This is a genomic window from Candidatus Saccharibacteria bacterium oral taxon 955 (assembly GCA_010202265.1).
GTDB lineage: Bacteria > Patescibacteriota > Saccharimonadia > Saccharimonadales > Saccharimonadaceae > Saccharimonas.
Genome location: CP047918.1, coordinates 230,686 through 287,509, shown reverse-complemented (window position 1 = coordinate 287,509; position 56,824 = coordinate 230,686). Strand labels below are relative to the sequence as shown.

Annotated in this window: 68 protein-coding genes, 3 pseudogenes, 1 CRISPR repeat array and 1 riboswitch (1 of these 73 cut by a window edge); of the genes and pseudogenes, 24 read left to right on the top strand and 47 right to left on the bottom strand. The window is 46.6% G+C overall.

The features are described 5' to 3' along the window. From GWK75_01565 to GWK75_01520, 10 genes and pseudogenes are all read right to left on the bottom strand, one after another. Positions 1 to 25, bottom strand: a pseudogene (locus tag GWK75_01565) (hypothetical protein) (it extends 113 nt beyond the left edge of the window). A gap of 227 nt (positions 26 to 252) precedes the next feature. After that, the gene (locus GWK75_01560) at positions 253 to 540 is read right to left on the bottom strand and encodes a hypothetical protein (protein ID QHU91142.1); all 288 of its coding nucleotides are present in this window, start codon (positions 538 to 540) and stop codon (positions 253 to 255) included. Further along, positions 494 to 727 (bottom strand): hypothetical protein, encoded by a 234-nt coding sequence (locus GWK75_01555; protein ID QHU91141.1) that lies wholly within the window; start codon positions 725 to 727, stop codon positions 494 to 496. Before GWK75_01555 ends, GWK75_01560 begins: the two co-directional genes overlap by 47 nt. A 384-nt stretch (positions 728 to 1,111) precedes the next feature. After that, positions 1,112 to 1,345, bottom strand: coding sequence for a hypothetical protein (locus GWK75_01550; GenBank protein QHU91704.1), 234 nt, complete (start codon positions 1,343 to 1,345; stop codon positions 1,112 to 1,114). 52 nt (positions 1,346 to 1,397) lie between these two features. Next, positions 1,398 to 1,652 (bottom strand): annotated as a pseudogene (locus GWK75_01545) (hypothetical protein). Beyond that, positions 1,616 to 1,768, bottom strand: coding sequence for a hypothetical protein (locus tag GWK75_01540; protein ID QHU91140.1), 153 nt, complete (start codon positions 1,766 to 1,768; stop codon positions 1,616 to 1,618). Before GWK75_01540 ends, GWK75_01545 begins: the two are co-directional and overlap by 37 nt. Positions 1,769 to 1,785: 17 nt before the next feature. Then, positions 1,786 to 2,064, bottom strand: coding sequence for a hypothetical protein (locus GWK75_01535; protein QHU91139.1), 279 nt, complete (start codon positions 2,062 to 2,064; stop codon positions 1,786 to 1,788). A 547-nt stretch (positions 2,065 to 2,611) separates the two neighbouring features. Then, positions 2,612 to 3,031, bottom strand: a complete 420-nt coding sequence (locus tag GWK75_01530) for a BspA family leucine-rich repeat surface protein (GenBank protein QHU91138.1) — start codon at positions 3,029 to 3,031, stop codon at positions 2,612 to 2,614. Continuing rightward, on the bottom strand, positions 3,009 to 3,362 hold the full coding sequence (locus GWK75_01525) for a BspA family leucine-rich repeat surface protein (GenBank protein ID QHU91137.1): 354 nt from the start codon (positions 3,360 to 3,362) through the stop codon (positions 3,009 to 3,011). The genes GWK75_01530 and GWK75_01525 overlap by 23 nt, the downstream gene beginning before the upstream one ends. Before the next feature lie 146 nt (positions 3,363 to 3,508). Continuing rightward, positions 3,509 to 3,733, bottom strand: coding sequence for a hypothetical protein (locus GWK75_01520; GenBank protein ID QHU91136.1), 225 nt, complete (start codon positions 3,731 to 3,733; stop codon positions 3,509 to 3,511). 237 nt (positions 3,734 to 3,970) lie between these two features. Between GWK75_01520 and GWK75_01515 the strand changes: the two genes are divergently transcribed. After that, a complete protein-coding gene (locus GWK75_01515) occupies positions 3,971 to 4,333 on the top strand; it encodes a hypothetical protein (protein ID QHU91135.1) in 363 nt (120 codons plus the stop codon). A 1,797-nt stretch (positions 4,334 to 6,130) separates the two neighbouring features. Here the strand turns inward: GWK75_01515 and GWK75_01510 are convergent. From GWK75_01510 to GWK75_01500, 3 genes are all read right to left on the bottom strand, one after another. Next, positions 6,131 to 6,310, bottom strand: a complete 180-nt coding sequence (locus GWK75_01510; protein QHU91134.1) for a hypothetical protein — start codon at positions 6,308 to 6,310, stop codon at positions 6,131 to 6,133. 55 nt (positions 6,311 to 6,365) lie between these two features. After that, positions 6,366 to 6,479, bottom strand: coding sequence for a hypothetical protein (locus GWK75_01505; protein ID QHU91133.1), 114 nt, complete (start codon positions 6,477 to 6,479; stop codon positions 6,366 to 6,368). A gap of 262 nt (positions 6,480 to 6,741) precedes the next feature. Continuing rightward, entirely contained in the window at positions 6,742 to 6,963 is a 222-nt protein-coding gene (locus GWK75_01500; GenBank protein ID QHU91132.1) for a hypothetical protein, read from the bottom strand. Between the two features lie 109 nt (positions 6,964 to 7,072). On the opposite strand from GWK75_01500, the gene GWK75_01495 reads away from it, so the two are divergent. Then, entirely contained in the window at positions 7,073 to 7,246 is a 174-nt protein-coding gene (locus tag GWK75_01495; GenBank protein ID QHU91131.1) for a hypothetical protein, read from the top strand. A gap of 59 nt (positions 7,247 to 7,305) precedes the next feature. On the opposite strand, the gene GWK75_01490 is transcribed toward GWK75_01495, so the two are convergent. The 13 genes from GWK75_01490 to mraW form a co-directional block, all read right to left on the bottom strand. Then, complete coding sequence (locus tag GWK75_01490) at positions 7,306 to 7,491, bottom strand: FtsW/RodA/SpoVE family cell cycle protein (GenBank protein ID QHU91130.1); 186 nt, start codon at positions 7,489 to 7,491, stop codon at positions 7,306 to 7,308. 60 nt (positions 7,492 to 7,551) lie between these two features. Next, entirely contained in the window at positions 7,552 to 7,695 is a 144-nt protein-coding gene (locus GWK75_01485; GenBank protein ID QHU91703.1) for an FtsW/RodA/SpoVE family cell cycle protein, read from the bottom strand. A 33-nt stretch (positions 7,696 to 7,728) separates the two neighbouring features. Next, the gene (locus tag GWK75_01480) at positions 7,729 to 7,887 is read right to left on the bottom strand and encodes a hypothetical protein (protein QHU91129.1); all 159 of its coding nucleotides are present in this window, start codon (positions 7,885 to 7,887) and stop codon (positions 7,729 to 7,731) included. A gap of 447 nt (positions 7,888 to 8,334) precedes the next feature. Continuing rightward, entirely contained in the window at positions 8,335 to 8,508 is a 174-nt protein-coding gene (locus GWK75_01475; GenBank protein ID QHU91128.1) for a hypothetical protein, read from the bottom strand. A 252-nt stretch (positions 8,509 to 8,760) separates the two neighbouring features. Further along, on the bottom strand, positions 8,761 to 8,961 hold the full coding sequence (locus tag GWK75_01470; GenBank protein ID QHU91127.1) for a hypothetical protein: 201 nt from the start codon (positions 8,959 to 8,961) through the stop codon (positions 8,761 to 8,763). Further along, positions 8,909 to 9,103: a hypothetical protein gene (locus GWK75_01465; protein ID QHU91126.1), complete on the bottom strand. Its 195-nt coding sequence runs from the start codon at positions 9,101 to 9,103 to the stop codon at positions 8,909 to 8,911. Before GWK75_01465 ends, GWK75_01470 begins: the two co-directional genes overlap by 53 nt. Positions 9,104 to 9,221: 118 nt before the next feature. After that, positions 9,222 to 9,545 carry a hypothetical protein gene (locus GWK75_01460; protein ID QHU91125.1) on the bottom strand — a complete coding sequence of 108 codons (324 nt, stop codon included), beginning with the start codon at positions 9,543 to 9,545 and terminating at the stop codon, positions 9,222 to 9,224. A 210-nt stretch (positions 9,546 to 9,755) separates the two neighbouring features. Further along, complete coding sequence (locus tag GWK75_01455; protein QHU91124.1) at positions 9,756 to 10,028, bottom strand: hypothetical protein; 273 nt, start codon at positions 10,026 to 10,028, stop codon at positions 9,756 to 9,758. Between the two features lie 111 nt (positions 10,029 to 10,139). Then, positions 10,140 to 10,280 (bottom strand): hypothetical protein, encoded by a 141-nt coding sequence (locus GWK75_01450; protein QHU91123.1) that lies wholly within the window; start codon positions 10,278 to 10,280, stop codon positions 10,140 to 10,142. Between the two features lie 41 nt (positions 10,281 to 10,321). Next, positions 10,322 to 10,447 (bottom strand): hypothetical protein, encoded by a 126-nt coding sequence (locus tag GWK75_01445; GenBank protein QHU91702.1) that lies wholly within the window; start codon positions 10,445 to 10,447, stop codon positions 10,322 to 10,324. 51 nt (positions 10,448 to 10,498) lie between these two features. Then, positions 10,499 to 10,648: a hypothetical protein gene (locus tag GWK75_01440; GenBank protein QHU91122.1), complete on the bottom strand. Its 150-nt coding sequence runs from the start codon at positions 10,646 to 10,648 to the stop codon at positions 10,499 to 10,501. A 65-nt stretch (positions 10,649 to 10,713) separates the two neighbouring features. After that, positions 10,714 to 11,298 (bottom strand): hypothetical protein, encoded by a 585-nt coding sequence (locus tag GWK75_01435; protein ID QHU91121.1) that lies wholly within the window; start codon positions 11,296 to 11,298, stop codon positions 10,714 to 10,716. A 603-nt stretch (positions 11,299 to 11,901) separates the two neighbouring features. Further along, positions 11,902 to 12,093: a 16S rRNA (cytosine(1402)-N(4))-methyltransferase gene (mraW, locus tag GWK75_01430; protein ID QHU91120.1), complete on the bottom strand. Its 192-nt coding sequence runs from the start codon at positions 12,091 to 12,093 to the stop codon at positions 11,902 to 11,904. 134 nt (positions 12,094 to 12,227) lie between these two features. Between mraW and GWK75_01425 the strand changes: the two genes are divergently transcribed. The 10 genes from GWK75_01425 (at position 12,228) to GWK75_01380 (ending at position 16,943) form a co-directional block, all read left to right on the top strand. Continuing rightward, complete coding sequence (locus GWK75_01425) at positions 12,228 to 12,464, top strand: hypothetical protein (protein QHU91119.1); 237 nt, start codon at positions 12,228 to 12,230, stop codon at positions 12,462 to 12,464. Then, entirely contained in the window at positions 12,431 to 12,631 is a 201-nt protein-coding gene (locus GWK75_01420; GenBank protein ID QHU91701.1) for a hypothetical protein, read from the top strand. The genes GWK75_01425 and GWK75_01420 overlap by 34 nt, the downstream gene beginning before the upstream one ends. A gap of 275 nt (positions 12,632 to 12,906) precedes the next feature. Then, positions 12,907 to 13,125: a hypothetical protein gene (locus GWK75_01415; protein QHU91700.1), complete on the top strand. Its 219-nt coding sequence runs from the start codon at positions 12,907 to 12,909 to the stop codon at positions 13,123 to 13,125. A gap of 598 nt (positions 13,126 to 13,723) precedes the next feature. After that, positions 13,724 to 13,876 (top strand): hypothetical protein, encoded by a 153-nt coding sequence (locus GWK75_01410; protein QHU91699.1) that lies wholly within the window; start codon positions 13,724 to 13,726, stop codon positions 13,874 to 13,876. Beyond that, positions 13,836 to 14,075, top strand: a complete 240-nt coding sequence (locus GWK75_01405; GenBank protein QHU91118.1) for a hypothetical protein — start codon at positions 13,836 to 13,838, stop codon at positions 14,073 to 14,075. The genes GWK75_01410 and GWK75_01405 overlap by 41 nt, the downstream gene beginning before the upstream one ends. Before the next feature lie 438 nt (positions 14,076 to 14,513). Further along, on the top strand, positions 14,514 to 15,299 hold the full coding sequence (locus tag GWK75_01400; protein ID QHU91117.1) for a hypothetical protein: 786 nt from the start codon (positions 14,514 to 14,516) through the stop codon (positions 15,297 to 15,299). A gap of 575 nt (positions 15,300 to 15,874) precedes the next feature. After that, on the top strand, positions 15,875 to 16,249 hold the full coding sequence (locus GWK75_01395; protein ID QHU91116.1) for a hypothetical protein: 375 nt from the start codon (positions 15,875 to 15,877) through the stop codon (positions 16,247 to 16,249). Positions 16,250 to 16,340: 91 nt separating this feature from the next. Then, complete coding sequence (locus tag GWK75_01390) at positions 16,341 to 16,544, top strand: hypothetical protein (GenBank protein ID QHU91115.1); 204 nt, start codon at positions 16,341 to 16,343, stop codon at positions 16,542 to 16,544. Beyond that, positions 16,529 to 16,666, top strand: a complete 138-nt coding sequence (locus GWK75_01385; protein QHU91114.1) for a hypothetical protein — start codon at positions 16,529 to 16,531, stop codon at positions 16,664 to 16,666. The genes GWK75_01390 and GWK75_01385 overlap by 16 nt, the downstream gene beginning before the upstream one ends. Before the next feature lie 127 nt (positions 16,667 to 16,793). Continuing rightward, complete coding sequence (locus tag GWK75_01380; GenBank protein ID QHU91113.1) at positions 16,794 to 16,943, top strand: hypothetical protein; 150 nt, start codon at positions 16,794 to 16,796, stop codon at positions 16,941 to 16,943. A gap of 409 nt (positions 16,944 to 17,352) precedes the next feature. Here the strand turns inward: GWK75_01380 and GWK75_01375 are convergent, their stop codons facing one another. Next, complete coding sequence (locus GWK75_01375; GenBank protein QHU91112.1) at positions 17,353 to 17,598, bottom strand: hypothetical protein; 246 nt, start codon at positions 17,596 to 17,598, stop codon at positions 17,353 to 17,355. A gap of 27 nt (positions 17,599 to 17,625) precedes the next feature. Here GWK75_01375 and GWK75_01370 point away from each other — a divergent pair, with 27 nt between their 5' ends. The 10 genes from GWK75_01370 to GWK75_01325 all read left to right on the top strand — a co-directional run bounded on the left by GWK75_01370 (position 17,626) and on the right by GWK75_01325 (position 26,858). Then, positions 17,626 to 18,069, top strand: a complete 444-nt coding sequence (locus GWK75_01370; GenBank protein QHU91111.1) for a TraM recognition domain-containing protein — start codon at positions 17,626 to 17,628, stop codon at positions 18,067 to 18,069. A 75-nt stretch (positions 18,070 to 18,144) separates the two neighbouring features. After that, the gene (locus tag GWK75_01365; protein ID QHU91110.1) at positions 18,145 to 18,474 is read left to right on the top strand and encodes a hypothetical protein; all 330 of its coding nucleotides are present in this window, start codon (positions 18,145 to 18,147) and stop codon (positions 18,472 to 18,474) included. A 281-nt stretch (positions 18,475 to 18,755) separates the two neighbouring features. Further along, positions 18,756 to 19,256 (top strand): hypothetical protein, encoded by a 501-nt coding sequence (locus GWK75_01360; protein ID QHU91109.1) that lies wholly within the window; start codon positions 18,756 to 18,758, stop codon positions 19,254 to 19,256. A gap of 5 nt (positions 19,257 to 19,261) precedes the next feature. After that, complete coding sequence (gene cas9 / locus GWK75_01355) at positions 19,262 to 22,273, top strand: type II CRISPR RNA-guided endonuclease Cas9 (protein ID QHU91108.1); 3,012 nt, start codon at positions 19,262 to 19,264, stop codon at positions 22,271 to 22,273. Next, complete coding sequence (locus GWK75_01350; protein QHU91698.1) at positions 22,135 to 22,776, top strand: hypothetical protein; 642 nt, start codon at positions 22,135 to 22,137, stop codon at positions 22,774 to 22,776. Before cas9 ends, GWK75_01350 begins: the two co-directional genes overlap by 139 nt. Before the next feature lie 3 nt (positions 22,777 to 22,779). Beyond that, positions 22,780 to 23,181, top strand: a complete 402-nt coding sequence (locus tag GWK75_01345) for a CRISPR-associated protein (GenBank protein ID QHU91107.1) — start codon at positions 22,780 to 22,782, stop codon at positions 23,179 to 23,181. After that, positions 23,133 to 23,657 (top strand): type II CRISPR-associated endonuclease Cas1, encoded by a 525-nt coding sequence (gene cas1, locus GWK75_01340; protein ID QHU91106.1) that lies wholly within the window; start codon positions 23,133 to 23,135, stop codon positions 23,655 to 23,657. Before GWK75_01345 ends, cas1 begins: the two co-directional genes overlap by 49 nt. Before the next feature lie 2 nt (positions 23,658 to 23,659). Then, complete coding sequence (cas2, locus tag GWK75_01335) at positions 23,660 to 23,980, top strand: CRISPR-associated endonuclease Cas2 (protein ID QHU91105.1); 321 nt, start codon at positions 23,660 to 23,662, stop codon at positions 23,978 to 23,980. Then, complete coding sequence (gene csn2, locus GWK75_01330; GenBank protein ID QHU91104.1) at positions 23,977 to 24,666, top strand: type II-A CRISPR-associated protein Csn2; 690 nt, start codon at positions 23,977 to 23,979, stop codon at positions 24,664 to 24,666. Before cas2 ends, csn2 begins: the two co-directional genes overlap by 4 nt. A 54-nt stretch (positions 24,667 to 24,720) precedes the next feature. Next, positions 24,721 to 25,622: a CRISPR direct-repeat array (repeat unit 36 nt; unit sequence GTTTTACAGTAGTGTTATATTGAATGGTACTGAAAC). 723 nt (positions 25,623 to 26,345) lie between these two features. Continuing rightward, entirely contained in the window at positions 26,346 to 26,858 is a 513-nt protein-coding gene (locus GWK75_01325) for an NUDIX domain-containing protein (GenBank protein QHU91103.1), read from the top strand. Positions 26,859 to 26,918: 60 nt separating this feature from the next. On the opposite strand, the gene GWK75_01320 is transcribed toward GWK75_01325, so the two are convergent. Further along, a complete protein-coding gene (locus GWK75_01320) occupies positions 26,919 to 33,449 on the bottom strand; it encodes a BspA family leucine-rich repeat surface protein (GenBank protein ID QHU91102.1) in 6,531 nt (2,176 codons plus the stop codon). A gap of 237 nt (positions 33,450 to 33,686) precedes the next feature. Between GWK75_01320 and GWK75_01315 the strand changes: the two genes are divergently transcribed. Beyond that, positions 33,687 to 34,085: a hypothetical protein gene (locus tag GWK75_01315; protein ID QHU91101.1), complete on the top strand. Its 399-nt coding sequence runs from the start codon at positions 33,687 to 33,689 to the stop codon at positions 34,083 to 34,085. A 796-nt stretch (positions 34,086 to 34,881) separates the two neighbouring features. On the opposite strand, the gene GWK75_01310 is transcribed toward GWK75_01315, so the two are convergent. From GWK75_01310 to GWK75_01235, 16 genes are all read right to left on the bottom strand, one after another. Next, a complete protein-coding gene (locus GWK75_01310) occupies positions 34,882 to 35,832 on the bottom strand; it encodes a hypothetical protein (GenBank protein QHU91100.1) in 951 nt (316 codons plus the stop codon). A 37-nt stretch (positions 35,833 to 35,869) separates the two neighbouring features. Continuing rightward, positions 35,870 to 37,027 carry a hypothetical protein gene (locus GWK75_01305; protein ID QHU91099.1) on the bottom strand — a complete coding sequence of 386 codons (1,158 nt, stop codon included), beginning with the start codon at positions 37,025 to 37,027 and terminating at the stop codon, positions 35,870 to 35,872. Next, positions 36,954 to 38,273, bottom strand: coding sequence for an FtsW/RodA/SpoVE family cell cycle protein (locus GWK75_01300; GenBank protein QHU91098.1), 1,320 nt, complete (start codon positions 38,271 to 38,273; stop codon positions 36,954 to 36,956). The genes GWK75_01305 and GWK75_01300 overlap by 74 nt, the downstream gene beginning before the upstream one ends. A gap of 2 nt (positions 38,274 to 38,275) precedes the next feature. Beyond that, positions 38,276 to 39,322, bottom strand: a complete 1,047-nt coding sequence (mraY, locus tag GWK75_01295) for a phospho-N-acetylmuramoyl-pentapeptide-transferase (GenBank protein ID QHU91097.1) — start codon at positions 39,320 to 39,322, stop codon at positions 38,276 to 38,278. Positions 39,323 to 39,341: 19 nt separating this feature from the next. Next, positions 39,342 to 41,093, bottom strand: coding sequence for a hypothetical protein (locus GWK75_01290; GenBank protein ID QHU91096.1), 1,752 nt, complete (start codon positions 41,091 to 41,093; stop codon positions 39,342 to 39,344). A gap of 12 nt (positions 41,094 to 41,105) precedes the next feature. Beyond that, positions 41,106 to 41,456 carry a hypothetical protein gene (locus GWK75_01285; protein ID QHU91095.1) on the bottom strand — a complete coding sequence of 117 codons (351 nt, stop codon included), beginning with the start codon at positions 41,454 to 41,456 and terminating at the stop codon, positions 41,106 to 41,108. Positions 41,457 to 41,666: 210 nt separating this feature from the next. After that, positions 41,667 to 42,557 (bottom strand): 16S rRNA (cytosine(1402)-N(4))-methyltransferase RsmH, encoded by an 891-nt coding sequence (gene rsmH, locus GWK75_01280; protein ID QHU91094.1) that lies wholly within the window; start codon positions 42,555 to 42,557, stop codon positions 41,667 to 41,669. A 722-nt stretch (positions 42,558 to 43,279) separates the two neighbouring features. After that, the gene (gene yvcK, locus GWK75_01275; protein QHU91093.1) at positions 43,280 to 44,290 is read right to left on the bottom strand and encodes a uridine diphosphate-N-acetylglucosamine-binding protein YvcK; all 1,011 of its coding nucleotides are present in this window, start codon (positions 44,288 to 44,290) and stop codon (positions 43,280 to 43,282) included. A 4-nt stretch (positions 44,291 to 44,294) separates the two neighbouring features. Then, a complete protein-coding gene (locus GWK75_01270; protein ID QHU91092.1) occupies positions 44,295 to 45,551 on the bottom strand; it encodes a family 1 glycosylhydrolase in 1,257 nt (418 codons plus the stop codon). A 46-nt stretch (positions 45,552 to 45,597) separates the two neighbouring features. Then, positions 45,598 to 46,596 (bottom strand): DUF4868 domain-containing protein, encoded by a 999-nt coding sequence (locus GWK75_01265; protein QHU91091.1) that lies wholly within the window; start codon positions 46,594 to 46,596, stop codon positions 45,598 to 45,600. 55 nt (positions 46,597 to 46,651) lie between these two features. Then, positions 46,652 to 47,974 (bottom strand): hypothetical protein, encoded by a 1,323-nt coding sequence (locus GWK75_01260; protein QHU91090.1) that lies wholly within the window; start codon positions 47,972 to 47,974, stop codon positions 46,652 to 46,654. Positions 47,975 to 48,055: 81 nt separating this feature from the next. Continuing rightward, positions 48,056 to 49,822 (bottom strand): hypothetical protein, encoded by a 1,767-nt coding sequence (locus GWK75_01255; protein ID QHU91089.1) that lies wholly within the window; start codon positions 49,820 to 49,822, stop codon positions 48,056 to 48,058. Continuing rightward, positions 49,815 to 50,495 (bottom strand): ATP-binding cassette domain-containing protein, encoded by a 681-nt coding sequence (locus tag GWK75_01250; GenBank protein ID QHU91088.1) that lies wholly within the window; start codon positions 50,493 to 50,495, stop codon positions 49,815 to 49,817. Before GWK75_01250 ends, GWK75_01255 begins: the two co-directional genes overlap by 8 nt. A gap of 21 nt (positions 50,496 to 50,516) precedes the next feature. Beyond that, positions 50,517 to 52,043: an AAA family ATPase gene (locus tag GWK75_01245; protein ID QHU91087.1), complete on the bottom strand. Its 1,527-nt coding sequence runs from the start codon at positions 52,041 to 52,043 to the stop codon at positions 50,517 to 50,519. A 41-nt stretch (positions 52,044 to 52,084) separates the two neighbouring features. Further along, positions 52,085 to 53,086, bottom strand: a complete 1,002-nt coding sequence (locus GWK75_01240; protein QHU91086.1) for a methionine adenosyltransferase domain-containing protein — start codon at positions 53,084 to 53,086, stop codon at positions 52,085 to 52,087. 61 nt (positions 53,087 to 53,147) lie between these two features. Next, positions 53,148 to 53,248, bottom strand: a riboswitch (SAM riboswitch). Between the two features lie 72 nt (positions 53,249 to 53,320). Then, positions 53,321 to 53,740, bottom strand: coding sequence for a ribonuclease HI (locus GWK75_01235; GenBank protein QHU91085.1), 420 nt, complete (start codon positions 53,738 to 53,740; stop codon positions 53,321 to 53,323). Between the two features lie 305 nt (positions 53,741 to 54,045). Here GWK75_01235 and GWK75_01230 point away from each other — a divergent pair. Beyond that, positions 54,046 to 54,378, top strand: a pseudogene (locus GWK75_01230) (hypothetical protein). A gap of 109 nt (positions 54,379 to 54,487) precedes the next feature. Here GWK75_01230 and GWK75_01225 read toward each other — a convergent pair. From GWK75_01225 to lysS, 3 genes are all read right to left on the bottom strand, one after another. After that, entirely contained in the window at positions 54,488 to 54,733 is a 246-nt protein-coding gene (locus GWK75_01225; GenBank protein ID QHU91084.1) for a hypothetical protein, read from the bottom strand. Between the two features lie 152 nt (positions 54,734 to 54,885). Then, positions 54,886 to 55,146, bottom strand: a complete 261-nt coding sequence (locus GWK75_01220) for a hypothetical protein (protein ID QHU91083.1) — start codon at positions 55,144 to 55,146, stop codon at positions 54,886 to 54,888. Positions 55,147 to 55,202: 56 nt separating this feature from the next. Continuing rightward, the gene (gene lysS / locus GWK75_01215; GenBank protein ID QHU91082.1) at positions 55,203 to 56,729 is read right to left on the bottom strand and encodes a lysine--tRNA ligase; all 1,527 of its coding nucleotides are present in this window, start codon (positions 56,727 to 56,729) and stop codon (positions 55,203 to 55,205) included. Positions 56,730 to 56,824: the final 95 nt, after the last annotated feature.

The window sequence follows — 56,824 nt, the reverse complement described above, 5'->3', positions numbered from 1 at the left end:
CCTTGCTGTCGAAGTGGAGGGTGTAGTTGTTTACTTGCCATTGGGCATAAAGGTAATGTCACCAGTGAGGTGGAAGTTGGCGCCTGGGCGTATGGTGTACCTGCACCGTTAGGGCAGTGTTCCAGCCGGTGAAGCTGTGGCCGGTTTGGTGAAGCCGTTGTTGGCAATCTGGACGGTGGTGTCGTATTAGAGACAGTGTCTGGGGTTGCGCCACCGGTGCCAGTGTTGGCATCGTAATGTATCTTGTACTGGTTAATTGTCCACTTGGCGTAGAGGGTGTGTCGCTCGCTGGCATAGTGTCGGTGGCGAAGTTCCAGCGTTAACTAGACCAGCCTCCTTGTACCAACCGGCAAAGGTGTGGCCAGTTTTGGTTGGAGCGGTAGGGTGGTGGCTTTTGCACCAAAGGCAACAGTTGGTCTGGTACGTTAGAGCCACCCTTGCTGTCGAAGTGGAGGTGTAGTTGTTTACTTGCCATTGGGCATAAAGGGTAATGTCACCAGTGAGGTGGAAGTTGGCGCTGGGCGTATGGTGTACCTGCACCGTTAGGGCAGTGTTCCAGCGGTGAAGCTGTGGCCGGTTTGGTGAAGCCGTTGTTGGCAATCTGGACGGTGGTGTCGTAGTTAGAGACAGTGTCTGGGGTTGCGCCACCGGTGCCAGGTTGATCGTAATGTATCTTGTACTGGTTAATTGTCCACTTGGCGTAGAGGGTGGTGTCGCTCGCTGGCATAGTGTCGGTGGCGAAGTTCCAGCGTTAACTAGACCAGCCTCTTGTACCAACGGCAAAGGTGGCCAGTTTGGTTGGAGCGGTAGGGTGGTGCTTTTGCACCAAAGGCAACAGTTTGGTCTGGTACGTTAGAGCACCCTTGCTGTCGAAGTGGAGGGTGTAGTTGTTTACTTGCCATTGGCATAAAGGGTAATGTCACAGTGAGGTGAAGTTGGCGCCTGGGGCGTATGGTGTACCTGCACCGTAGGGCAGTGTTCCAGCCGGTGAAGCTGTGGCCGGTTTGGGAAGCCGTTGTGGCAATCTGGACGGTGTGTCGTATTAGAGACAGTGTCTGGGTGCGCCACCGGTCCAGTGTTGGCATCGTAATGTATCTTGTACTGTTAATTGTCACTTGGCGTAGAGGGTGGTGTCGCTCGCTGGCATAGTGTCGGTGGCGAAGTTCCAGGCGTAACTAGACCAGCCTCCTTGTACCAACCGGCAAAGGTGTGGCCAGTTTTGGTGGAGCGTAGGGGTGGTGGCTTTTGCACCAAAGGCAACAGTTTGGTCTGGTACGTTAGAGCCACCCTTGCTGTCGAAGTGGAGGGTGTAGTTGTTTACTTGCCATTGGGCATAAAGGGTAATGTCACCAGTGAGGTGGAAGTTGGCGCCTGGGGCGTATGGTGTACCTGCACCGTTAGGGGCAGTGTTCCAGCGGTGAAGCTGTGGCCGGTTTTGGTGAAGCCGTTGTTGGCAATCTGGACGGTGGTGTCGTAGTTAGAGACAGTGTCTGGGGTTGCGCCACCGGTGCCAGTGTTGCATCGTAATGTATCTTGTACTGGTTAATTGTCCACTTGGCGTAGAGGGTGGTGTCGCTCGCTGGCATAGTGTCGGTGGCGAAGTTCCAGGCGTTAACTAGACCAGCCTCCTTGTACCAACCGGCAAAGGTGTGGCAGTTTTGGTTGGAGCGGTAGGGGTGGTGGCTTTTGCACCAAAGGCAACAGTTTGGTCTGGTACGTTAGAGCACCCTTGCTGTCGAAGTGGAGGGTGTAGTTGTTTACTTGCCATTGGCATAAAGGGTAATGTCACAGTGAGTGGAAGTTGGCGCCTGGGCGTATGTGTACCTGCACCGTTAGGGGCAGTGTTCCAGCCGGTGAAGCTGTGGCCGGTTTGGTGAAGCCGTTGTTGGCAATCTGGACGGTGGTGTCGTAGTTAGAGACAGTGTCTGGGGTTGCGCCACCGGTGCAGTGTGGCATCGTAATGTATCTTGTACTGGTTAATTGTCCACTTGCGTAGAGGGGTGTCGCTCGCTGGCATAGTTCGGTGGCGAAGTTCCAGGCGTAACTAGACAGCCTCTTGTACAACCGGCAAGGTGTGGCAGTTTTGGTTGGAGCGGTAGGGTGGTGGCTTTTGCACCAAAGGCAAAGTTGGTTGGTACGTTAGAGCCACCCTTGCTGTCGAAGTGGAGGTGTAGTGTTTATTGCATTGGCATAAAGGGTAGTACCAGTGAGGTGAAGTTGGCCTGGGCGTATGTGTATGCACGTTAGGAGTGTCAGCGGTGAAGCTGTGGCGGTTTTGGCTAGGCCATTGATATTCGCCTCTACGGATACACTATCGCCAGAGTGCAACGTCTCTCCAGTCGAAGCCGGCGGAGCACCAGCGTCAGCACCATTGGCATTATATGAAACTGAATAAAGATTATTGACCGAGATAGTTAGGTGCTTATCGAACGTTTTCCCACCTTATTGGTAGCACGAACACAAATTTCCAAAGTAGCATTCTGCTCATAATCCGGTGACTGCGCAAGCTTAATTGTATTGCCATCAATTGCCACGAGATTATTCTGCGCGCCAGTACAGTCAAGGGTATATGTAAAATCACTTTGTGGCGAATTAACGGCATCGGTACTATTTAACCTACCCAATACTGTGCCAGTGTGGTATTCTCATCTACATCTGTAACGCCAGTATAGTCCACTGCCGTAACGGTATACGCTGTACAATCTTTACCTGCATCCGTAATTATCCATGATTTTGTAGCAATCAAATCATTGCGCTTAGCCTCTGCCACACAGTAATTACTGTTACCGCCGCCAAGCTTGACATTACCTCTGACAGCCTGTGCCTGCCAAGAAGTCAGCGTCGCATCGTAGTTTGGCGTTGATATCTTAACGCCATCGAGTAATCTATCTGCATCTGTCAGACGACGGACATCCCAGTGCGCCAACGACTGGTCAAACCTCTCGGCGCCAGCTAGCGCCAAAAGGGCGTCCGTAAGTTGGGTAGTATTCCATTCACCGATAGGTTGATTAAACTTTTTTGCATATGCCAACACCGCACCATAGTATTGACTTGCTGACGTCCCACGACTGAATAGGCTGATTAAATTCATAGGCATTAGTGAACGTATTGTCCATATCTGTCACCTTAGATGTATTCCAGCTTGAGATATTTTGGTTAAACTGACGGGCCCCAGAGAATGTGCTGTTTAGACTCTCTACATTTTTAGTGTCCCACTGCCAATCAGCACCCTCACCCTTAGACTTTTGGCGTCTCGAAACATATAAGCCAGGCTGACAACCTGGCCCATGCGTGGCTTGTCGGTAGCCTTTACATCGAGGTTTTCCGCCCATCAAACGCGTGCTCCATATTTTGCCATTCATTCGTACCCCACTGGTCAATCGAGATGACCTTAAACCTGTCACCCCTGTAGTCAAAATATATCCTAGGAAATGCTCCAGCAATTCGGACCTTATACCACCGGCAGTCGCATAAGAACAGGTGGCGTTACCTGTTTGTCCCGTCAAGACTACACCGTTGCCACAAACCAATGTATAGTTATAGCCACCACGATCGTTGGAACCGTGAAAGTGTTTCCCGTGCCTTTGCGCGTGTCGATCGTCATCACAAAGTCGGTCGAGTTAATCGCATCAGCCTTAGCTAACTGACTTGCCACAAAATACTGAACAACCAAGACGCCAACAGTAACCGCAGCTATAGCACTAGCCAGCAACAGTCGCCTCGTCTTTTGCATTATCCTCACGCGTGACACCTCTATTACTTTTTATATGTAGGTATTTAAAGCTAATGCTCTAATTATACTCTAATCATTGATAGGTTACAACAGGCAAGCCACACTCAAAAGTTGCATCAGACGACAGTAGAGAAGCGCACTCGTCACTTTGACAGATATAGAAGGGGTAGAGCAAGGCAGACGGGTAGAAAAATAAAGCGTATCTACCTTCACTATACTCTTATTTTGTGGTATAATATGCACACAGCCTCCCTCACCATAAAACGGGTAGGGGAGTATCCGCACCTACTACAGAAGGATGAAAAAATGACTGCCTACGACAACCCGCTGGCCGAGGCACTAGCAAGCCTCGACGGTTGCACAATCACCGTCGAGAAGAAAGACGATAACGCGCTACTGCTACATATCGCTAGAAGCAGCAGATCCCGGCGTAAGCAAGGTGGCTCAGCCGATTTGACTATACGTCTGAATCCTGGCAACATCAAAGATTGCCAGTTCGTGGCGCACGGTCATCGTGCGTATAATATGGCGCTACTGCTTATCGACGAGCTCTTGGCACACACACCCCCGGGAGATGTAATATCTCTCTGGAGGCGGTAGAGGAGCACCGCCGTAAGCGTCGTAGTCGCAGATAGTAATGTGCGGATGGCCCGTAGACATTGTTCTATGGGCCATCTTTCATATTATAAATAAGTCAGAAAACATTATAGAACAAAAATAGAACTTACAATATTTATTTCTGTAGATATATTTTTGATTGTAGAAAAACCATATAGACCTAAAACTTTCAAAAGTGCAAAGATTTCAATCACTATGCAGGCTCAAAAGGACTAAAGGAAACGTCCAAAAAGGGGATCAAAAAATCAAACCGGCCACACAAAAGAAAGGGACCGCACATAACTAACTTACGAATAAAACTTAATCAATTTTGCCCATAGACTTAACGTCGCACAATATACCTTTTGAGACATTAAATATAAATACAAAAGATGAATCAGCATACGTCTAGCTTGAGTGCTAATTTTGTATATATGAATCATATGGGGGAGTTTGCTGCCTACCCAGATGCCTCTATCACTCAAAGATTACGTAGCACTAACTTTTTTATAGCTTACTCTGACAAAGCTCGTAGATCATACATATGTTCTTTTCTGGAATACTCTTGGCGTCTACCAATGTCTAGCAGACCGACCGTCTATATAGTTTTCCACAACGATATATTTAATTTTTCACGACTTATGTGACATATATTTGCTTTTTTCGATTTTTATTACCCCCTATCCTTTTTCCCTGCTTTTTTGACAATTTGCAATTTCCCTATTTTAATATGCTAAATATATTTTTGTAATTTGTTGATAATGAGAACAAAAATAGAACATTTACCAATCGGCAAGGGTGTACGTTTAGTCTCTCGCCCCAGATCCAGCTACTTATAATAAGCTTTCCACTAACTCGCACATCAAGGTATGTAGGGCTAATTCCACTAGCCAAAAGGTACCGTATCGATCGGGCTGCGTCCTCGGCCTGAGCCGCTGCCGGACGATCAACTGAGAATTTAATTGGGTACGACACCCCGTCAACCGACATCAACAATTGACGCGTAGTACCTTCTGGCAGAACGACTTGAGTAGCACGATAGCCCTGCTCAGCAGTCTACCAATTAGTCGCCCCATAAAACTTAGAAATCGGTTGCTTGCTAAATACGATTATTACGAGTCTGGACGCCCGTCTGATCAAGCACCGAAACGGTTGGCGCGTCATAATAGTTCTCTCAATCCAATACCCTTTTGATCCACGTACAGCCGAACATCTCCCGTTTTCCAGCTAACGACCGGCTTACGTACTTTAATGATATCGTACTAACACCCAGGCCGCCGAACGACAAACTAGATGAAACTTCCTCTACCTCTGGTGCGCCATGTGTCTGCAGATAAATGGCTAGATTTTTAACATTTAGCGTTAGTCGGCTTCGTTCAAAGAAATGTGCGTTCAAGTATTCCTGGATTTCTTTTCATAAAGAGACTTATCCTCTGGCTGGACAACGACGGCCTCCTGAAAACGCACATTTGGCAACGCGATGGACTCATACAGCAGATAGCCCAAAAGCAAAGTAGCCACACTAACACCCAACCATACACCGAATAACTTACGACGATGACGCCTGAGATCGTGCGCCTGGACTCGAGCTGAACGTAGCTCATTAAAGACTCGCTGGCGCTGGAAACATTTGACGATAAGCTACCTGTCAACGTCCTGTTACGTCGAAAAGCGTAGCGCTCATCAAGAGAATCGGCGTTTGCTCGCCCCTCTCGAACACCAGACCGCTACGACGCGCTGGTACTTGTTGTTTTTTCGCAATAGTTTCATAGCAGTTATGCTTCCCTGCTATTATAGCAGTCACAAGCTACTTTTCACCGCAGAAACGATCAGCGTAGCCATGTCGCGTGCAGCATTTGGCTTAGCAAACTCATAAAATAGCCTGCTCATCTGTTTGCGACGAGTGTCGTCTGAGAGGATATTTATCACCTCATCAAGGAGTATATCGGGGTGCTTCTCTAGTTGATTTTCATCTATCACACTTACAGCTCCCTTTTCGGCGTAGACGGCGGCATTCTTTAGCTGATGCCCTCCGTCAGGTAGCCATTAGGCACAAGAATCGTCGGCTTAGCAGCGCTGCAAGCTCAAGAATCGTCGTCGCACCAGCTCGCGCCACCACAACATCGGCTGCACCCAACATGTCTGCCATACCCTGCCTACAAATGCATGTAGCTGATACCGCTCATCGTTTGCGGGGTCAAGGCCCTCATTTCTCATACTGGCCCTCGCCACTTATAAGTACGATATTTGCCCGCTCCATCAGTTCATTGAGCATAGTTGCTACAGCCATATTTATACGTCGTGCGCCAAGCCTCCACCTGTAATGACAACAAGCGGTCGATTCGAGTCAAAACCAAGCGACCGCTTCACCTTTTGCCTATCTCCTTCGCTATAAGGAGTAAACTCCGCTCTCACCGGCACTCCACATAGCGTGAGAGTGAGCTGGGGTATGAGTAAAATTTTAGTGGCGCACCAGTACCTATCCTAAAAGCCCAACGAGCAAGAATCCGATTTGTTAGACCAGGGTGAGCGTCAGAGTCATGAATCACGAGTGGTATTCTCAACATATGAGCCGCAAACCCAATCGGTAGGCAGACAAACCCGCTTTTGTAAATACAACGTCGGGTCGCCACACTATTAATTTAGCAAAGCTCTGAATCGCCCCAACCGCGACCTTGATTCCGTCGATTAAATTCGGCAACACGATCGTTCGAAGCTTGATAAGCTGCTGGATAACGTCAGATGATGATACCGACGCAGTTTACCGCTCACGACAACATCGACTCGAATAGAATCATCAAAATGCTTCATGACACGTCTGGCTGCGATTCAAACTTCGATACACCAAAACCTTATTTCAGTATCAGGATACTGATCTTTAATTTCCGTAGAACGGCGACGACGGGCGTAACGTGACCCCCCGACCCCCACCGGTGCTAGTACTTTCATGAGTAGCCTCCTTTAGTTGAACAGGTCTATGACTGGTGTAGCGTGACAGCTGAAACGCAAACCAAGGCAGCACACATAAATATCATACTTGTCCCGCCAAAACTGAGCAATGTACGTATTCCTGTTAGTGGCGTAATACCTATCATTGACGCAATATTCATGGCGACATGAGCCACAAGCCACCCAAATACGCCCGCCACAGCTAGACGCATCGACATTCAGGCAAGCGGTCAGATATTTGAGCAAGCGAAGCAACAATGCGCTAAACAAGCCTATGATAATCGTTGTACCAATAAACCCAAAGATTTCCCCATGATAGCAAAAATCGAGTCATTAATCGCTTCTGGTAGGTATCCCGTAGCTTGGATACTCTTTCCGATCCCTCGACCAAACAACCCGCCCGTACCGAGGGCAATCTTGCATTTTTGATATGATAATTGTTATCTGACTCATTGGCAGCAGTCATCGGAGGCGCTATCACCACCTATAAAAGTCGTCAATCTCTCCATACGGTGTGGTGACGTAACAAGCGCAATTATGCCGAGCACTACACATACAACTGCAATTTTCAATAATATTTTCCAGTTCATCGTACTAACGATAAACATCGTGCAAGCATCGAAAAATTGCAGCCCCGTACCCATGTCTTTTGGATAACAACTACGATAAATAATGCCAAACCAGATAGACCCAAAATAGGATACAAAGTTGCCGACTTATCGTCTATCTTGCCCTCAGAATATCGCTTACCTAAAAATGCCGCCGTATAAATCATAACGACAGCTTCAAAACTTCTGCCGGCTGAAAGCTTAGGCTACCCACCTGAACCACCGATATGCCCCGAGCGTTGACGGCACGATGTGCGCAACATTACAAGCAAAACAACAGAAATGACAGCGCAAGACCAACGCATACTAGCTGAAAGCCATATTTGCGGAGTTTCGTAAATGGTACAGTTGACATGAAAATAAATGCCAGAAGCGCTATTGCTAGGCTAACCACTTGTTTTGATCACAAAAAATTCTCAGTATAGGTATTTGTGTTATAAATTCGATTCAAAGATTAGCTCGCTCTGGCCCGATCGCATACATAACGACCAAGCCAAGTAGCATGAGAATACCCATAAACAAAACTATTCTATAATCAGGTCGATGCCTACGCTGATTAGCGACATCAGTAGAGCCCTGCAAAAAAGTTGAATGCCCATCTCGTCGACGCGCAACACTCACAGCTAGATGTGCCCCCAGTAAGTGCTAGTAGCAACCCAATAAACCCAGCAACACAAGCAATCACCCAAAACCGCATAGTTACTTTTGTTTCCGGCCAACCTTTGCCTCAAGGTGATGATGTATCGGCGCTGAGATAAATATCTTTCTCCCAAAAAATCGTTTTGCGGTAATTTGGATCAAGCTTGACCCCGCCTCAATCACAAAAATCATGCCAATGATCGGTAGCAGAAAGAGCTGTTCGTCAACATGCGACTACACCAAGGCTCGTCCAAATGCAAAGCTACCGACGTCACCCATAAAGAACCTCGCAGGATAAATATTAAACCAAAGATAGCTCAACAGCGCGCCAACTACCGTGAAACAAAAACCGGCGATCTTAGATGTCCTTGCAAAAGGGCGATCATACCAAATACCGAAAATGAAACTGCCAGGAGCCTCCGGCAAGCCCGTCAAGTCCGTCGCTTATATTTACCGCATTTCCAGTCGACACAACGACTAGTACAAAAATAGCAATTATCCACACTCCAACCTGCCAATCACCCACAAACGTACATGAATCGACGTATATCCAAGCTTTGCATAAAGAACCAGCCAAGAACAAGTGACATCAGAATAATCATCAAAATTTTAGACTAGAACGAAGGCCAGCAACACCCTTACCCTGCCACGGATATTGATTATGTCGTCAAGAAGCCCGACAGCCGCGCCACCGATCAGCGCAGCCAACGGCAATTGCGTCTGGGCTCGATCCAGTTTAAAACCAAGCGTAAGACAGATATAGCAATAACACCAATAATACCCGCCATCGTCGGGATATTACGAGTAAATTTATTCTGATGAAGTTTAGTAAATATCTGCAGTTTTTCGCCCAGCGTACTAGTACTTCGCTGTTTTTTCCAAAACTTATAACGGTAAGCAAAATATGTATAAACTGGCGTCAACACCATTGACAAAAGAAAAGCACCAATACTCAAGATAAATGTCGCATTAAGGTCAGTCGTTAGATGGTGAATCGCTGCGTGGGGTGGAAGTTCCATAACCGTATTATACCTCTTTTTACTCTTTTGGTGTCAGCCTTAGGTAGCCTAACATCCAGTTTGATATTTCATTGAAAATTGGCTTTGCGTCGGCTCACACCCATGTTTTTACCAGGAGCAGATATCTCTACCATAGCTACATAAGACGGAGTCGCTCCTTTCTCACCGCCATAACCAAGATACGTTCCGACCGTCTGATTATCAACATATTTACCGTTGATTATGGTCTGAGATGTTCCAGTTTTGCCTCCGACGAGATATCGCTCCGACCGTCTCTTTCGGATTGTATGTTGCATAATGCGCCTGGTGGACCATCTCGCGGATTGTCGCAGATGATGACGCCGATATAACTCCTGGGAATTGTCGTTTCAATGGCGCCTCTTTGAATTGGCCATCTTGATCAATTGACCCCGCAATAACCGTTGGCATGTGATAGATACCGCCATTGACAATAGCACTAAAGCCACTGGCGACTTGCAACATAGTTACATCCATTCCTGGCCAAACCCATATTACTGTAGCGGACCGCGTTACCCTGTACGTGATCAGGTGATATGACGACTCCAGCCGACTCGTTTGCGAGCTCCACCCCCGTTACCTGACCGAGACGAAACGATTATAAAAATAATCATAGATCGTATTACGAGCACCTCGTGTAATCCTAGAGCCGTCGCCGAGTAGTTGCGCTACCGTTACGACCCCGGTGTTTAACGATAGATTAAGCGCCTTTTGCATTGTAATATCACCAGTATGACCAAGGCTAGCATTTTTGATCGTTATATCCTCAACACGGATCGAGTCATATTGTTGTATGTCGTTCCTGGGGTAATTACCCCCTTATCAATGCCCATTGCCATCGTAAACGTCTTTACATCTGAACCAACTTCATATGGATGAGTGATAACGTCATTACTTACTGATCCTCATCCTTTATCTCGTTTAGCTTACCTGGGTCATAAGTTGGCAGATTGCCATCGCCAATATCTACCCGTTTGAGGATCCATGACAATTGCACTAGCTTTTTTTGCACCGCTTCGAGCAAGCCCATCGGCAAGGGCCTGCTCTACCCTTGCCTGTACATTTCGGTCAATCGTCAGCACCATGTTCTTACGTCAACGGCTGGCTTTTTAATATTTTGTCAGAAACCGTCAAAGGCACCGAACGAACGTCAGTCACAGTCTTGAGCATGCCGTCTACCCACGCAGCGTTGCATCATTCGCCTGCTCAAATCCATATTTGCCTTTCCCTCTGCATCCACAAAACCCAGCACCTGACTAGCTAGCTGTCCTCCTGGATAGACTCTTTGGCTAACCGCATCAAACCAATACCAGGTAGATTCTCCTTTTTTAACATTGCGCCTGCTTGCGTGAAACTTTCGTTGCAAGCACCTGGTAGCGCGATTTCTTAACGTCAAGGTATTTTGCAAAGTCATTCCGAGCGTTTCCTCGGCAATTTTATTGATTGCCGTCACCACTGCCTGCTTATCAACTATCATCGTTGGGTCAGCCCACACCGTATAAACTGTCTCGTTCATCACCAACTTATGCGGAACTCCGCTATCCATCGTATATATCTCGCCTCGCTTTGCATGAAGTGTAAACTGCTTGATATGCTCACTGTCAGCCTGTTCAACATATAAAGCGTGCTGAATTACTTGGATATGAAAAAGCCTTACCACAAAAAGCGCCATCAGCAGAACGGTGATGATGGCAATATATTGCGCTCGACTTAATCTAAAAAAATGTAATTTCATGGAGAGGAAACGTTATTCACTGACAGAACGAGTATCTGTCGGGGTCGCCATGTTCTTAGCCACACTAGAGTTCTTCACTGATTGTAGCGCAGTTAGTCGAGCATTTTCAACTTCGAGGTCGTTCTTTTGTTCTGTCAGATTTGATATCTTGTTGGACACTTCATTTGCCGCATAGTCATAGCCGATACGCGGGTCGCCTGCGTGAGGTAAATCAGTCCGAGAATAGTGAGCATCAGAGCGACCAATACGGTGTGAGTGATTGGACCAAGCTTGACAGCAGAGGCGAAAGCAACTGTATTCTGATTTCGAGACCAGTTGGTTTGGCGCCTGCTATTAAATTGTGTGGTTCTTGCGTATGACATTTGTGGTGGGCTTATTTTTGTTTTTTATTTTTTGTATTTACATGATTATAGAGCCCGCCGGGAGCCGCGCTACTGCGGCCCCGACGCCTCATTTTTTTTAAAAGCGCTTTAGAAAGATAGTCTTATTTGAAGCGAACTTCAACTTTGACTTCTTCTGAGGCGTTTTGTACTGGGATGCGAACTGGCATGTCCTTTTCCCCTTTCTTTTGTTTATTTTTTCACAGCGACACGAAGCTTAGCACTACGTGATCGCGGATTGAACATCCTGAGTGGCCCCACTAATCGGATGCTTGGTCACAATATCAAGCTCAGCTTCATAACCGCTCTTGGCTTGCTCAGCAAAATATCGCTTAACGATCCGATCCTCCAGGCTGTGGAAGCTAATGACACCAACCCGACCGCCCTTTTTTAGGAGCTTCGGTAGTAGCGGCATGACTTCCTCAACCTGGCGGAGTCAGCGATCGAAGAAGCTATCAAACATCCGCGCACTGTCGACATGAAACTTGTTGAAGCCCAGCAGGCCAGACAAATCCTAGACCGTGTGTTGGATTTGAGCTTAGTCCTGTTGTGTGGCGAAAAGTCCCAGGCGGAAAATCGGCTGGACGAGTCCAGAGTCCAGCGGTGCGACTACTGGTGGAACGAGAGCGTGAGATCGAGGCTTTTAACTCTAGCGCGCAATTCAAGGTTACCGCTATATTTATTCACGACGGACAAGAGTTCAACGCCGAGCTAAAACAACGATTTGACACCGAAAAGAAGCAACTGAGTTCCTGGAGGGACTCGTCGGTGCGACATATACCGTGAGCGATATCACCAAGAGTCCATCAACCCGCAACCCATCGCCTTTCACTACCAGTACTTTGCAACAAGAGGCAAACTCCAAGCTTGGCATGAGTAGCAAGGCTACGATGACAAGCGCTCAGAAACTCTACCAAGAGGGCGCATCACCTACATGCGTACCGACAGCGTAACACTATCTAGCCAGGCGATTGCCTCGACAGCCGATCTAGTCAAATGCCTCTACGGTATCGAGTATAGTCATGTACGTAAGTTCAAGACCAAATCAGCAAGCGCCAAGAGGCCCATGAGGCAATTCGCCCAACCGACATAACCGTGAATCTGTCAGCGGTAATGAATACGACCAAAAACTCTATGACCTGATCCGTCGCCGAACCTTAGCAAGCCAGATGGCGCCAGCCAAGCTTGAGAATACGACAGTTACGATCACCATCAGTAAGACCGAGCAATCAAGCGAAAAAACAAAAAACTCGTTTTTGAGGCAAAGGGACAAGTTGTCGTGTTTGACGGCTTTTTGCGAGTCTATGGCAGCAAAGACGACACACTATTACCAGCAGTTTCATCCGGCGATACACTTCAGCAATATAGTGTTGAAGCACGACAGGTATTTTCACGCCCGCCAGCACGCTACACCGAAGGGTCGCTGGTCAAAAACTCGAAGAGCTAGGTATCGGGCGCCGTCAACCTATGCGACCATCATCAACACCGTACAGGCCCGAGGCTATGCAGAACGTGGCGAGTCCGAGGGGACACCTAGAGACATTATCGTGCTCCAGCTAATTGACGGAGAGGTCGATCGAGAGGTTATCCAAGAAAAGACCGGCTCTAATCGTGGTAAGCTCGTCCCGACGCCATCTGGAGAGCTGATTAGTGACTTTTTGTCGAATCATTTTGATCAAATCGTTGACTATGATTTCACCTCAAAGGTTGAGGCACATTTTGATGATATCGCTACGAACAGGCTAGCGCGCAACACTATGCTAAGAGATTTTTATGAGCCGTTTCATGAGCTTATCGAAGGCTCTGGCTCGATTGACCGATCAACTGTCGGCAATAGCCGGGAGATTGGCGTCGACCCAAAGACTGGAAAAACTATCCTGGCGCGATTTGGCCGTTTCGGCCCTCCCAGCTGGGTGCATCCGACGACTCTGAAAAACCACAGTTTGCCCCAATGCCACGCGGAGCAAAGATCGAAACTGTTACACTCGAACAAGCTCTCGAGGCGTTAAGCTAGACTTGTCGGGCAAGCCGACGATGGTCAAGACATCAAGGCGAATATCGGGCGATTTGGCCCATATATCCAGGTAGGCAAGCTATTTATATCTATAAAAGACCACGACCCGCACGACATCGATCTAGACACAGCCAAGACGCTCTATGCCGAAAAACTCAAAGCCGAAGCCGAAAAAAATTGCTGATTTTGGTGAAATCAAGGTTCTAAGAGGGCGATTTGGCCCATATGTCACCGACGGCAAAAAGAACGCCAAAATACCAAAAGATATCGACCCCACTACACTCACTGAGACGGAGGCCAAGAAGCTACTAGACGAAGCCCCGGCCAAATCCGCTCGTGGCAAAACACGTCGTGCACCTCGTCGAGGTAGCAAAAAAGCCTAAAACCAAAGTCTTCTCACCGCACAACCCGAAAGACTCGATTATGAGGCTATGTTTGGCAGCATTAAGCCTAACGCAGACGTCCGATCTCAAGCATCAAGATGACCAACAGTCTATGCTAAATCAATGAATTGCCTGTGGAATATAGGTAATTCATTGATTTTATGGTGTAATATTTTCGACATTATTTGTGGAATTTTTTCTGGTTTCAAGGTGTTAAAGTTGACAGCTCGGTGAAGTATGGCTAGCTTGACCATGGTTCTATAGCAAAAAAAGTCTCAAAAAAGTATTTACCATAAGCGTCGATATTGTGGTACAATAAATGTAGCAAAGTTTGGGGGTTGACATTTCCAAAAAATGTATCATAATGTAACCAGACTGAATATTAATTTTTATATAATTTTCCCTTAGGTGAGGCAAAGGGAGCGGAGAGTTCTACCGATGAGCGATACTGCAAAAAGCGATACTGCAGCAACCCTAAAGAGTGCCGTGCAAGAGATACTAAAAGCTATCGATCAGGAGCGTGAGCGTGAAATTATTACACGCCGTTTTGGCCTATTTGAGCGACGCGAAACGCTAGAGCAAATCGGTGAACTACTCAGTATCACTCGCGAGCGTGTTCGCCAGCTCGAAAAAGCCATCTTGATTCGTCTGAAAATCGCCGCAGACGAGGGTAAAATTCCAGCCGTACACGAAATCGAACGCCTCATTGTTCGTGATCTATCTGAGAATGGTCGTGTTGGCCGTGTGCAGGACGTAGCTACGCGCATGGTAGGGAATATGCCTACCATCGAGACAAAAGCACGTATCGCATTTGTTGGTGAGCTATCTCCGAAACTAGTCGTTATCAACGAAAATGACAACTACTACCAAGGTGTCGGCATCGCCGAAAATGGTGACGAGAAAAAAATCCGTGGCTCAGTCGACGAGATCGTCAAAACTATCAAAAAACATGGCGAACCAGTTGATATTGAAACGCTTCACGGCATGCTCAATTACGAAAGCCCTAGCCAGGTTCGCGCGCTTGCCAGCCTCTCAAAGGGCTTAGCCAGCCTCAAAGACGTCTGGGGTCTCGTCAAATGGCCGACCGTTAATCCAAAGAATATTCGCGACAAAATCTACGTCATCCTCGCTGACAATGGCAAGCCAATGCACTTTTCTGAGATTGCTAAATTTATCAAAGATAGGACTTCAAGCGCAAAGCGTCACTACTCAGGCTATTCATAACGAGCTGATTAAAGATAAGCGCTTCGTGCTGATTGGTCGTGGCATTTACGCCCTAGACAGCTGGGGCTACAGCAAGGGAACTGTTTCTGATTCATCAAAAGGTTCTCAAAAAAGCTGGCGAGCCACTACATTGCGATGAAATCGTCAAGCGTGTACTAAAGAGCCGTCAGGTCAAAGAAACGACAATTTTACTCAATCTCCAGAGTAAACCAGAGTTTAAGCGTGTCGCCAAAGCGACGTACACTCTCGCCGAGCTGGAAACAAACTAGCTCCCGGACTAACTAATGATTTTAAGCCCGCGCACTAAGCAGGCGGGCTTTAGTTATCCAAAACAATCATGCTTACTCTTGCTTTTTTTACAGAGGTATGATAAATGTAATAGAATAAATTATGTCAATTATCGTCGACTTCATCAATTAATTCTCCAGTGGTACGTTGGCTGCCAATTGTAGCGACTTTAGCTACATGACGTGGCGAAACTATCAGCGCGTTGACGTAGTCAGAAATGTCGACAGCGTCTTATTGATGCTAGAGATTCCAAAACCAACGACAAATCCGAGCTCGCTGCTGAGCAGATGTTTGCGTCACTACACGGCATCTTGCGCGACGCCAAAGAACTAAAAGCTAACGGCGGATACCAAGAACATCTCAGTTTTGAAATCGCTTCAGTCGGTGGACGTATTCAGTTTTATGTCTGGACACCAAAATCGCTTCAAACTTTGTCGAAGGACAGATCTAGCTCAATACCCTCAGGTCAATTCACGCCACAGATGAAGATTATGTGGCACGAACGTCATCACAGCGTCGTCTACACTTCAGAAATCGTTCTGACCGACAAGAGTTCTTGCCCATCAAAACATTTCAGAGTTTTGAGGTCGACCGCTGGCTGGTATCATGGCACGCTCGCCAAGCTAGAGGACACCGAAGAAGAAATTGGATTCAGATGTTAATTCGACCTGTAAGAGACGATTGGCACAAGGCCTCTGACGCCTGGATAAAGCCGTCAAAAGTGGTGGCTTTAATCTATTTGGTGATGGTGGCATGAAATGGGTCACTGGACTGTTTGAATTACTATGGGCACCACCAGAGCAGGGGACTGGTAGTGCAGCGGAAATTTCTGAACGCGACAAACCCGTATCGCTGAGGCCGAAAAAAAGCGACAAAGCTGGGCTACCAGGTAAAATCCGTCTCGCATACCTCGGAGAAATACCTCCGATGCCAAACTTCGTATGCAAGGTATCGTAGGTACGTTCAAGCAATTTAACTCGACAAACCTCAACGGTTTCAAACAATCCCATGACAGCTTCGCCAAAGAATCTCTCGCCAAATACAAGACCGCCTGTTTGCCGATAGAGGGTATCTCATGAATATCGAGGAAGTCGCTTCGGTATTCCACCTACCGCACACCAACGTTGAAACACCAAATATCGTCTGGCAAGCACAAAAACCGCCGAGCCGCAGCCAAACTTCCGATTCTAACTGGCGACCCAGCTCATGATGAAATATTTCCGCTTTGGCATGACTAACTTCCGTGGCATCAACCATCAGTTCGGCATGTTACGCTATGACCGTTCACGCCACGTCTATATCATCGGACAACAGGAGCAGGTAAATCAGGCTTCTAGAGTTATTTGCGCTATCTGATATATTTCACGGTCAGGGCTACGCGATTATCGACCTCACGGCGACTTTGCGATAAACAATATGCGATTCGTGCCTGGCTCACGCCTAAAGGATGTCGTTTATTTTAACCCTGCCGATACGCAGTATCCACTTGGATTTAATCCTCTAGAAGTCACCAACCGTCGCAAAAAACCAATATTAGCTCTGAAGTGATTGGCGTGTTGAAGCGCATGTTCGGTGATTCATGGGGTCCACGTCTCGAGTATATTTTGCGATACACGATACTAGCCTTACTCGACCGACCGAGACTACCATGCTCGACATTACTCGCATGTTGACCGACAAGAAGTTCGCAAAGAAACCCTCAGTTACTGTACAGATACTGTCGTTTGCAATTTTGGAATGTTGATTTGCCAGCTGGATGATAAGTTCAGGCTGAAGCGATTGCCCCAGTACTAAACAAGGTTGGCGCTTTCACTGCTAATCCAGTTATCCGCAACATCATCGGCCAGCCAAAATCAACGTTCAATATCCGCCAAATTATGGACGAGGGCAAGATTCTCGTCGTCAACCTCAGCAAGGGTCTAATCGGTGAGGATAATGCTGGAATCCTAGGGTCGTTCCTGGTCACCAAGATCCAGCTCGCCGCCATGAGCCGTTCGGATATACCAGACATCAAAGACCGTCGACCATTTATCTGTACGTGGACGAGTTTCAAAACTTCGCGACCGATTCTTTCGCTACGATTCTATCTGAGGCACGCAAATATGGACTCAATCTCACCGTCGCCAACCAATACATTTCACAAATGCAAGATTCTGTGCGCGACGCCGTCTTTGGTAACGTCGGTACGATGATCAGCTTTCGTGTCTCAGCCGACGACAGCCCAATTCTAGCCAAACAATTTGAACCACAGTTCGAGCCAAACGACCTCTTGCAGATGCACAACCGTAATTTCATCATAAATATGGTAATCAACGGCGAAAAAGCTCCAGCATTTAGCGCAAAAACCTCAACCTACCACCCGCCCAAGACGATAACACTGGTAGGATTATCCAACATACGCGAGAAAACTACGCCCGCAACCGTCAAGAGATCGAGGAGGATATTTCAAAACGCATCCTACCTCCAGAAATCTCGTTGTTAAGCGTCCTGGCCCGCCTACACACCGCCAAAATCACCAGAGCAACGTGAGGCTGAGCGTCGTGCAAAGGAAGCAGCGATGCTCGCTCAGGGCAAAACATGGCCCATCAGCAACATCACACCCGATGAAGTCAACGTCGCCTTAAAAGAAGCAAGAGACCAAAAGAAGCAACCAAGTACAGAGCCAAAAACTAGCGACCAGCCTGACGCACCGATCAATAATTCCAATAGCGTAACCGAAAAACCAAAGAAAAAACGTACACGAACCCGCAAGCGTAAGCCATCGGGCAGTAGCGATACTCAACAAGAGCCAAACCGACCTCGCATCATACGCGAATCAAGCGTAAATGATAGCAAACCATCCTCTAGCAAACCAGAGAATGATCCTACTATATTGAGCGTTAGATAGTATACTGCAGCTAACATTACAGGAGAATAACATACAATCAAAAGTAGATTCAGCTAAAAGAGTCTGTTGTTTTTACTGCAAATAGAAGACTCTAGGAGTTTTAAAAAAAACGGGCCTACCGCCCGAATCTTTATAGAAACATTTTAGCTAATGCTTTATTTTAACCTGTAGTGTTATATTGAGATACCGAAACGGTACACTAAGAATTATAGCCAACTAAAACAGCGTTGTAAACCCTAAAAATAAGCGATATACTTAAAAATAATTAGAGGGGATTTACGATGAAACAACCGTATTCTATTGGATTAGATATTGGCACAAATAGCGTTGGCTGGGCAGTTATCAATGAGGATTTTAGACTACACAGGTACAAGCACCAAAATATGTGGGGTGCACATTTGTTTGATGAGGCTCAAAAAGCAGCCACTCGGCGGTCATTTCGCTCATCGCGCCGACGACTTGCTAGGCGAAAACGGCGTATTACACTCCTCCAACGAATATTTGACAATGAGATGCAAAAAGTCGATCCGCATTTCTACCTCCGCTTATCCGAATCAATGCTCCATGTTGGCGACAAAAGTTCTACGCTAGAATTAGACGCCAACATTCTATTCGCCGACCGCTCATTTACCGACAAATCATATAGAGAAAAATATCCAACAATTTATCATTTGCGTAGCGATCTATTTCACAACTCTAAAAAGCAAGATATTCGATTAGTCTACCTAGCTCTTCATCACATTATCAAGTACCGTGGCAACTTTTGGTCGAGGGCAGAGTAGATAACGTGATTTCATCGTTCGACAGCCAAAATCTACAAACATTCATGGATTTCATTAGCGCTGACGAATCGGTGGCCAAAAAAGTCAAAGCTATTTTACTTGACCGCTCTCTATCGCGTAGTACCAGAAAATCAGCTATTATTGAGCTACTACAACCCTCTCCCGACAACAAGAAGACCATCAGCGAAGCCGTCGGTGCAGTTATCGGCTTAAAGTGGAATGCTAATAAACTATTTGAGGACGATTCTCTCGAAGCAAAAGGGGAGTTCTCGAATAAAAATTACGAAGAGCAGCGCGATGAAATTGCAACCGCAATCGGCGACGATCGCTATGGGCTCGTAGAGACTTTAGAATCAGTCTATCAATGGACAATTTTTAGTCAATTCATCAGAAAAGATAGCTGTCTATCTGACATTATGGTCGAGAAATACGATGATTACCGCCAAGATTTATCTGATCTCAAATCACTATTCCATGAGTTCTTGCCTAAAGAAAGCTATAAATCATTTTTTCACGGCGACGCTGCTGAATTTGAGCTATATAACAACCACAAGCGAAATCTCGATGATTTATACAAATCTATCAAAAAACAGCTCGGCGAAGTTGCCAAGGATGACCCGCACTACCAGCGATTTGAGAAGCGGGCTGAGCTAGAGGAATTTCTCTCTAGGCAACGCATCCGAGATAACGGCGCCATTCCACATCAGATCCACCAATATGAGCTTGAAAGAATCATCGACAACCAAGCGCAGTACTATCCGCTCCTAGCCCAGAACCGTGATAAGATTATCAGCATTTTTACTTTCAAATTACCGTACTATATCGGACCACTCAAAACTGGTGGTAATTTTGCATGGTCAGTCAAAAAGAAAGATGGCGTGATCTATCCGTGGAATTTCGATGAAATAATAGACGATGAAGCTTCTGCCGAGAGATTCATCGACCGAATGCATAATAATTGTACATATCTACCAGACGAAGAAGTCCTCCCTAAAAATTCGCTGCTTTATCAAGAATATGAAGTTCGAAACGAGCTGAAGAATGTGACTGTTAATGGCGAGAGATTAAGCCCTGACATCCAAAACCGCATAGTTGATGAATTATTTACCAAAGAGCTTTCAGTTACTTACAAAAAGCTCATCAAATATCTCTATGATAATCAAATATACAACACTGACTCTCTCATTATTTCCGGAACGGCCAAAGAGAAATCATTTGCTTCGTCGCGGAAATCATATATCGACTTCACGCAAAAAGTTGGCGTCGCAATTACACTAAAAAACCAACAGGCAATCGAAGAGGTTATTAAATGGATTGCTCTCTTTGAAGATAAAAAGATTCTAGCTAAGAAGCTACAAAAGCATAGCGGCATATTTAATGAAAATCAACTACGTACTATTTTAAAGCTAAATTATAGTGGCTGGGGACGGCTATCTCGCAAACTCCTTGACGGCATTACTGCGCACACGCCTTACGGCGAGCTGACCGTCATAGAAACAATGCGCCGTTGTTCGGACAATTTTATGCAGATTATCCAGAGCGACCAATATGAATTCAAGAAAATCATTGACGATATCTTGTCAGTAAACCAGCGTGCCGATATAACCTACGACGATATCAAGAATCTTGCTGGCTCTCCCGGCATTAAACGTGCTTTGTGGCGCAGCGTTAGGATTATTGACGAGATTGTCGATACAATTGGCTACGAGCCAAAATTGATTAGCATTGAGATGGCTCGCAATGAAGACGAGAAAGTTAGAACCAAAAGCCGATACGGCCAACTGGAAAAAATGTATAAGGATCTTTACGGCAAGATATATACCAAATCTGATATAAAATCGCAATTGGCTGAATACAAAGACAAGCTCGACAAGAAAAAGTATTATCTGTATTTCCTCCAGAACGGCAAGTGCGCTTATACAGGCAACCCGCTCGACATCGAAAACGATCTCAGAGATAGTGAGATTGACCACATCTTGCCGCGGTCACTAACCAAAGACGATTCGCTAGACAATACTGTATTGGTGCTACGCAAAGAGAACCAGCGGAAACTTGATGATTATCCTATCGCGCCCGATATCCAAAACCATATGCGCCCGATTTGGACATCTCTGAAAAACGCCAAACTCATGTCGCAGCTTAAGTTTCAACGCCTAACGAGCCAAAAGCAACTGTCTGAAGACCGCGTCGCCGGCTTCGTTAATCGCCAACTCGTTGAGACACGGCAAATTACCAAGCACCTAGCCAGAATACTGACCGAAAAATATCATGACTCAGCTACCGAAGTATTTACCATTCGTGCTGGCATGAGCTCAGAATACCGTCGCATTCATGACTTGCCAAAATGTCGCGAGGTCAACGATTTACACCATGCCAAAGACGCCTATCTAGCCGCAGTACTAGCGCAATATATAAAGATTCGTTATCCAAAGCTAGATAAGGCTTTCGTCTACGGTGAATACATGAAGTTCAAATCTAAAAAACAGACCAACATGGATCGCAGCAGCTTTATCCTCGCGTCAATGAGCTACGATCTTGCCAATACAGAAACTGGTGAAATTATCTGGCAGAGTAAAATCACACACGATATCATAGACCGAACGATGAAATACAATGACTGCCTGATTACAAAGAAAACTGAAATTGGAGACAATCAATTCTACGACCAGACTATTTACGGTAAAAATTCTGGCGCCACCATGATCACCAGAAAAGCGAACCTGCCAGTCGATAAATACGGTGGCTATTCAGGGAGAAAAGCAGCCTATTTTATGGCCATAAGATATCTTAAACAGGTGCGTAACAAGGATGTTTTTGTAAACGAGATTATCAGCGTGCCAACTCAAATTTATACACTAGAAAAACTAAACCGGGTTCAATCAACGAATATATCCGCAACAACTATAAACAAGCAAAAGTTCTTATTTCTAAAATACCAATCAATCAAAAAATTGAGCATGAAGGCAACGAACAGTTTATTGTCGGCAGCAGCGAAGTTACCAATGCCAAACAGCTGAAGTTGCCTTATAATATTGAATACGCCGTAGCAGTCGCCCTCAAGCAGGGAATTCCGCGAATCACTATCACAGAAGAGCAAGCCACCAGCGACGACGAGCTACAGAACAAGCGCAATAAGCAGATCGAGAGAAGAGACAAAGTTATTGACGGAGTAGAGAAGTTTTGGGGAATTTATGCCGAGAAGCTCGCTAATCAATACCAGCAATTCGGAAATGCTGGCCCTAATGCCCAGAGCGCATTAGCTGAATACAGCGAACTATCACTAGATGATAGAATCAAGGTCATTGGCCTGGTGTTAAGAGCTACGCATGCTGGTTCCGATAGGGTAGATATGAAAGGCAGCGAGAATAAACCTGTATTTCCAGAGCTAGGTCTACCAAACTCCTTTGGCCGTATGGCGGGCAAATCTCTTGACCCAACCAAACTTACCTTTGTTTACGAATCTATCACTGGATTACATCGCCGAAAATTAGACGGAAAGTCGTTAGGACGGGATCTATAAGGCATGTCTTGGCGAACTGTCATCGTCAAGAATCGTTGCAAACTGAGCTATAAAAATGACTACATGCTTATCATCAGCGACGGTAAAGAAAAAGCTCTCCACATCAGCGAAATAGGCACTTTAATTATCGAAAATACCGCCGTCAACATCACTGCCTATCTGCTTTGTGAGCTGGCTCGCTACAAGGTGAAAATAATATTCTGTGATCACCAGCGCAATCCATACAGCGAGATAATACCGTATTACGGCGCGCATAATGCCAGCAAGCAAATGCACCGTCAAATCCAATGGCCTCAGACTGCCAAAGATAAAATCTGGCAGAGAATCGTTGCTCAAAAATCATCAAGCAAGCTCAGGTGGTCTATAGAGAAACCTCCAACCAAACCTCCTGCGAAACGCTTATGAATTTTGCCGCATCAGTATTATCTGGAGATACTACCAATCGCGAAGCTCATGCTGCCAAATTCTACTTCAAAGAATTATTTGGTCCGCAGTTTTCGCGTGATAGCTCCAGCGACATAAACGCAGCGCTTAACTATGGTTATTCAATTCTCCTTTCAGCTTTCAATAGGGAAATTACTTCAGCCGGCTATTCAACTACTATGGGCGTTAACCACTGCAATGAATACAATCCTTTTAACCTCACCTGCGATCTCATGGAGCCATTCCGCCCTATCGTTGACCGTGAAGTGTATAAGTGTCGAAGTTTCGCGTTTGATGACTTCTTCAAGAGTCGCCTCATTGATATTCTCAACCACAAAGTCATTATTCTTGGTAAAGAACAATTCCTGTCAAACGCGATCAACATTTATGTAAAGTTATTTTTTAGAGCAATGGAAGAGGGCAGCAACAAAGATCTGCCCGAATACGAACTAATATAAGTATGAAGTTACGATATATGAGAATGATATTATTTTTTGACTTACCAATGGTTAGCGCTCGCGAGCGCAAAATATACGCGACATTCCGCAAACAACTTACCCAAGAAGGCTTCGTCATGATGCAACAATCCGTCTACAGCAAGCTAGTGCTCAACTCCACCAATGAAAAATCAACCTACGACAGGCTAAAGAAAATCATACCCGACAACGGTGTTATCCAGCTACTGACAATAACCGAGCGGCAATTCGCCTCAATGGAATATTTGGCAGGGGAGTATGAGGAGCTATCAATTCAAAGCACCGACAGGACAGTGGTTTTATGAATATTAGCATTTCAGGATTCGATAATACGCTATCAATACCAGATGACGGCGGCATTGCGACCCTGATTGTACATAATAACCTATTCTTCAGAAGAGTCGTTGAAGATATGCTTGATATATACACTAAAAGGGAAGATAACAACCGCACTGTTATTTACAACAGTGATCACAATCCGTTGAACTTCGCAAAAGACACCCTGGTTATCACAGATATATATTCCTACGATCTAGCCAATCGAACTATCACAGCGGCCCTATATAAAAACATCCAAGACAATAGCGACATCGACATAGCCAAACTGGCACAAATAGAAGCAGACATTTTGGATGTTCTTAGCGCTATAAATACTAATTTCTCACAAAGTATAAACTATCAAACAGATATATCTATCAATGACATCATGAAGATGGCTCACGTAGGACTAGAAGCCAACGAGAAGAATAACTATCTTGACAAGCTTTATGGTATTATAGATTCAGCTCAGCAATTATTATCAAAACGTTTAGTGATTTTGATAAACCAGCGCCAATTATTGTCACACTGCGAGCTACAGGCTCTTTTACAATATGTACAAAACAATCATTTTTCAGTACTTTTTATTGAGAAAAACTGTAAAGATAAGTTAAACGAGGAGAACATTCTCGTTATTGATGACGATTTGTATGATTTTAGTACCAATTCATAATAACAACAGGAGTAAGCGCTATCATGTTCACCCCTGTAAAACCTTACAATTGAGGTTTTACAGTAGTGTTATATTGAATGGTACTGAAACCTACGACAAGGACAACAATGTGGCAAACCTGTTTTACAGTAGTGTTATATTGAATGGTACTGAAACCAGCCAGCAAGGAAGCACTGGCAGCATTACGTTTTACAGTAGTGTTATATTGAATGGTACTGAAACCGTTGCTCGGTCCACTTCAAGCCTTGTGCTGTTTTACAGTAGTGTTATATTGAATGGTACTGAAACTTTCTGTCTTGTCGTTGCTTTATTCAACATGTTTTACAGTAGTGTTATATTGAATGGTACTGAAACATATCTGCATGGGAAACATACCGCTCGAACGTTTTACAGTAGTGTTATATTGAATGGTACTGAAACTGAAAACAACGCACAACATAAGCGAGTTGAGTTTTACAGTAGTGTTATATTGAATGGTACTGAAACAGCTGAGTTTGAGACGATTTGCACAATTGCGTTTTACAGTAGTGTTATATTGAATGGTACTGAAACCCGTAATTTGCTGGAGCCACCGCACAAAGGGTTTTACAGTAGTGTTATATTGAATGGTACTGAAACCCATAGTCGCCGTGACATTTTCTGGTGGCGGTTTTACAGTAGTGTTATATTGAATGGTACTGAAACTTTGGCTATCTTATCAAGATTTACCGACATGTTTTACAGTAGTGTTATATTGAATGGTACTGAAACCGCGCCAGAGATGATTGTCTGGTCAAGAATGTTTTACAGTAGTGTTATATTGAATGGTACTGAAACGTATTTACGAGTATGAGTAGGGTCAAGAAGGTTTTACAGTAGTGTTATATTGAATGGTACTGAAACGTAAACTTCGCTACCGTCAACACCGTCTACAAATTATGTCCAATATCTAATGTTATATTACAAAACACACCTTTTTAGAAAGCGAAGCGAGCAAACGTTTACCACTAATGAAATTGGCGGTAAATATAATTGGCTCAAGAGGGGTAGGTATTAAAAAGCCCAAGCAAAGCTTGGTACGCCCCTGATGGACGACGACTTGCGGGGCGTTACCCCGGCGGGTAGCGATCTAGAATCTGCTACAGGCACAAGTCCTGTTAGTAATCCATCAGGAGCTCGTCTATAAATGTATCACAAAACATATCAAGCGTAACTTGGTTTCCAGTGATTCGCCCCTAGCTAGTAGACGAATCACCGGTTTAGCGTCAAACAACGGAGTTGGAGTTGTCGATAGGCAGCTCGCTGACAACTTTACAGACGCTACGACTATATGTAGTCTAGCAAACAACACGTTAAATATCAATTCCGAGGACACCTACAGGTCAACGAAGTCAGGCTTTTCCGGCGCGCCTCCTGAAGATTACCGCTGTAGGATCTAACAAACACCACGATACAAGTATGTAATCGTTAAAGAATATACTGACGACAGGTCCATCACCGCGACATTCTAAACGCTCAGATATCGACCAGTGCAAAAAAACAAAGAGTAGCGAGGCGGCCACCGAATTACATTGTGAATACCGCCTAAGAGTGATAGACTGCAAATACATAACTTAAATCAACGTCCCCCTAAACTTGTAAAACCAGTTGCGTAGCCTTTGGCTGATGAATAAAAATCTGAGCATCGAATCAGGAGAAATATGACACACTCACACTCAAACCCAAACATAGAGATACCAAAACACCTAAAAGAAATCGCACATATCAGCGATGAGAATTTCAATATACCTCCTATACATCACAATGAACGGCCCATAACTCGACTCGGGTCTAGAGGAATTGTATTGAATGATAACGGCGAGATAGCCGTCATCCACAAAAAAGCTAAAAATGAATATAAGCTTCCTGGTGGCGGTATTGACAATGGGGAGGATCCACGAGAAGCATTTAGGCGTGAATGTAGAGAAGAGCTGGGTTACTCTGTCATCATAACTAATGAGCTGGGCATAACCATCGAATATAAGTCACAGGAAAACTTCCAACAAGTTTCATTTGTATACGAAGCAAAAGTAACAGGCCAACCATACAGGAACAGACTCACTTACAAAGAAAAGGCAGAAGGAGCCGCGAGCTATGATTCGGTGTATAGGACTAAGTTTATGGTCCTTAGGGATGCTCAAATTTTAGAGCACTACATAAAAACAACTAAATAGCAAGCACTATAGAACTACCCTGTATTAACCAAAACACTACAGCCGTTCATTAACCTAACGCTATCTCACGCGTCGTCGCAAACGATATAGACCGATAGAGCCGGCCGCAATCGTGAGGCACACCACACCAATGATTAAGTAGAGGTTGTCACCGGTGCCAGCCAGAGATGAGTGGCTCTTTTTCTTATTCTGTTCTGGAGTCGCAACACCTACGCCGCCAGGTTGCGGTAGCTGCGGAGTTAAAGGCGACGAAGGAAGGGAAATTGTCAATACTCCTTGAGTAACCGACACATTACCAGCAATATCTGTAAACTTCATCTTGACCGTATACGCTCCATCACCAAGCGCGGCAATAGAATTTGACGGCAGTGTCCATATGCCACCTGCGACTACGGCAGGGTAGTCAACGCCGTTAATCGTCACAACCACCGTCGCGGTCGGGTCATTTACCGTACCGCTCAGAGCCGGTGAAGCGACCGTCGCTTGTTGCGTAGTGAGCGCACCAGTTGGCGCAGTCGTATCTATAGTTAATGTCAGCGGCATTGATGGCGCCGATACGTTGCCTGCCGAGGTTTCCCGACTATAGGTCACAGTGTGACTACCGTCAGATAGAGCGTTAGGCAAAGTAACCTCTATTGGCCCCGCCGATGTACAATTAACAACTTGCACCTCAACACCATCAACTATAAGGTGTAGTTTATCAGTAGCAGATATGCACTGCAACGTTACTACTGGCCTCGTATTTTTAGTGATATTGTCTGAATCGCTACTGCCGGTATCAGAAGATGCCTTGAGAGTAGCCCTCGCCGGTGGTACTACGACATTAGCATCAACATTATAGGTCTTCGACGAGTTGATACTAGTTGTGTTGCCAGCGACATCAGATGCCGTCACAACAACGTCAATCGTACGGTCGGGATCCGACACGAGCTCAGTACCTGGGACTGTCACAGAGAATCTGCCAGTAGCATCAATCGTGGCCTCATATATCACACCGTTAATAGTCAATCTGGCTTTATCACCGGGATGAGCGCCGGTTACCGAGCCGCGGATGAACTGCTGTGCAGCCGCCTCGACAGAATTGATAGTATTATCAGCTGTTACTGGGTCCATTGTTACTGTCGGGGCAGCTGGAGCGGTTGTATCTATCGTAACAGCCAAAGCGGGCGAGCTCGGCGACTCGTTACCTGCTGCGTCCGATTCTTTGAACGTAACAGAATGATTGCCCTCGGTCAGCGGCGCAGTCGGTACCATGTCTACCGGGCCGACATTTGCGCAATTTACAGTCCCATTAGCGGCACCATCAACATACAGTGTAAGTGTACTACCCACCTCAGTACAAACCAACTTAAAGACCGGTTTATTTTTATTAGTAATATTATCTGAATCACTATCGCCAGTGTCTGATGTGGCTGTCATATCAGGGGCAGCAGCAGGAGCGACCGGCGGCTGAGTATCTTGCCATTGGGCATAAAGGGTAATGTCACCAGTGAGGTGGAAGTTGGCGCCTGGGGCGTATGGTGTACCTGCACCGTTAGGGGCAGTGTTCCAGCCGGTGAAGCTGTGGCCGGTTTTGGTGAAGCCGTTGTTGGCAATCTGGACGGTGGTGTCGTAGTTAGAGACAGTGTCTGGGGTTGCGCCACCGGTGCCAGTGTTGGCATCGTAATGTATCTTGTACTGGTTAATTGTCCACTTGGCGTAGAGGGTGGTGTCGCTCGCTGGCATAGTGTCGGTGGCGAAGTTCCAGGCGTTAACTAGACCAGCCTCCTTGTACCAACCGGCAAAGGTGTGGCCAGTTTTGGTTGGAGCGGTAGGGGTGGTGGCTTTTGCACCAAAGGCAACAGTTTGGTCTGGTACGTTAGAGCCACCCTTGCTGTCGAAGTGGAGGGTGTAGTTGTTTACTTGCCATTGGGCATAAAGGGTAATGTCACCAGTGAGGTGGAAGTTGGCGCCTGGGGCGTATGGTGTACCTGCACCGTTAGGGGCAGTGTTCCAGCCGGTGAAGCTGTGGCCGGTTTTGGTGAAGCCGTTGTTGGCAATCTGGACGGTGGTGTCGTAGTTAGAGACAGTGTCTGGGGTTGCGCCACCGGTGCCAGTGTTGGCATCGTAATGTATCTTGTACTGGTTAATTGTCCACTTGGCGTAGAGGGTGGTGTCGCTCGCTGGCATAGTGTCGGTGGCGAAGTTCCAGGCGTTAACTAGACCAGCCTCCTTGTACCAACCGGCAAAGGTGTGGCCAGTTTTGGTTGGAGCGGTAGGGGTGGTGGCTTTTGCACCAAAGGCAACAGTTTGGTCTGGTACGTTAGAGCCACCCTTGCTGTCGAAGTGGAGGGTGTAGTTGTTTACTTGCCATTGGGCATAAAGGGTAATGTCACCAGTGAGGTGGAAGTTGGCGCCTGGGGCGTATGGTGTACCTGCACCGTTAGGGGCAGTGTTCCAGCCGGTGAAGCTGTGGCCGGTTTTGGTGAAGCCGTTGTTGGCAATCTGGACGGTGGTGTCGTAGTTAGAGACAGTGTCTGGGGTTGCGCCACCGGTGCCAGTGTTGGCATCGTAATGTATCTTGTACTGGTTAATTGTCCACTTGGCGTAGAGGGTGGTGTCGCTCGCTGGCATAGTGTCGGTGGCGAAGTTCCAGGCGTTAACTAGACCAGCCTCCTTGTACCAACCGGCAAAGGTGTGGCCAGTTTTGGTTGGAGCGGTAGGGGTGGTGGCTTTTGCACCAAAGGCAACAGTTTGGTCTGGTACGTTAGAGCCACCCTTGCTGTCGAAGTGGAGGGTGTAGTTGTTTACTTGCCATTGGGCATAAAGGGTAATGTCACCAGTGAGGTGGAAGTTGGCGCCTGGGGCGTATGGTGTACCTGCACCGTTAGGGGCAGTGTTCCAGCCGGTGAAGCTGTGGCCGGTTTTGGTGAAGCCGTTGTTGGCAATCTGGACGGTGGTGTCGTAGTTAGAGACAGTGTCTGGGGTTGCGCCACCGGTGCCAGTGTTGGCATCGTAATGTATCTTGTACTGGTTAATTGTCCACTTGGCGTAGAGGGTGGTGTCGCTCGCTGGCATAGTGTCGGTGGCGAAGTTCCAGGCGTTAACTAGACCAGCCTCCTTGTACCAACCGGCAAAGGTGTGGCCAGTTTTGGTTGGAGCGGTAGGGGTGGTGGCTTTTGCACCAAAGGCAACAGTTTGGTCTGGTACGTTAGAGCCACCCTTGCTGTCGAAGTGGAGGGTGTAGTTGTTTACTTGCCATTGGGCATAAAGGGTAATGTCACCAGTGAGGTGGAAGTTGGCGCCTGGGGCGTATGGTGTACCTGCACCGTTAGGGGCAGTGTTCCAGCCGGTGAAGCTGTGGCCGGTTTTGGTGAAGCCGTTGTTGGCAATCTGGACGGTGGTGTCGTAGTTAGAGACAGTGTCTGGGGTTGCGCCACCGGTGCCAGTGTTGGCATCGTAATGTATCTTGTACTGGTTAATTGTCCACTTGGCGTAGAGGGTGGTGTCGCTCGCTGGCATAGTGTCGGTGGCGAAGTTCCAGGCGTTAACTAGACCAGCCTCCTTGTACCAACCGGCAAAGGTGTGGCCAGTTTTGGTTGGAGCGGTAGGGGTGGTGGCTTTTGCACCAAAGGCAACAGTTTGGTCTGGTACGTTAGAGCCACCCTTGCTGTCGAAGTGGAGGGTGTAGTTGTTTACTTGCCATTGGGCATAAAGGGTAATGTCACCAGTGAGGTGGAAGTTGGCGCCTGGGGCGTATGGTGTACCTGCACCGTTAGGGGCAGTGTTCCAGCCGGTGAAGCTGTGGCCGGTTTTGGTGAAGCCGTTGTTGGCAATCTGGACGGTGGTGTCGTAGTTAGAGACAGTGTCTGGGGTTGCGCCACCGGTGCCAGTGTTGGCATCGTAATGTATCTTGTACTGGTTAATTGTCCACTTGGCGTAGAGGGTGGTGTCGCTCGCTGGCATAGTGTCGGTGGCGAAGTTCCAGGCGTTAACTAGACCAGCCTCCTTGTACCAACCGGCAAAGGTGTGGCCAGTTTTGGTTGGAGCGGTAGGGGTGGTGGCTTTTGCACCAAAGGCAACAGTTTGGTCTGGTACGTTAGAGCCACCCTTGCTGTCGAAGTGGAGGGTGTAGTTGTTTACTTGCCATTGGGCATAAAGGGTAATGTCACCAGTGAGGTGGAAGTTGGCGCCTGGGGCGTATGGTGTACCTGCACCGTTAGGGGCAGTGTTCCAGCCGGTGAAGCTGTGGCCGGTTTTGGTGAAGCCGTTGTTGGCAATCTGGACGGTGGTGTCGTAGTTAGAGACAGTGTCTGGGGTTGCGCCACCGGTGCCAGTGTTGGCATCGTAATGTATCTTGTACTGGTTAATTGTCCACTTGGCGTAGAGGGTGGTGTCGCTCGCTGGCATAGTGTCGGTGGCGAAGTTCCAGGCGTTAACTAGACCAGCCTCCTTGTACCAACCGGCAAAGGTGTGGCCAGTTTTGGTTGGAGCGGTAGGGGTGGTGGCTTTTGCACCAAAGGCAACAGTTTGGTCTGGTACGTTAGAGCCACCCTTGCTGTCGAAGTGGAGGGTGTAGTTGTTTACTTGCCATTGGGCATAAAGGGTAATGTCACCAGTGAGGTGGAAGTTGGCGCCTGGGGCGTATGGTGTACCTGCACCGTTAGGGGCAGTGTTCCAGCCGGTGAAGCTGTGGCCGGTTTTGGTGAAGCCGTTGTTGGCAATCTGGACGGTGGTGTCGTAGTTAGAGACAGTGTCTGGGGTTGCGCCACCGGTGCCAGTGTTGGCATCGTAATGTATCTTGTACTGGTTAATTGTCCACTTGGCGTAGAGGGTGGTGTCGCTCGCTGGCATAGTGTCGGTGGCGAAGTTCCAGGCGTTAACTAGACCAGCCTCCTTGTACCAACCGGCAAAGGTGTGGCCAGTTTTGGTTGGAGCGGTAGGGGTGGTGGCTTTTGCACCAAAGGCAACAGTTTGGTCTGGTACGTTAGAGCCACCCTTGCTGTCGAAGTGGAGGGTGTAGTTGTTTACTTGCCATTGGGCATAAAGGGTAATGTCACCAGTGAGGTGGAAGTTGGCGCCTGGGGCGTATGGTGTACCTGCACCGTTAGGGGCAGTGTTCCAGCCGGTGAAGCTGTGGCCGGTTTTGGCTAGGCCATTGATATTCGCCTCTACGGATACACTATCGCCAGAGTGCAACGTCTCTCCAGTCGAAGCCGGCGGAGCACCAGCGTCAGCACCATTGGCATTATATGAAACTGAATAAAGATTATTGACCGAGATAGTTAGGTGCTTATCGAACGTTTTCCCAGCCTTATTGGTAGCACGAACACAAATTTCCAAAGTAGCATTCTGCTCATAATCCGGTGACTGCGCAAGCTTAATTGTATTGCCATCAATTGCCACGAGATTATTCTGCGCGCCAGTACAGTCAAGGGTATATGTAAAATCACTTTGTGGCGAATTAACGGCATCGGTACTATTTAACCTACCCAATACTGTGCCAGTGGTGGTATTCTCATCTACATCTGTAACGCCAGTATAGTCCACTGCCGTAACGGTATACGCTGTACAATCTTTACCTGCATCCGTAATTATCCATGATTTTGTAGCAATCAAATCATTGCGCTTAGCCTCTGCCACACAGTAATTACTGTTACCGCCGCCAAGCTTGACATTACCTCTGACAGCCTGTGCCTGCCAAGAAGTCAGCGTCGCATCGTAGTTTGGCGTTGATATCTTAACGCCATCGAGTAATCTATCTGCATCTGTCAGACGACGGACATCCCAGTGCGCCAACGACTGGTCAAACCTCTCGGCGCCAGCTAGCGCCAAAAGGGCGTCCGTAAGTTGGGTAGTATTCCATTCACCGATAGGTTGATTAAACTTTTTTGCATATGCCAACACCGCCACCATAGTATTGACTTTGCTGACGTCCCACGACTGAATAGGCTGATTAAATTCATAGGCATTAGTGAACGTATTGTCCATATCTGTCACCTTAGATGTATTCCAGCTTGAGATATTTTGGTTAAACTGACGGGCCCCAGAGAATGTGCTGTTTAGACTCTCTACATTTTTAGTGTCCCACTGCCAATCAGCACCCTCACCCTTTAGACTTTTGGCGTCTCGAAACATATAAGCCAGGCTGACAACCTGGCCCATGCGTGGCTTGTCGGTAGCCTTTACATCGAGGTTTTCCGCCCCATCAAACGCGTGCTCCATATTTTGCCATTCATTCGTACCCCACTGGTCAATCGAGATGACCTTAAACCTGTCACCCCTGTAGTCAAAATATATCCTAGGAAATGCTCCAGCAATTCGGACCTTATACACACCGGCAGTCGCATAAGAACAGGTGGCGTTACCTGTTTGTCCCGTCAAGACTACACCGTTGCCACAAACCAATGTATAGTTATAGCCACCACCGATCGTTGGAACCGTGAAAGTGTTTCCCGTGCCTTTGCGCGTGTCGATCGTCATCACAAAGTCGGTCGAGTTAATCGCATCAGCCTTAGCTAACTGACTTGCCACAAAATACTGAACAACCAAGACGCCAACAGTAACCGCAGCTATAGCACTAGCCAGCAACAGTCGCCTCGTCTTTTGCATTATCCTCACGCGTGACACCTCTATTACTTTTTATATGTAGGTATTTAAAGCTAATGCTCTAATTATACTCTAATCATTGATAGGTTACAACAGGCAAGCCACACTCAAAAGTTGCATCAGACGACAGTAGAGAAGCGCACTCGTCACTTTGACAGATATAGAAGGGGTAGAGCAAGGCAGACGGGTAGAAAAATAAAGCGTATCTACCTTCACTATACTCTTATTTTGTGGTATAATATGCACACAGCCTCCCTCACCATAAAACGGGTAGGGGAGTATCCGCACCTACTACAGAAGGATGAAAAAATGACTGCCTACGACAACCCGCTGGCCGAGGCACTAGCAAGCCTCGACGGTTGCACAATCACCGTCGAGAAGAAAGACGATAACGCGCTACTGCTACATATCGCTAGAAGCAGCAGATCCCGGCGTAAGCAAGGTGGCTCAGCCGATTTGACTATACGTCTGAATCCTGGCAACATCAAAGATTGCCAGTTCGTGGCGCACGGTCATCGTGCGTATAATATGGCGCTACTGCTTATCGACGAGCTCTTGGCACACACACCCCCGGGGAGATGTAATATCTCTCTGGAGGCGGTAGAGGAGCACCGCCGTAAGCGTCGTAGTCGCAGATAGTAATGTGCGGATGGCCCGTAGACATTGTTCTATGGGCCATCTTTCATATTATAAATAAGTCAGAAAACATTATAGAACAAAAATAGAACTTACAATATTTTATTTCTGTAGATATATTTTTGATTGTAGAAAAACCATATAGACCTAAAACTTTCAAAAAGTGCAAAGATTTCAATCACTATGCAGGCTCAAAAGGACTAAAGGAAACGTCCAAAAAGGGGATCAAAAAATCAAACCGGCCACACAAAAGAAAGGGACCGCACATAACTAACTTACGAAATAAAACTTAATCAATTTTTGCCCATAGACTTAACGTCGCACAATATACCTTTTGAGACATTAAATATAAATACAAAAGATGAATCAGCATACGTCTAGCTTGAGTGCTAATTTTGTATATATGAATCATATGGGGGAGTTTGCTGCCTACCCAGATGCCTCTATCACTCAAAGATTACGTAGCACTAACTTTTTTATAGCTTACTCTGACAAAGCTCGTAGATCATACATATGTTCTTTTCTGGAATACTCTTGGCGTCTACCAATGTCTAGCAGACCGACCGTCTATATAGTTTTCCACAACGATATATTTAATTTTTCACGACTTATGTGACATATATTTGCTTTTTTCGATTTTTATTACCCCCTATCCTTTTTCCCTGCTTTTTTGACAATTTGCAATTTCCCTATTTTAATATGCTAAATATATTTTTGTAAATTTGTTGATAATGAGAACAAAAATAGAACATTTACCAATCGGCAAGGGTGTACGTTTAGTCTCTCGCCCCAGATCCAGCTACTTATAATAAGCCTTTCCACTAACTCGCACATCAAGGTATGTAGGGCTAATTCCACTAGCCAAAAGGTACCGTATCGATCGGGCTGCGTCCTCGGCCTGAGCCGCTGCCGGACGATCAACTGAGAATTTAATTGGGTACGACACCCCGTCAACCGACATCAACAATTGACGCGTAGTACCTTCTGGCAGAACGACTTGAGTAGCACGATAGCCCTGCTCAGCAAGTCTACCAATTAGTCGCCCCATAAAACTTAGAAATCGGTTGCTTGCTAAAATACGATTATTACGAGTCTGGACGCCCGTCTGATCAAGCACCGAAACGGTTGGCGCGTCATAATAGTTCTTCTCAAATCCAATACCCTTTTGATCCACGTACAGCCGAACATCTCCCGTTTTCCAGCTAACGACCGGCTTACGTACTTTTAATGATATCGTACTAACACCCAGGCCGCCGAACGACAAACTAGATGAAACTTCCTCTACCTCTGGTGCGCCATGTGTCTGCAGATAAATGGCTAGATTTTTAACATTTAGCGTTAGTCGGCTTCGTTCAAAGAAATGTGCGTTCAAGTATTCCTGGATTTTCTTTTCATAAAGAGACTTATCCTCTGGCTGGACAACGACGGCCTCCTGAAAACGCACATTTGGCAACGCGATGGACTCATACAGCAGATAGCCCAAAAGCAAAGTAGCCACACTAACACCCAACCATACACCGAATAACTTACGACGATGACGCCTGAGATCGTGCGCCTGGACTCGAGCTGAACGTAGCTCATTAAAAGACTCGCTGGCGCTGGAAACATTTGACGATAAGCTACCTGTCAACGTCCTGTTACGTCGAAAAGCGTAGCGCTCATCAAGAGAATCGGCGTTTGCTCGCCCCTCTCGAACAACCAGACCGCTACGACGCGCTGGTACTTGTTGTTTTTTTCGCAATAGTTTCATAGCAGTTATGCTTCCCTGCTATTATAGCAGTCACAAGCTACTTTTTCACCGCAGAAACGATCAGCGTAGCCATGTCGCGTGCAGCATTTGGCTTAGCAAACTCATAAAATAGCCTGCTCATCTGTTTGCGACGAGTGTCGTCTGAGAGGATATTTATCACCTCATCAAGGAGTATATCGGGGTGCTTCTCTAGTTGATTTTCATCTATCACACTTACAGCTCCCTTTTCGGCGTAGACGGCGGCATTCTTTAGCTGATGCCCTCCCGTCAGGTAGCCATTAGGCACAAGAATCGTCGGCTTAGCAAGCGCTGCAAGCTCAAGAATCGTCGTCGCACCAGCTCGCGCCACCACAACATCGGCTGCACCCAACATGTCTGCCATACCCTGCCCTACAAATGCATGTAGCTGATACCGCTCATCGTTTTGCGGGGTCAAGGCCCTCATTTCGTCATACTGGCCCTCGCCACTTATAAGTACGATATTTGCCCGCTCCATCAGTTCATTGAGCATAGTTGCTACAGCCATATTTATACGTCGTGCGCCAAGCCCTCCACCTGTAATGACAACAAGCGGTCGATTCGAGTCAAAACCAAGCGACCGCTTCACCTTTTGCCTATCTCCTTCGCTATAAGGAGTAAACTCCGCTCTCACCGGCACTCCCACATAGCGTGAGAGTGAGCTGGGGTATGAGTAAAATTTTAGTGGCGCACCAGTACCTATCCTAAAAGCCCAACGAGCAAGAATCCGATTTGTTAGACCAGGGTGAGCGTCAGAGTCATGAATCACGAGTGGTATTCTCAACATATGAGCCGCAAACCCAATCGGTAGGCAGACAAACCCGCCTTTTGTAAATACAACGTCGGGTCGCCACACTATTAATTTAGCAAAGCTCTGAATCGCCCCAACCGCGACCTTGATTCCGTCGATTAAATTCGGCAACACGATCGTTCGAAGCTTGATAAGCTGCTGGATAAACGTCAGATGATGATACCGACGCAGTTTACCGCTCACGACAACATCGACTCGAATAGAATCATCAAAATGCTTCATGACACGTCTGGCCTGCGATTCAAACTTTCGATCACACCAAAACCTTATTTCAGTATCAGGATACTGATCTTTAATTTCCCGTAGAACGGCGACGACGGGCGTAACGTGACCCCCCGACCCCCCACCGGCTGCTAGTACTTTCATGAGTAGCCTCCTTTAGTTGAACAGGTCTATGACTGGTGTAGCGTGACAGCTGAAACGCAAGACCAAGCGCAGCACACATAAATATCATACTTGTCCCGCCAAAACTGAGCAATGGTAGCGTAATTCCTGTTAGTGGCGTAATACCTATCATTGACGCAATATTCATGGCGACATGAGCCACAAGCCACCCAAATACGCCCGCCACAGCTAGACGCATCGACATGTCAGGCAAGCGGTCAGATATTTTGAGCAAGCGAAGCAACAATGCGCTAAACAAGCCTATGATAATCGTTGTACCAATAAACCCAAAGATTTCCCCCATGATAGCAAAAATCGAGTCATTAATCGCTTCTGGTAGGTATCCCGTAGCTTGGATACTCTTTCCGATCCCTCGACCAAACAACCCGCCCGTACCGAGGGCAATCTTTGCATTTTTGATATGATAATTGTTATCTGACTCATTGGCAGCAGTCATCGAGGCGCTATCACCACCTATAAAAGTCGTCAATCTCTCCATACGGTGTGGTGACGTAACAAGCGCAATTATGCCGAGCACTACACATACAACTGCAATTTTCAATAATATTTTCCAGTTCATCGTACTAACGATAAACATCGTTGCAAGCATCGAAAAAATTGCCAGCCCCGTACCCATGTCTTTTTGGATAACAACTACGATAAATAATGCCAAACCAGATAGACCCAAAATAGGATACAAAGTTGCCGACTTATCGTCTATCTTGCCCTCAGAATATCGCTTACCTAAAAATGCCGCCGTATAAATCAATAACGACAGCTTCAAAACTTCTGCCGGCTGAAAGCTTAGGCTACCCACCTGGAACCACCGATATGCCCCGAGCGTTGACGGCACGATGTGCGCAACATTACCAAGCAAAAACAACAGAAATGACAGCGCAAGACCAACGCATACTAGCTGAAAGCCATATTTGCGGAGTTTCGTAAATGGTACAGTTGACATGAAAATAAATGCCAGAAGCGCTATTGCTAGGCTAACCACTTGTTTGATCACAAAAAAATTCTCAGTATAGGTATTTGTGTTATAAATTCGATTCAAAAGATTAGCTCGCTCTGGCCCGATCGCATACATAACGACCAAGCCAAGTAGCATGAGAATACCCATAAACAAAACTATTCTATAATCAGGTCGATGCCTACGCTGATTAGCGACATCAGTAGAGCCCTGCAAAAAAGTTGAATGCCCATCTCGTCGACGCGCAACACTCACAGCTAGATGTGCCCCCCAGTAAGTGCTAGTAGCAACCCAATAAACCCAGCAACACAAGCAATCACCCAAAACCGCATAGTTACTTTTGTTTCCGGCCAACCCTTTGCCTCAAGGTGATGATGTATCGGCGCTGAGATAAATATCTTTCTCCCAAAAAATCGTTTTGCGGTAATTTGGATCAAGCTTGACCCCGCCTCAATCACAAAAATCATGCCAATGATCGGTAGCAGAAAGAGCGTGTTCGTCAACATGGCGACTACACCAAGGCTCGTCCCAAATGCAAAGCTACCGACGTCACCCATAAAGAACCTCGCAGGATAAATATTAAACCAAAGATAGCTCAACAGCGCGCCAACTACCGTGAAACAAAAACCGGCGATCTTTAGATGTCCTTGCAAAAGGGCGATCATACCAAATACCGAAAATGAAACTGCCAGGAGCCCTCCGGCAAGCCCGTCAAGTCCGTCGCTTATATTTACCGCATTTCCAGTCGACACAACGACTAGTACAAAAATAGCAATTATCCACACTCCAACCTGCCAATCACCCACAAACGGTACATGAATCGACGTATATCCAAGCTTTGCATAAAAGAACCAGCCAAGAACAAGTGACATCAGAATAATCATCACAAATTTTAGACTAGAACGAAGGCCAGCAACACCCTTACCCTGCCCACGGATATTGATTATGTCGTCAAGAAGCCCGACAGCCGCGCCACCGATCAGCGCAGCCAACGGCAATTGCGTCTGGGCTCGATCCCAGTTAAAACCAAGCGTAACGACAGATATAGCAATAACACCAATAATACCCGCCATCGTCGGGATATTACGAGTAAATTTATTCTGATGAAGTTTAGTAAATATCTGCAGTTTTTCGCCCAGCGTACTAGTACTTCGCTGTTTTTTCCAAAACTTATAACGGTAAGCAAAATATGTATAAACTGGCGTCAACACCATTGACAAAAGAAAAGCACCAATACTCAAGATAAATGTCGCATTAAGGTCAGTCGTTAGATGGTGAATCGCTGCGTGGGGTGGAAGTTCCATAACCGTATTATACCTCTTTTTACTCTTTTGGTGTCAGCCTTAGGTAGCCTAACATCCAGTTTGATATTTCATTGAAAATTGGCTTTGCGTCGGCTCCACCACCCATGTTTTTACCAGGAGCAGATATCTCTACCATAGCTACATAAGACGGAGTCGCTCCTTTCTCACCGCCATAACCAAGATACGTTCCGACCGTCTGATTATCAACATATTTACCGTTGATTATGGTCTGAGATGTTCCAGTTTTGCCTCCGACGAGATATCGCTCCGACCCGTCTCCTTTCGGATTGTATGTTGCATAATGCGCCTGGTGGACCATCTCGCGGATTGTCGCAGATGATGACGCCGATATAACTCCTGGGAATTGTCGTTTCAATGGCGCCTCTTTGAATTGGCCATCTTGATCAATTGACCCCGCAATAACCGTTGGCATGTGATAGATACCGCCATTGACAATAGCACTAAAGCCACTGGCGACTTGCAACATAGTTACATCCATTCCCTGGCCAAACACCATATTACTGTAGCGGACCGCGTTACCCTGTACGTGATCAGGTGATATGACGACTCCAGCCGACTCGTTTGCGAGCTCCACCCCCGTTACCTGACCGAGACGAAAACGATTATAAAAATAATCATAGATCGTATTACGAGCACCTCGTGTAATCCTAGAGCCGTCGCCGAGTAGTTGCGCTACCGTTACGACCCCGGTGTTTAACGATAGATTAAGCGCCTTTTGCATTGTAATATCACCAGTATGACCAAGGCTAGCATTTTTGATCGTTATATCCTCAACACGGATCGAGTCAGTATTGTTGTATGTCGTTCCTGGGGTAATTACCCCCTTATCAATGCCCATTGCCATCGTAAACGTCTTTACATCTGAACCAACTTCATATGGATGAGTGATAACGTCATTACTTACTTGATCCTCATCCTTTATCTCGTTTAGCTTACCTGGGTCATAAGTTGGCAGATTTGCCATCGCCAATATCTTACCCGTTTGAGGATCCATGACAATTGCACTAGCTTTTTTTGCACCGCTTCGAGCAAGCCCATCGGCAAGGGCCTGCTCTACCCTTGCCTGTACATTTCGGTCAATCGTCAGCACCATGTTCTTACCGTCAACGGCTGGCTTTTTAATATTTTTGTCAGAAACCGTCAAAGGCACCGAACGAACGTCAGTCACAGTCTTGAGCATGCCGTCTACCCCACGCAGCGTTGCATCATTCGCCTGCTCAAATCCATATTTGCCCTTTCCCTCTGCATCCACAAAACCCAGCACCTGACTAGCTAGCTGTCCCTCTGGATAGACTCTTTGGCTAACCGCATCAAACCCAATACCAGGTAGATTCTCCTTTTTTAACATCTGCGCCTGCTTGCGTGAAACTTTCGTTGCAAGCACCTGGTAGCGCGATTTCTTAACGTCAAGGTATTTTGCAAAGTCATTCCGAGCGTTTCCTCCGGCAATTTTATTGATTGCCGTCACCACTGCCTGCTTATCAACTATCATCGTTGGGTCAGCCCACACCGTATAAACTGTCTCGTTCATCACCAACTTATGCGGAACTCCGCTATCCATCGTATATATCTCGCCTCGCTTTGCATGAAGTGTAAACTGCTTGATATGCTCACTGTCAGCCTGTTCAACATATAAAGCGTGCTGAATTACTTGGATATGAAAAAGCCTTACCACAAAAAGCGCCATCAGCAGAACGGTGATGATGGCAATATATTGCGCTCGACTTAATCTAAAAAAATGTAATTTCATGGAGAGGAAACGTTATTCACTGACAGAACGAGTATCTGTCGGGGTCGCCATGTTCTTAGCCACACTAGAGTTCTTCACTGATTGTAGCGCAGTTAGTCGAGCATTTTCAACTTCGAGGTCGTTCTTTTGTTCTGTCAGATTTGATATCTTGTTGGACACTTCATTTGCCGCATAGTCATAGCCCGATACGCGGGTCGCCTGCGTGAGGTAAATCAGTCCGAGAATAGTGAGCATCAGAGCGACCAATACGGTGTGAGTGATTGGACCAAGCTTGACAGCAGAGGCGAAAGCAACTGTATTCTGATTTCGAGACCAGTTGGTTTGGCGCCTGCTATTAAATTGTGTGGTTCTTGCGTATGACATTTGTGGTGGGCTTATTTTTGTTTTTTATTTTTTGTATTTACATGATTATAGAGCCCGCCGGGAGCCGCGCTACTGCGGCCCCGACGCCTCATTTTTTTTAAAAGCGCTTTAGAAAGATAGTCTTATTTGAAGCGAACTTCAACTTTGACTTCTTCTGAGGCGTTTTGTACTGGGATGCGAACTGGCATGTCCTTTTCCCCTTTCTTTTGTTTATTTTTTCACAGCGACACGAAGCTTAGCACTACGTGATCGCGGATTGTGAACATCCTGAGTGGCCCCACTAATCGGATGCTTGGTCACAATATCAAGCTCAGCTTCATAACCGCTCTTGGCTTGCTCAGCAAAATATCGCTTAACGATCCGATCCTCCAGGCTGTGGAAGCTAATGACACCAACCCGACCGCCCTTTTTTAGGAGCTTCGGTAGTAGCGGCATGACTTCCTCAACCTGGCGGAGTTCGTCGTTGACCTGGATCCGAATGGCCTGAAAGGTGCGTGTCGCTGGGTGGGTTTTTTGCCACTTACCGACATGAGATTGCCTGATAATATCTGCGAGCTGACCCGTACTCACGATCGGCCTAGAAGTGATAATTGCATCCGCATAGCGTTTCGCTACGCTTAGCGGTTCTTCGCCGTACTCTCGAATGCAACGGACAATATCACTACGTTTTGCAGTGTTGACAAACGTTTCGGCCGTATAGGCTTGACGTTTATCCATTCGCATATCGAGAGGACCATCGTGCGTAAAGGAAAATCCTCGTTCAGCTCTATCAAGCTGAGGTGACGACACCCCCAAGTCAAGCAAGATCAAATTATAGCTTCTCCCCTCCTCTACAAGCTGTTTGGCAGCGCTAGCAAAGTCGGCATGAAGCAACTGAGTTCCTTTTTTAGAAAATTCGGTCAGATGACTCTGGGCCATCTCGTCCCGATCGACTAATGTCGACTCAGTATAATTAGCAGTTTGCGCAAAAATTGCCCGTGCGTGACCGCCATACCCAGCCGTCAGGTCGAGGTAATTCTCTCCTGATTTAGGATCAAGCATCACGAGGACATCATTGAGCAAAACTGGAACATGAAGTGGTGGATGTTCTTTAATACTCATATGACCCCACTATACCACAGCGTGGTCTTTGTGAAGGTCATACTCGAGATCACCAAACTGGCAGTGAAACTTTTTTGTTTTCGCAGTTCATAGTGTTTGTTTTTGATAAGTTATTGGATACGCATCGACGGGATCCGCTAAACAGATCATAACCAATTACGTACCCGAGAGAGACTTATGTGTTGTGAGAACACCCTAATCAGTGCATGTACTTTTCGGGGATTCAAATGTGAGGTGGAGTTTTTTGGGAGGTGTTGTGTTAGAGGAAGGTACGTTCGACTATTTTTATAGTGGATCGATAAACCACTGTCTCACTACCAGATTGTTGATCTCGAGGATATCTTTACTTGTTAATGTACTGGATAAAAAACAGATAAGTAAACTAATCTAAGCGCTGAACTATCAGCGGACGGCTACAACATAGATAAAGAGCGACCCTAACGACGTACTCGCTGGAATGTTGGGTTTCGTGTTTCTGCCCTATCATCGTTGTATTGTATTATGTTTGGTTTATGTTGTGGTGTTTGTGTGTGCACGTATTTTGGTTGTGCTTTTTCCACTGACCTCATCATACCCTTACATCGCATAATACTGCAATACCATTTTTTGACATATCTTCTCATTGTGGTTACGTTTATCCACAGTTTTGTGGATAAGTCAAATATATAACAGAGATAAAGTATGCCCCACACTTTTTATAGACTGTGGTATTTTTTGCTATATTACACCAGCGAAACAAGTGTATTAGCAACCGCCACCGGATTGTGACGAATCAAGTTCCGTGTCACGGGTATGTGCTGATCGACAGGGTTGTATTCGGCAATCTGCCCAATAAAGTTACCGCCAATCGCCTCATAGGAAGCAGAAGCAAGCGCCTCTGGATCAACTACAACAGGATACGCATGTTCAGTTTGATATCGCTCTAGCATCTGCTCAGAAGGCATCTGATTGTTATATAGAACAACATCGAGAAAGCCACCTCCGCCAAATCGCTCAATCTCCGCTGCATGATCAGAAACCGTAAAATTATTTGTCTGACCATCTTTTGTGACCAGATTACAAACATATACCACCTTCGCCTTTGTTCGTCTGAGGGCATCGCCTATCCCATCAATAACCAATAAAGGACCGAGTGATGTGTATAGATCACCAGGTGCGATCACAACCAAATCAGCTTGTTCAATTGCCGCAATCGCCATCGGATTAACTGTCGGAATCGGGTCAAGCGACAAAGTAGCACGACGCGGATCGTGTTTGAAATGATCTGCGTCGATTACACGTTCGCCATGTAGCGTCAGGTCAGATTTACCGCCCCAACTCATAACCAGCCGAACATCGTCAAGCGTCGCTGGTATAACGTTACCATTTACTCGCAAGATATCACTAGCCGTCTCGATAGCTTGAGCGAAACTACCTGTTGTTTTTTCGAGCGCCGTCAAAAAAAGATTGCCAAAAGAATGTCCCTCGAACGTACCTTCCTCGAACCGATAGTTAAACAGATCTCGTATTCGTGGCGAGCCACTCAACGCCACCAAACATTGCCGCACATCACCAGGGGGTAACACACCCAGCTCATCACGTAATACACCTGTGCTTCCTCCGTCATCTACCATGTTGACAAGTGCTGCTATCTGCGAGGTGTGGTCTTTGAGGGCCGACAACAGCATAAAGCTCCCCGTACCACCACCGATCACGGCAATCTTCATCTCGCTAGGTGCAAATGGCTCATTCATCAAATTATCCCCTCATAGTTTTCAACACTCGCGCAAACCATACCGCACTCGGCCTCGGCGTCCGCTTGCCAGTCTTGTAATCGACCTCAAATAGCCCAAACCGTGGCCAGAAACCCTTATCCCACTCGAAATTATCGATTAGACTCCAGTGCAGATAGCCTATCACCTCTGCCCCATTTGTCATCGCCTTGTTGATACCCATGACTGTCTGCGTAATCCACCATTTTCGATGTTCGTCCTTTGCGTCGGCCGTACCATTTTCGGTAATAAAAATTGGAAGCTGATACTTTTCATACAGTCGTTCAATCATCCGCTGAATATGCTCCGGCTCCATACTCCAGCCTAGGTCGTTCACGTGATCGTTAGGGTTATGTACTCTATACCCATAAACGCGATTACTAAAATAATAATTCACACCTATAAAATCACAATTTTTGACGACTTTTTTCATAAAATAATCATCGTTTAAGTACTGTATTACCGCCGCCGCACGAACGCTCAATGCCGAGTCGTCGCCCGGGTACACATATAGACCATTATCACTGACCGACACCTTATATCGTCGGCTCATAGCTCGCAAACGCTTAGAGATGCGGTTATGTGCTCGCGCGAGGTTATTCATCACACACACTGTCTTTCTTAGACTCTGTACCTGAGGCGGCCACTTTGCTCGATAGTATGATTCGATTGCGTACACCTCTGGCTCATTGATAGTGATAACGTATTTCACGGTTGACCCCAGTTCCGCCAATATCCGCTCCGAGAAATTCACAAAATGATCAACGTTCGCTCGTTTTTCAAATCCTCCGAGCTTGGCAAACCAAACAGGGAGCGTGAAATGAAATAGCGTTACAATTGGCTCAATGTCCTGCTTCTTTAGCTCTGCTAACACCGACTTATAGTGCTCTACTGCCTCTGCGTTCCAAACACCCTGCTCAGGCTCAATTCGCGACCACTCGACACTAAATCGAAAAGCGTTCATATTCATCTTTTTTACAAGCTGAATATCCTGCTCGTAGAGAGTGTAGTGATTCGCTGCCTTACCCGAGACATAGTTGCTAGCTGACTTTGCGGCGCTACGAATATCAGGCCAATTCGCCAGATCATCATACTGATACGGCGCTTGTGCGGCAAGCGATTTCGCGTTTTCGAGTTCCCACACGCTCCATTGATTATGATTTCCACCCTCTACTTGATGAGCGCTTGTCGAAACACCCCACAGAAATCTTTTCGGAAATGAGAGCTTGGGTCGTTGCGGCATATAAGTGTATTATATCAACTTATTCATATAAGACGAAAGGTGGTAACTACGCGCCAATCTCGACATCAGCAGAAGCACCTCCGCTATCACGAAGTTCTTTTTTGCCCTTTAGCTCGTATTTAATGCCTGTCATATCGCTCGTCACATAGTCGTCATTAAGTAGATTCACGAATTTTGCAGCATCTTTTGCGTCCATGATAATAATCTCGCCCGTAGCATCATCTGTCATGAGCTCGAGACCCATCTCGTCAGCGTGGTCGACAACCTGGTCTTGGGTCACCATCGTCGGATCAACTTTTTGCAACTTGCCAACCAAGCTTGGTGTATCGCGCACTAGCGAGTCAAACGTCATTCCATCAGGAAACTTGAGCTTAAAATGCGCTTCAATTTCTTTAATCTTCTCCTCGGCAACTGCAAATTTCTTTGCGTCATATCCAAACATGCGGATAAACTTTGTTTCGCTAAACGCAAATATATCCTGCCCTGCTACTAGCACTTGATTATCGGGTGTAATGCGCAGACCCGCATCAGCCGCAAAGGGCTGAAAAGAGTCGCCGTTGTACATCCAAGCAGTTGCGCCCTTTAGGACCTGGGACTGCGGCAAAAGCTTTGCGATGAAAAACGGCTCAGCGTCGGGACGTGAGAAGCGCGCAATGATACCCTTTACTTTCTTAAATTCATGATCGCCCTCGCGAAACACCTCTAGGCTTTCTTCGCCGTACATAATCTGCTCGATCACTTCCTGGGCGTGCTCAACTCGCTCCAATACCGTTCGCTCAAGCACATTATCCTCAGCGACTGCAGCCTCAAAATCTCGGACCAGCATACCAGTTGCCGCCCCTGTTTGGACCTGGCTTATCATGTCATACAGGAACAGTACTTTGAGTTGCGCTTTTAGCTCTTTAGCATAATTAGTTGCATAGACAGTGTAGCCTTTGGTAAAGAGAAAAAGATCAACCTCTAGTGCATCTTTGTGTGCGTCTGCCTGGTTGGCCCACAAAAAAATATCTGTTGGTTCTGGTTGTTTTTCGGTAGTTTCAGTCATATAACTTAGTGTACTATTTTTCTGAAAGTTTGCATAAGCTACAAATAGCCCAAAGTTACAAAACCTCTAGCCTACCTTGATTCATCTCTACGCGTTTTGTGTCTCCGAGATACTCTGCGTCTATCAAATGCTTGTGCCCTATCGCCCGCATTTCATCAATAAACTCTGCACCTATGAGATTCTGATACGTGATTGTATCCGGAGTCTCACCTATAACTCCTCGTAGCTGTCGAGCTAGCTCACGCCCATCTCCCCTATGCTTTGAAACAAAATCTTCTAGCTGGACCGTCGTACTATCATACGTAATTACAAATGCCGGCTTTGTACCACAGCGTACCAACACACGCATCCATGCTTTAATATCTTTCCGAGGTACCACAAGTGTAAGTTTATCTACGGGGATACGTACGTCGTTTGCGTCATTAACATATTTCTCTATGCCATCTGCTGCATTCATAATCCGGCGCTCCAAGTCATCCATCACGCCCTCTAGCACGGCCCAGTCATTTGTATCCACGTGTGTAGCCTCAAGCCACAGCTTGGCAAGCGTCGCTCTACCCTGTTCATTCATTAACCGCGAAGTAGCACGAGTTAACTTCAGATCTCCTTTGTCGTCTCTCTCTACGTACTCATCGATATCTAAATCTATAACACCCTCTAGCATATCAGCACGCTCAGGCTCTTCTACATCGCTCAAGGAACACAATGCATAATATACACCCTCAAGCAGCCGCGCCTGAGTGTAGGCGTCATAATATTCCTTGGCGTCAATGTTTCGTGAAAGCTGGACTACCTCGTACGGCGCCGGTTTATCGGGCACTGCAAGCTGTGTCGTTTCACCGAGTATCTTTTCGGGCGACGCGATAAATCCTGCCATATGGTGACGCGTTGACGGTATCGCCTCAATATCACCAATACTCCAAGATATGCCCTCTTCACCGCCATTATCTTCACGATCCGACTTACCCCCAAGAGCGTGCGCGTTCATCAAATATCCACTCTGGAGGGTTTTGATGAGACGACTAGTGATCGAACCGTGGAACAAAAAGGTGCCACTTGGAAACTGCCTACGCACAGTTTCACGAGCAGAGCCTGAGGTGTCAGTAACATCAACCACTCTGTCTCTGTAGGCCTCGATCATCCTCTGCTCTATTTCTGGTTTAAGCGGAATTGCTGAGGTAAACGCCTCAATCGGCTCAGTAAAATACCGCTCCCTCTTACGCCTCACTTCTCGAATCTGCTGTATATATGTGGACAACGCCGATGTCGCTACCTGCGACAAGTCACCATTGGCGTCCTCAATTTGCCTACGCACTTCAGGCGAGGTATCTTCGTGCTGAGCAATCAATTGATTAGGTGTTTTTGGACGTATTTTCATTTTTGTATCTACAAGATATACCGCTATACTATCATATATTTAATAAAAAGTCAACTTAGAATCGATAACACCCAGAGCCTTCTATTGATCTACCGACTCAGTGCGGACATTAAATAGCTTCAAGGTCCTTAATATAACTACAGTTTGCACCAGCGCCAAGAGTCCCGCTAGTACTAGTGCCAGCCACAACCACGTACCGCCAAATACACGGCCAAGCTCAAACCCAGACGAGGGGCCTACGAGCCCATACACAAAATACTGTATCGCCTGTAACTTATCCGACAGCAACCAGCCCAATACCCCAACCAACAGATAGCTAAATACATAAACCGCAACTGACGATACGGCAAATAATATACCAAAGTAAGCCGTGTAAACGCCCATCATACACCACCTTTTCATGCCCAGAGTGCGTAATAGCACTATCTCTTTACCATCATCTGTTACGAGATTGATATACGTCATACTGATAACCACCAGAGAAACTAGTGCAACGATAATAGCAAGACTCACCGTGACCTTGGATATTTTTGATAAAACATCTGTAGTGCTGATAATGTTTGTACCAACCTCACTCAATCGATACGTACCCTGTGTACATCGCTGGCTGACTGTCGGACAGCTAAACTTTTGATAGGTTTCTATAACGTCTTTCTGGCTATCAAACCTCTCGAGCGTCATCTTGTGACGTGTACCCATAGTAACTGTGCTGCTTGCGATAAACATATCTTGGTTTAGCTTGGCGCTAGACGAACCAGCGGGGATAACCGCTGCATTAATAGTGCCCGCTCGTAACATCGAAAATATCGACGTTAGCTGGTCCGTAGTTTGCGACGCATACCAGGAGATATCCGGCAAAACACCAACCACCCTAAAGCGAACCTTCCGTACCGATACTTTAGTGTTTGAGCCTAGTTCATCAGCAATTTTCTTGGACACCAAGTCTTTTGTATCTGCAAGTGAAGCGCAGTCAGTCCTGGCTAAATTTGAACTGCTTTTTTCGTCAGCCAAGGCCTGTTGCAAGAGTGCCATCTCGTAATCACTTCGGAAACAAGCCTCTACCGTCTTGCCAGACGCCTGAGTGGCCATCTGTCTAGCCTCTCTGATCATATCCTCAAAATTATTTGTCCTGCTTATCTGCGAGATCAGTCCTATCGACCTCAGCTCTGACATAGGCAACAAGATTGGTATTTCGTCCGCCGAAACGGTATTAAGTGAAGTAGTAATGTATGGCCTCAGGACAGATTCATCGAGAATCAGTGGCGCCTGACTAGAAAAAACATCACTCTGTTTTTCACTATGGACAATAGGGTCTCTACCGTTAACATACATGCTCAAAAAACCACCACGAGGTATGGCTTGATAAATACGGGTCGATTGCGACGCCAAACCTAGCGGCCGTAAACTACCCTCTCGATACTCGCTTGATGCGCGATAATTCTCTACCGCCCATTTACCGATTGAGCCATTTGTCTGTACCATCTCTCTACCACCCTCGGATACTATGGGATTCTCAGACAGAGTGAGCAGGCTAGGGTCTACTCTACCCGAATTAGCCTCTATTATAGACTGGATACGTTGGTATTTTTGTTTTGCTAGACCAATCACTTTATTGTTTGTTGCTAGCTCACCCTCATCAATATCTTGTCCCGAAAGTAGATAGTAGCTACCTTTGTGCATCGCCTCATTTTGTGGAACAAAAAATGAGCCAACCGCAACTCCAAATAGCACAGCTAGCCCAACAAGCAATAACGGCAAAGCCGAGAGTAAGACAATCCGAATATTCTTCTTTTTGTAGTAGCGTAGCTTACGACCAACAATTAATTGAAATACCCTCATTCTATTCATCCACCCGCAACCTTCCCTGATCAACCCTAACCACCCTATCCGCTCGAGAAGCTATCCTTTGATCGTGCGTAACTATCAGGACTAGTCGATCCATCGTATGAGCGACTTCGCTCAGCAGGTCGATCACCTGCTGCGCCTTAGGCCAGTCTAGATTACCGGTTGGCTCATCAGCCAGAATAATCTCTGCATCACGAACAAGTGCCCGCGCCACCGCAACTCTTTGCTGCTGACCGCCCGACAGCTCCGACGGAAAATAGCTAGTCCTGTCACCCAAGCCTACCAACTCTAGAGTCCGCTCGGCTTTAGCACGAGACCCAGCCTCATCAATACCAGGCATCAGTAACCGACCGATTAGCACATTGTCATAAACACTCATGTATGGCAACAACTGGTAGTCTTGTGAGATATAGCCCACAAGCGTACTCATATAGGAGCGAAATTCAGCTAAAGTTACCGCCCTAGAAGACTTGCCGTTTACAACAATCTCACCTCCGTCAATCGTATCGATACCTGTAATCAACTTGGTTAAAGTCGTCTTTCCCGCGCCGCTCTCACCTACGATCGCCACCAGTTCTCCTGATTTTGCAGAGAACGAAACATCGTCGAGGACAACAACATCTTTGCCGTCTTTGTGATACCTCTTATCGACCCCCTGTAGTTCAAGCGTTAGCATATATTCATATTAGCATGAGTATTATCGAACAACATCTTCGCCGAAATGCTTCTGCAGGCGCATTTTAATACTACCCTCATGACGACCAAGCTTTTTGCTAAGGCTTTTTATGTTACAACCATTTTGGAAATCTTCCTTGAGCGTTGCGTCATCAGAATCAGTCCACGGCATGTAAGCATTTGGATACGTTTCGCGCATTTTGGCAATCTTTTCTGACCAAGTTGAACCAATCTGTTTCTTCTTTTTCTCTAAAGGCTGATTGTTACGAGAATTAGCCTGTACCTCGAGATAAGCAAATCGTTTCGCATCTTGAGTAGCGCGATAACGCAATTGCTCATCAATCATGCGTGCATCATCGCTCATTACAAGAGCCATTCGATTAATGCCAGCGAGATATAGGTTACCGATATCCTTGACTCGTGAAAGCGCGACATATCCCATTCCAGGCACAAACGCTTTGCGCAGGTCAATCCGTGCCATATCAAGCGTCATCCCCTGACTTTTGTGAACTGTAATCGCCCAGGCAAGCCTGAGTGGAATCTGACTGATACTGGCTCGCTTTTTGTCGCCATCTCTTAGCTCCCAGGTATCTGGTTGCATGGTCACAGTTTTGCCATTTAAAAACTCGACAATTGGATACTCCGTCGCCGGCTCAAAATCAACAACCGTGCCGATACTACCATTTGCATATCGACGATTCATATCATTTTTGACCGCCATGACAAGCGCCCCTTGCTTGAGCGTCAGAATCGCTGGCGCAAGCACCCCACGCTGTAGATTCTCGACATAATTTGCACTTCCTGTACTATGCTGCTGATAAATCAGCTCATCGCCGTCAAGCTTAGCAAGTTGCAATTCGTTGATACGATCCACATCTACATTTGTAGTATGTAGCTCGGTTAATTTAGCATCCTCAGGCGGCTCTACATCAGCCCGAGCGAGTAGACATTCAGCGTGTCGACGCCTTAAATTATTTGTCCTCATACTAGTCAAAATGTCGAGTAATTCATCACCCTCTTTTTGCCGAAATTGTTGGTCAAGATAAATAATAACCGGGTCGAGCTCCTGCCATACGCTACTATTTACGACAAATCCACCCTCCCTACTGCCATCGCGGTTAACTGGCGGTAGTTGAAAAAAATCTCCCGACATAACTATCTGGATACCGCCAAACGGCTCATCCTTTCGTCGAACCAGTCGACAAACCTCATCAACCATATCAAGTCTATAGTCATGAAGCATTGAAATCTCATCGATGATCAATATATCAGTTTTTTCAATAATTTCACGTCGACCCTTTGCCATATGCTCGACAAAGCCATTACCGATCGCGTCACTTACACCTATCCCCGCCCAGGCGTGAATTGTCGTACCGCCGAGATGTGTCGCAGCCAACCCTGTTGTCGCCGTTACGCTGACATGTTTACCGTCGTGTTTTGCAAGCTTAATAAACTGGTTCAGCACAAAAGTTTTACCCGTCCCAGCCGGACCAGTCAATAACGCGCTCTGCCCAGAGAGCAATACCTCAAGTGCTAACGCCTGATTCATTAATTACAGTATAGCGTGAGTCTTATCAGTTTTTTGTTGTACTATTTATCCCAGGTAAATCCATGCCCAAAATGGCCATACCGTGCCGTCTGCTCAAATTGAGGCTTATCGAGCTTGAGGGATTTCACAATACCGCGAGGACTGAGATCATACCCCTCGACACATTTTTCGACACCATCGACAATCGCCGTCGCCTCAAGTGGCTGATCGTAACCAATCGCATAAGCCAGATAGACATACACCTCTTTTGCACAAAAACGTCTCAGGTAATCTACAGCAATTCGTCGCGCCATATAAGCCGCACTTCGGTCAACCTTTGTTGCATCTTTACCGCTAAACGCACCGCCACCAATCGGTATACGAGGACCATAGTTGTCGACAATCAACTTACGTCCAGTTAGCCCAGCGTCCGCTTCAAAACCACCCTGAGACCAATCTCCAGCTGGGTTTATGTGCAGCCTCGGTGCGTTGCTTCGTCCTTTTTTAGAAACCTTGCCTACATAGCTCTGCGTGCGAATCCATTCTTTTACCACCCGCTCCAGCTCATCGTGTGAAGCGTGCTGAAAACTAGCTACAACCGAATCAATCTCGCCGTTACGTAGAGTCACCTGAGTTTTACCATCATACGGCCACTTCTCATAGAGATACTGGTTTAGGCTACGAGCAAGAGATGTCTCGAGAGGTATCATCTCTGGCGTTTCATTCGTCGCGTACCCCACCATAATTCCCTGGTCGCCCGCACCACCAGCGTCAACTCCACGAGCAATCTCAGGACTCTGTTTGACAATATGTTCGATAATTTCAACATCTCCAGCAAGTCGCTTGACGATCGGCACCACATCGACGTATTTACTCGCAGTTACCTCACCCGTCAAAAATACCGTCCCATGCCCTCCGCAGACCTCAACTGCAACACGCGCTTGACAATCGACCGCCAGGTAGGCATCTAGAACAGCATCAGAAATCTGATCACATATTTTATCTGGATGCCCCGGGCTAACACTCTCAGCAGTTCTATAGTGAATATTTTTTTGTTCTGACATAATTAAAACCCCTTTCATCTACCCCGCAGCGTAGATTAAAGGAGTTTCACTTGACACTCATTTCGCATCTATCCCGCTTCGGGTTGGACTTAGCACCGTTGCTATAGTAGCCGGTTGCTGGCGAGTCATTGGGCCAATCCCTCGTCGCTCTCTTGATACTTATATTGTTAACGTTTTTATTGTATCAAAAAGTTATTCATGTTGCAAATAAATCTACACGAAAAGAAAGAATATCTACAACCTAGCACCCCCCCTAGCTTTGTTTGCCCACTCATCAGCCAACTCATTACCCTCATGACCCACATGACCACGCAGCCAGACTAGCTTCGCACGCGAAGTATTGTATAGTTCATAGGCTTCCTGAACAAGTTCCAGATTTTTAATTGGACCACCGCTTTTTTTCCAGCCCTTACCCGCCCATCCAGGCGCCCATTTGGTTATCACGTTGATCCAGAATTCACTGTCGGTACGAATCTCACATTCCTCCCCACCGGCAAGCTTCAGCGCTTCAATGATCGCATATCCTTCCATACGAATATTGGTAGTATCGCCCTCTTCACTGCCTAGGGCGACCGGCCTACCGTTTTCAATTACGGCATAGCCGCCTGGACCGGGATTTGGACTTGCACTTCCGTCAGTAAAAAATATTCGCATCAATTTTTCCTTTTTAGTATAAATCTCCTTTCCGTATCATACCATGAGCTTCCAAGTGTCACTATGAGCCTGTCAATATCAATCCCAGAGTGCCAAAAACCTAGCCACATAATCCCTCAGCTTCACAGATCAACAACATACACACACTATATATAGCGTGCCCATATATAGCGTTTATGGTAATGTGGAAAAATTATGCACATACCCACACCGACACTAGACTAGTGTCATTTCTACTAATGCTTGAGGCAATACGGACTAATGTGCCATACTTGTGGATACAATATTGATATAGAGAGAATTTCATGTCTGAATTAAGCCGACCAAAAGTACAGCTAGAAAGCCCGTTTGGCGCTCCAACACGCGAAAATATCATCACCAACGTAGCCTATGCCTTATTGGCTATGCGAGACAGCCTAGGGCGCGGGGAAGCTCCGTTTGCCAGTCACCTACTCTACACACAAATGCTTGACGACCAAAATCCTCATGAACGGGACGAGGGTATTGAAGCTGGGCTCGTCATCGGTAGAGACGCGCAATTTACTGCTGTGTACAGTGATTTAGGTGTAAGTCGTGGTATGGAATATGGAATTAAACGCGCCGAAAAAGAAGGCCGCCCAATTGTCTGGCGACGACTATACGACACGGCCTTGACTGCACTAGAAATAGAGCACATAGTTCGTGACAAATCGCCGCTTCCTTTAGATGTCATTGGCGACATATATGCACGTTCTCATGAAAACTAGCTTAACCAGTCATATGGTTATTGCATATCTGTTGCCATTTCGCATGAGCTTTATAGGCACGTACGGGTGCATCTACCTCGCTCTTTTGCAGCAATAGCTCTTCTGGGTCGACAAACTTTACTTCATCGCCGCCCAGAATCTGCTCAATCCGCGCTGGCGCTGCCGCTACTTGCTCGGGATAATACACATCCAGCGAGAAACCTTCACCGTGCTCCTGAGCATTATGCGTCTTCCCCAGCGCCAACACGCGCTTACCATTTTCTTTGAGCTACCGCGCCATCTCCAGTCCAAGCCCACTCGTCCCACCAAGAATAATATGCATGTGGTTATTATAGCAGGAGGAGTGATGGACTGTAAAATACCAAGCGTAGTCACCTCAGTTAAGATAATTGAGTGTCTTTACTGCGCCCTCAACTTCTTCATCAGGATATCGTAGCCATCAGTCACCTCATCGTGCCGGCTAGTAATCCCCAACTCAGCCAGCTCGCTTGCCATGTCGTCTTTGGTACCAATATGCGTATCGCTCCACTGAAAATACTCTAATAATTCATTAGCCTCCAATGATAACGAAATTGCCAAACCACGCGAACTCTTCGTCTTATTCCACTGGCGAACACAGACGTGGCTCATTACCAACTTTTGTACTTCTTCAAATGTCATGTCATCTCCTTTACTATGACTTACAACGCTGCCGTAGCCCAGTCCCAATGCAGCCCCTACTTCATTAGTCGCAGCCGCTCAATCAACCAATCCCGCGGCAAAATTGACAAGAACCAGCCAGCGCGTGGGCCGGAATCTTTGCCAATGAGCACGCGGTAGATGGTCGTGAAAAGTTCCCGCGGCGACAGCAAGCCGCTTTCCTTGTAGGCGTAAATTGCTTGATGAAACCAATTACCATCAGCCTCAGCCGGCGCCTCGGCGATATCGTCGGCCAACCGCCGTAAATATTCTTTTTGTTCTGGCGAAAACTCGTCAGGACGCACCTCGTCCGCCAGGCGAAACTTCAATGACTCAGGCGCCCACTTTTCCAGCCACCGGCTGACGTAGCCTAGTTCCGTGATGATCACCGCCTCTTCCTCATCGACGATGCGAGCGTACTCCGGACTGCGCCGCAAAATCTCAATCGTTTTTGCCATGTCGCACAGCGCCGCTTGGTATGAAATGACCAGATGCGAGAATGGAATTGAGCTGACCGCTGGATGACTCAGCCCGTCAGTACACAAGAATAATAGCTGTTCGTCGAGCTCATTCTGCGGATGCTGCTTCATTGTTGCAAATTCATCAACCAGCCGCACCAGGCTGTCGGTCTCGTCAAAATACAGTCGCTTGGCTGGCGAATACCGGAGCATGAAATAGCGCACCACCTCAGGTGGCAGCATATCGACAACATCATGCGCGTTCACGCCGGTGCCCTTGCTGGCACTCATCTTTTTGGTATCGCCAGTGCGATTGATAAAATCATACGGCACCGGCACTGGTGCATCAATGTCATAAACCTCACGGGCGATCCGCTTGCCGGTATCATACGAGCCGCCCTTCGTCGCGTGATCACGACCAAACGGCTCAACATCAACGCCGAGCAACCACCATCGCCCCGGCCAGTCCAGCCGCCAGTCCAGCTTTACCTGCCCGTCATCATACCGGACCGTGTGCTCCGAGTCATCATGACTACGATAGGTGATCGTTTTAGCATCGCTATCCATGCTGATGAACCGACGATTTTTCAGCCGACCATGCTCCATGATCTGAATTGGTGACCACTGATCGTCCAGCTGCCGGCCCGATACCTCCTGGATGGCGGACTTGGCTTTGTCAATACGGCTCAGCGAGCGCTCAATGGCCGGCACAAAAAACCCGCTCCGATACTTATCGCTAGCATAGATCACGTCCATGGTGACGCCAATTTTATTGGCACTGTCGAGGAATGGCTTCAGGCAAAAATCTCCCCACGAACCATACCGATCATCTGGTGATGGCACTGTATAGAGCGGCATACCCAAGTACTGCTCGTAACTAGCCGGCAGATTGACCGGCACTTTACGAAAGGCGTCAAGGTTGTCTGAAACGTGCACATGGCGCGCCCGAATACCTGCTTGCTTCAGCGCCCGCACTACGGCGTCAGCGATGACAATTTCACGCAAATGCCCCACATGATACACGCCCGACGGCGACGCACCCGAGGAAACCAAAATCTCTTTATTAGTATCCTGAAAAGTATTTACTATATCATTAAGCCACTTCATGTGCTACATTATATGCTAGTTTGTTACATTAATTCATAAACTGTTAGAAGGGTTAACATATTAGACGAACAATTTCGAAAATTATTAGAAAATAA

What these genes read in the sequence shown, in the direction of transcription:
- GWK75_01265 (QHU91091.1), bottom strand. Translation starts at nt 46,596, where the DNA reads ATGACTGAAACTACCGAAAAACAACCAGAACCAACAGATATTTTTTTG.
- GWK75_01380 (QHU91113.1), top strand. Translation starts at nt 16,794, where the DNA reads ATGATGAAATATTTCCGCTTTGGCATGACTAACTTCCGTGGCATCAAC.
- GWK75_01460 (QHU91125.1), bottom strand. Translation starts at nt 9,545, where the DNA reads ATGGAACTTCCACCCCACGCAGCGATTCACCATCTAACGACTGACCTT.
- GWK75_01270 (QHU91092.1), bottom strand. Translation starts at nt 45,551, where the DNA reads ATGCCGCAACGACCCAAGCTCTCATTTCCGAAAAGATTTCTGTGGGGT.
- GWK75_01375 (QHU91112.1), bottom strand. Translation starts at nt 17,598, where the DNA reads ATGTCTGGTATATCCGAACGGCTCATGGCGGCGAGCTGGATCTTGGTG.
- GWK75_01515 (QHU91135.1), top strand. Translation starts at nt 3,971, where the DNA reads ATGCACACAGCCTCCCTCACCATAAAACGGGTAGGGGAGTATCCGCAC.
- cas2 (QHU91105.1), top strand. Translation starts at nt 23,660, where the DNA reads ATGAAGTTACGATATATGAGAATGATATTATTTTTTGACTTACCAATG.
- GWK75_01520 (QHU91136.1), bottom strand. Translation starts at nt 3,733, where the DNA reads ATGCAAAAGACGAGGCGACTGTTGCTGGCTAGTGCTATAGCTGCGGTT.
- rsmH (QHU91094.1), bottom strand. Translation starts at nt 42,557, where the DNA reads ATGAGTATTAAAGAACATCCACCACTTCATGTTCCAGTTTTGCTCAAT.
- GWK75_01395 (QHU91116.1), top strand. Translation starts at nt 15,875, where the DNA reads ATGTTTGCGTCACTACACGGCATCTTGCGCGACGCCAAAGAACTAAAA.
- GWK75_01320 (QHU91102.1), bottom strand. Translation starts at nt 33,449, where the DNA reads ATGCAAAAGACGAGGCGACTGTTGCTGGCTAGTGCTATAGCTGCGGTT.
- GWK75_01405 (QHU91118.1), top strand. Translation starts at nt 13,836, where the DNA reads ATGCCGAAAAACTCAAAGCCGAAGCCGAAAAAAATTGCTGATTTTGGT.
- GWK75_01495 (QHU91131.1), top strand. Translation starts at nt 7,073, where the DNA reads ATGATGATACCGACGCAGTTTACCGCTCACGACAACATCGACTCGAAT.
- yvcK (QHU91093.1), bottom strand. Translation starts at nt 44,290, where the DNA reads ATGAATGAGCCATTTGCACCTAGCGAGATGAAGATTGCCGTGATCGGT.
- GWK75_01345 (QHU91107.1), top strand. Translation starts at nt 22,780, where the DNA reads ATGTCTTGGCGAACTGTCATCGTCAAGAATCGTTGCAAACTGAGCTAT.
- GWK75_01540 (QHU91140.1), bottom strand. Translation starts at nt 1,768, where the DNA reads ATGGCAAGTAAACAACTACACCCTCCACTTCGACAGCAAGGGTGCTCT.
- GWK75_01315 (QHU91101.1), top strand. Translation starts at nt 33,687, where the DNA reads ATGCACACAGCCTCCCTCACCATAAAACGGGTAGGGGAGTATCCGCAC.
- GWK75_01450 (QHU91123.1), bottom strand. Translation starts at nt 10,280, where the DNA reads ATGCAAAAGGCGCTTAATCTATCGTTAAACACCGGGGTCGTAACGGTA.
- GWK75_01400 (QHU91117.1), top strand. Translation starts at nt 14,514, where the DNA reads ATGAGCGATACTGCAAAAAGCGATACTGCAGCAACCCTAAAGAGTGCC.
- GWK75_01385 (QHU91114.1), top strand. Translation starts at nt 16,529, where the DNA reads ATGCAAGGTATCGTAGGTACGTTCAAGCAATTTAACTCGACAAACCTC.
- GWK75_01250 (QHU91088.1), bottom strand. Translation starts at nt 50,495, where the DNA reads ATGCTAACGCTTGAACTACAGGGGGTCGATAAGAGGTATCACAAAGAC.
- GWK75_01285 (QHU91095.1), bottom strand. Translation starts at nt 41,456, where the DNA reads ATGTCATACGCAAGAACCACACAATTTAATAGCAGGCGCCAAACCAAC.
- GWK75_01490 (QHU91130.1), bottom strand. Translation starts at nt 7,491, where the DNA reads ATGCGTCTAGCTGTGGCGGGCGTATTTGGGTGGCTTGTGGCTCATGTC.
- GWK75_01505 (QHU91133.1), bottom strand. Translation starts at nt 6,479, where the DNA reads ATGGCAGACATGTTGGGTGCAGCCGATGTTGTGGTGGCGCGAGCTGGT.
- GWK75_01235 (QHU91085.1), bottom strand. Translation starts at nt 53,740, where the DNA reads ATGCGAATATTTTTTACTGACGGAAGTGCAAGTCCAAATCCCGGTCCA.
- GWK75_01260 (QHU91090.1), bottom strand. Translation starts at nt 47,974, where the DNA reads ATGAAAATACGTCCAAAAACACCTAATCAATTGATTGCTCAGCACGAA.
- GWK75_01310 (QHU91100.1), bottom strand. Translation starts at nt 35,832, where the DNA reads ATGAAACTATTGCGAAAAAAACAACAAGTACCAGCGCGTCGTAGCGGT.
- GWK75_01390 (QHU91115.1), top strand. Translation starts at nt 16,341, where the DNA reads ATGAAATGGGTCACTGGACTGTTTGAATTACTATGGGCACCACCAGAG.
- GWK75_01525 (QHU91137.1), bottom strand. Translation starts at nt 3,362, where the DNA reads ATGAATGGCAAAATATGGAGCACGCGTTTGATGGGCGGAAAACCTCGA.
- GWK75_01245 (QHU91087.1), bottom strand. Translation starts at nt 52,043, where the DNA reads ATGAATCAGGCGTTAGCACTTGAGGTATTGCTCTCTGGGCAGAGCGCG.
- GWK75_01305 (QHU91099.1), bottom strand. Translation starts at nt 37,027, where the DNA reads ATGAAAGTACTAGCAGCCGGTGGGGGGTCGGGGGGTCACGTTACGCCC.
- GWK75_01435 (QHU91121.1), bottom strand. Translation starts at nt 11,298, where the DNA reads ATGAAATTACATTTTTTTAGATTAAGTCGAGCGCAATATATTGCCATC.
- GWK75_01255 (QHU91089.1), bottom strand. Translation starts at nt 49,822, where the DNA reads ATGAATAGAATGAGGGTATTTCAATTAATTGTTGGTCGTAAGCTACGC.
- GWK75_01325 (QHU91103.1), top strand. Translation starts at nt 26,346, where the DNA reads ATGACACACTCACACTCAAACCCAAACATAGAGATACCAAAACACCTA.
- mraY (QHU91097.1), bottom strand. Translation starts at nt 39,322, where the DNA reads ATGGAACTTCCACCCCACGCAGCGATTCACCATCTAACGACTGACCTT.
- GWK75_01220 (QHU91083.1), bottom strand. Translation starts at nt 55,146, where the DNA reads ATGACATTTGAAGAAGTACAAAAGTTGGTAATGAGCCACGTCTGTGTT.
- GWK75_01365 (QHU91110.1), top strand. Translation starts at nt 18,145, where the DNA reads ATGCTCGCTCAGGGCAAAACATGGCCCATCAGCAACATCACACCCGAT.
- GWK75_01240 (QHU91086.1), bottom strand. Translation starts at nt 53,086, where the DNA reads ATGTCAGAACAAAAAAATATTCACTATAGAACTGCTGAGAGTGTTAGC.
- GWK75_01440 (QHU91122.1), bottom strand. Translation starts at nt 10,648, where the DNA reads ATGGTGCTGACGATTGACCGAAATGTACAGGCAAGGGTAGAGCAGGCC.
- GWK75_01290 (QHU91096.1), bottom strand. Translation starts at nt 41,093, where the DNA reads ATGAAATTACATTTTTTTAGATTAAGTCGAGCGCAATATATTGCCATC.
- csn2 (QHU91104.1), top strand. Translation starts at nt 23,977, where the DNA reads ATGAATATTAGCATTTCAGGATTCGATAATACGCTATCAATACCAGAT.
- GWK75_01360 (QHU91109.1), top strand. Translation starts at nt 18,756, where the DNA reads ATGAAACAACCGTATTCTATTGGATTAGATATTGGCACAAATAGCGTT.
- GWK75_01480 (QHU91129.1), bottom strand. Translation starts at nt 7,887, where the DNA reads ATGTTTATCGTTAGTACGATGAACTGGAAAATATTATTGAAAATTGCA.
- mraW (QHU91120.1), bottom strand. Translation starts at nt 12,093, where the DNA reads ATGCCGCTACTACCGAAGCTCCTAAAAAAGGGCGGTCGGGTTGGTGTC.
- GWK75_01455 (QHU91124.1), bottom strand. Translation starts at nt 10,028, where the DNA reads ATGTTGCAAGTCGCCAGTGGCTTTAGTGCTATTGTCAATGGCGGTATC.
- lysS (QHU91082.1), bottom strand. Translation starts at nt 56,729, where the DNA reads ATGAAGTGGCTTAATGATATAGTAAATACTTTTCAGGATACTAATAAA.
- GWK75_01555 (QHU91141.1), bottom strand. Translation starts at nt 727, where the DNA reads ATGCCAGCGAGCGACACCACCCTCTACGCCAAGTGGACAATTAACCAG.